Annotated in this window: 39 protein-coding genes and 1 pseudogene (1 of these 40 running past the window's edge); 23 read left to right on the top strand and 17 right to left on the bottom strand. The window is 52.0% G+C overall.

Going from position 1 to position 57,671, the window contains the following annotated elements; all coding sequences use genetic code 11:
- Positions 1–3,256, top strand: partial view of a translocation/assembly module TamB domain-containing protein gene (locus VB741_RS06820; protein WP_323364405.1) — the 3' portion only. The gene continues 2,249 nt to the left of window position 1, outside the view; the window shows 3,256 of its 5,505 coding nt (coding positions 2,250–5,505); its start codon lies beyond the left edge, outside the window; it ends in the stop codon at positions 3,254–3,256.
- A gap of 224 nt (positions 3,257–3,480) precedes the next feature.
- Complete coding sequence (locus VB741_RS06815; RefSeq protein WP_323364404.1) at positions 3,481–4,350, top strand: tetratricopeptide repeat protein; 870 nt, start codon at positions 3,481–3,483, stop codon at positions 4,348–4,350.
- Positions 4,351–4,679: 329 nt separating this feature from the next.
- Here the strand turns inward: VB741_RS06815 and VB741_RS06810 are convergent, their stop codons facing one another.
- Positions 4,680–5,075 (bottom strand): response regulator, encoded by a 396-nt coding sequence (locus VB741_RS06810; RefSeq protein WP_323364403.1) that lies wholly within the window; start codon positions 5,073–5,075, stop codon positions 4,680–4,682.
- A 315-nt stretch (positions 5,076–5,390) separates the two neighbouring features.
- Between VB741_RS06810 and gyrA the strand changes: the two genes are divergently transcribed.
- Both gyrA and VB741_RS06800 read left to right on the top strand, forming a co-directional pair.
- Positions 5,391–7,892, top strand: a complete 2,502-nt coding sequence (gene gyrA / locus VB741_RS06805) for a DNA gyrase subunit A (protein ID WP_323364402.1) — start codon at positions 5,391–5,393, stop codon at positions 7,890–7,892.
- 44 nt (positions 7,893–7,936) lie between these two features.
- Positions 7,937–9,181, top strand: coding sequence for an ABC transporter ATP-binding protein (locus VB741_RS06800; RefSeq protein ID WP_323364401.1), 1,245 nt, complete (start codon positions 7,937–7,939; stop codon positions 9,179–9,181).
- Positions 9,182–9,237: 56 nt separating this feature from the next.
- Here VB741_RS06800 and VB741_RS06795 read toward each other — a convergent pair whose 3' ends face one another.
- Entirely contained in the window at positions 9,238–9,999 is a 762-nt protein-coding gene (locus tag VB741_RS06795) for a hypothetical protein (RefSeq protein WP_323364400.1), read from the bottom strand.
- A gap of 532 nt (positions 10,000–10,531) precedes the next feature.
- Between VB741_RS06795 and VB741_RS06790 the strand changes: the two genes are divergently transcribed.
- Both VB741_RS06790 and VB741_RS06785 read left to right on the top strand, forming a co-directional pair.
- Positions 10,532–11,671: an ATP-dependent 6-phosphofructokinase gene (locus tag VB741_RS06790; protein ID WP_323364399.1), complete on the top strand. Its 1,140-nt coding sequence runs from the start codon at positions 10,532–10,534 to the stop codon at positions 11,669–11,671.
- 180 nt (positions 11,672–11,851) lie between these two features.
- The gene (locus VB741_RS06785; protein WP_323364398.1) at positions 11,852–12,484 is read left to right on the top strand and encodes a TetR/AcrR family transcriptional regulator; all 633 of its coding nucleotides are present in this window, start codon (positions 11,852–11,854) and stop codon (positions 12,482–12,484) included.
- On the opposite strand, the gene VB741_RS06780 is transcribed toward VB741_RS06785, so the two are convergent.
- Positions 12,468–12,959 carry a HugZ family pyridoxamine 5'-phosphate oxidase gene (locus VB741_RS06780; RefSeq protein ID WP_323364397.1) on the bottom strand — a complete coding sequence of 164 codons (492 nt, stop codon included), beginning with the start codon at positions 12,957–12,959 and terminating at the stop codon, positions 12,468–12,470. The two genes, VB741_RS06785 and VB741_RS06780, sit on opposite strands and share 17 nt — an antisense overlap.
- A 220-nt stretch (positions 12,960–13,179) precedes the next feature.
- On the opposite strand from VB741_RS06780, the gene VB741_RS06775 reads away from it, so the two are divergent.
- The 6 genes and pseudogenes from VB741_RS06775 (at position 13,180) to VB741_RS06755 (ending at position 23,683) form a co-directional block, all read left to right on the top strand.
- Positions 13,180–13,569, top strand: a complete 390-nt coding sequence (locus VB741_RS06775) for a RidA family protein (protein WP_323364396.1) — start codon at positions 13,180–13,182, stop codon at positions 13,567–13,569.
- A 410-nt stretch (positions 13,570–13,979) separates the two neighbouring features.
- Positions 13,980–14,813, top strand: coding sequence for a 3-deoxy-7-phosphoheptulonate synthase (aroF, locus tag VB741_RS06770; protein ID WP_323364395.1), 834 nt, complete (start codon positions 13,980–13,982; stop codon positions 14,811–14,813).
- 539 nt (positions 14,814–15,352) lie between these two features.
- Positions 15,353–18,184, top strand: a complete 2,832-nt coding sequence (locus VB741_RS06765) for a response regulator (RefSeq protein WP_323364394.1) — start codon at positions 15,353–15,355, stop codon at positions 18,182–18,184.
- Positions 18,185–18,733: 549 nt separating this feature from the next.
- Entirely contained in the window at positions 18,734–21,604 is a 2,871-nt protein-coding gene (locus VB741_RS06760; RefSeq protein ID WP_323364393.1) for an ATP-binding response regulator, read from the top strand.
- Positions 21,605–21,643: 39 nt separating this feature from the next.
- Positions 21,644–22,003 (top strand): annotated as a pseudogene (locus VB741_RS26260) (response regulator); the annotation flags it as partial.
- A gap of 105 nt (positions 22,004–22,108) precedes the next feature.
- The gene (locus VB741_RS06755) at positions 22,109–23,683 is read left to right on the top strand and encodes a response regulator (protein WP_442786312.1); all 1,575 of its coding nucleotides are present in this window, start codon (positions 22,109–22,111) and stop codon (positions 23,681–23,683) included.
- 66 nt (positions 23,684–23,749) lie between these two features.
- On the opposite strand, the gene VB741_RS06750 is transcribed toward VB741_RS06755, so the two are convergent.
- Positions 23,750–26,377 (bottom strand): CHAT domain-containing protein, encoded by a 2,628-nt coding sequence (locus VB741_RS06750; protein ID WP_323364391.1) that lies wholly within the window; start codon positions 26,375–26,377, stop codon positions 23,750–23,752.
- Positions 26,378–26,516: 139 nt separating this feature from the next.
- A complete protein-coding gene (locus tag VB741_RS06745; protein ID WP_323364390.1) occupies positions 26,517–26,756 on the bottom strand; it encodes a hypothetical protein in 240 nt (79 codons plus the stop codon).
- Between the two features lie 368 nt (positions 26,757–27,124).
- Between VB741_RS06745 and VB741_RS06740 the strand changes: the two genes are divergently transcribed.
- From VB741_RS06740 to VB741_RS06720, 5 genes are all read left to right on the top strand, one after another.
- Positions 27,125–27,799, top strand: coding sequence for a sigma-70 family RNA polymerase sigma factor (locus tag VB741_RS06740; protein ID WP_323364389.1), 675 nt, complete (start codon positions 27,125–27,127; stop codon positions 27,797–27,799).
- A 174-nt stretch (positions 27,800–27,973) separates the two neighbouring features.
- The gene (locus VB741_RS06735; RefSeq protein WP_323364388.1) at positions 27,974–28,945 is read left to right on the top strand and encodes a DUF1822 family protein; all 972 of its coding nucleotides are present in this window, start codon (positions 27,974–27,976) and stop codon (positions 28,943–28,945) included.
- Between the two features lie 28 nt (positions 28,946–28,973).
- Positions 28,974–31,415, top strand: a complete 2,442-nt coding sequence (locus VB741_RS06730) for a CHASE2 domain-containing protein (RefSeq protein ID WP_323364387.1) — start codon at positions 28,974–28,976, stop codon at positions 31,413–31,415.
- Positions 31,416–31,475: 60 nt separating this feature from the next.
- The gene (locus tag VB741_RS06725) at positions 31,476–32,297 is read left to right on the top strand and encodes a DUF928 domain-containing protein (RefSeq protein ID WP_323364386.1); all 822 of its coding nucleotides are present in this window, start codon (positions 31,476–31,478) and stop codon (positions 32,295–32,297) included.
- Positions 32,298–32,430: 133 nt separating this feature from the next.
- On the top strand, positions 32,431–33,063 hold the full coding sequence (locus VB741_RS06720; protein WP_323364385.1) for a helix-turn-helix transcriptional regulator: 633 nt from the start codon (positions 32,431–32,433) through the stop codon (positions 33,061–33,063).
- A gap of 34 nt (positions 33,064–33,097) precedes the next feature.
- Here VB741_RS06720 and VB741_RS06715 read toward each other — a convergent pair whose 3' ends face one another.
- The 6 genes from VB741_RS06715 to trpB all read right to left on the bottom strand — a co-directional run bounded on the left by VB741_RS06715 (position 33,098) and on the right by trpB (position 39,661).
- Positions 33,098–34,399 (bottom strand): NAD(P)H-dependent oxidoreductase, encoded by a 1,302-nt coding sequence (locus VB741_RS06715; protein ID WP_323364384.1) that lies wholly within the window; start codon positions 34,397–34,399, stop codon positions 33,098–33,100.
- The gene (gene rfbC / locus VB741_RS06710) at positions 34,396–34,977 is read right to left on the bottom strand and encodes a dTDP-4-dehydrorhamnose 3,5-epimerase (RefSeq protein WP_323364383.1); all 582 of its coding nucleotides are present in this window, start codon (positions 34,975–34,977) and stop codon (positions 34,396–34,398) included. Before rfbC ends, VB741_RS06715 begins: the two co-directional genes overlap by 4 nt.
- 145 nt (positions 34,978–35,122) lie before the next feature.
- Positions 35,123–36,199 (bottom strand): CDP-glucose 4,6-dehydratase, encoded by a 1,077-nt coding sequence (rfbG, locus tag VB741_RS06705; RefSeq protein ID WP_323364382.1) that lies wholly within the window; start codon positions 36,197–36,199, stop codon positions 35,123–35,125.
- Positions 36,200–36,450: 251 nt separating this feature from the next.
- Positions 36,451–37,224: a glucose-1-phosphate cytidylyltransferase gene (rfbF, locus tag VB741_RS06700; RefSeq protein WP_323364381.1), complete on the bottom strand. Its 774-nt coding sequence runs from the start codon at positions 37,222–37,224 to the stop codon at positions 36,451–36,453.
- Positions 37,225–37,608: 384 nt separating this feature from the next.
- Positions 37,609–38,232 (bottom strand): ribonuclease H-like domain-containing protein, encoded by a 624-nt coding sequence (locus VB741_RS06695; RefSeq protein ID WP_323364380.1) that lies wholly within the window; start codon positions 38,230–38,232, stop codon positions 37,609–37,611.
- A gap of 172 nt (positions 38,233–38,404) precedes the next feature.
- Positions 38,405–39,661 (bottom strand): tryptophan synthase subunit beta, encoded by a 1,257-nt coding sequence (gene trpB / locus VB741_RS06690; RefSeq protein WP_323364379.1) that lies wholly within the window; start codon positions 39,659–39,661, stop codon positions 38,405–38,407.
- Positions 39,662–39,846: 185 nt separating this feature from the next.
- Here trpB and VB741_RS06685 point away from each other — a divergent pair, with 185 nt between their 5' ends.
- Entirely contained in the window at positions 39,847–40,704 is an 858-nt protein-coding gene (locus VB741_RS06685; protein WP_442786311.1) for a shikimate dehydrogenase, read from the top strand.
- A 29-nt stretch (positions 40,705–40,733) separates the two neighbouring features.
- On the opposite strand, the gene VB741_RS06680 is transcribed toward VB741_RS06685, so the two are convergent.
- Positions 40,734–41,846 carry an ABC transporter ATP-binding protein gene (locus VB741_RS06680; protein WP_323364377.1) on the bottom strand — a complete coding sequence of 371 codons (1,113 nt, stop codon included), beginning with the start codon at positions 41,844–41,846 and terminating at the stop codon, positions 40,734–40,736.
- Positions 41,847–42,153: 307 nt separating this feature from the next.
- Between VB741_RS06680 and VB741_RS06675 the strand changes: the two genes are divergently transcribed.
- Complete coding sequence (locus tag VB741_RS06675; RefSeq protein ID WP_323364376.1) at positions 42,154–42,573, top strand: hypothetical protein; 420 nt, start codon at positions 42,154–42,156, stop codon at positions 42,571–42,573.
- Positions 42,574–42,982: 409 nt separating this feature from the next.
- A complete protein-coding gene (carB, locus tag VB741_RS06670) occupies positions 42,983–46,234 on the top strand; it encodes a carbamoyl-phosphate synthase large subunit (protein ID WP_323364375.1) in 3,252 nt (1,083 codons plus the stop codon).
- A 287-nt stretch (positions 46,235–46,521) separates the two neighbouring features.
- Here carB and rpsU read toward each other — a convergent pair whose 3' ends face one another.
- The 4 genes from rpsU to VB741_RS06650 all read right to left on the bottom strand — a co-directional run bounded on the left by rpsU (position 46,522) and on the right by VB741_RS06650 (position 49,981).
- Positions 46,522–46,734: a 30S ribosomal protein S21 gene (gene rpsU, locus VB741_RS06665; protein ID WP_006515070.1), complete on the bottom strand. Its 213-nt coding sequence runs from the start codon at positions 46,732–46,734 to the stop codon at positions 46,522–46,524.
- A gap of 97 nt (positions 46,735–46,831) precedes the next feature.
- On the bottom strand, positions 46,832–47,107 hold the full coding sequence (locus VB741_RS06660) for an RNA recognition motif domain-containing protein (RefSeq protein WP_323364374.1): 276 nt from the start codon (positions 47,105–47,107) through the stop codon (positions 46,832–46,834).
- Positions 47,108–47,387: 280 nt separating this feature from the next.
- On the bottom strand, positions 47,388–48,110 hold the full coding sequence (locus VB741_RS06655) for a hypothetical protein (RefSeq protein WP_323364373.1): 723 nt from the start codon (positions 48,108–48,110) through the stop codon (positions 47,388–47,390).
- A gap of 338 nt (positions 48,111–48,448) precedes the next feature.
- Complete coding sequence (locus tag VB741_RS06650) at positions 48,449–49,981, bottom strand: DUF4231 domain-containing protein (RefSeq protein WP_323364372.1); 1,533 nt, start codon at positions 49,979–49,981, stop codon at positions 48,449–48,451.
- 436 nt (positions 49,982–50,417) lie between these two features.
- Between VB741_RS06650 and VB741_RS06645 the strand changes: the two genes are divergently transcribed.
- Together VB741_RS06645 and VB741_RS06640 are read left to right on the top strand one after the other, a co-directional pair.
- On the top strand, positions 50,418–51,611 hold the full coding sequence (locus VB741_RS06645) for a D-Ala-D-Ala carboxypeptidase family metallohydrolase (protein WP_323364371.1): 1,194 nt from the start codon (positions 50,418–50,420) through the stop codon (positions 51,609–51,611).
- A 6-nt stretch (positions 51,612–51,617) separates the two neighbouring features.
- Positions 51,618–54,653, top strand: a complete 3,036-nt coding sequence (locus VB741_RS06640) for a toll/interleukin-1 receptor domain-containing protein (RefSeq protein ID WP_323364370.1) — start codon at positions 51,618–51,620, stop codon at positions 54,651–54,653.
- Here the strand turns inward: VB741_RS06640 and VB741_RS06635 are convergent.
- Positions 54,561–55,865 (bottom strand): transposase, encoded by a 1,305-nt coding sequence (locus tag VB741_RS06635; RefSeq protein ID WP_323364369.1) that lies wholly within the window; start codon positions 55,863–55,865, stop codon positions 54,561–54,563. The genes VB741_RS06640 and VB741_RS06635 overlap by 93 nt on opposite strands.
- Positions 55,866–55,932: 67 nt before the next feature.
- Here VB741_RS06635 and VB741_RS06630 point away from each other — a divergent pair, with 67 nt between their 5' ends.
- Positions 55,933–57,507, top strand: a complete 1,575-nt coding sequence (locus tag VB741_RS06630; protein WP_323364368.1) for a CHASE2 domain-containing protein — start codon at positions 55,933–55,935, stop codon at positions 57,505–57,507.
- The last annotated feature ends 164 nt before the right edge of the window (positions 57,508–57,671 follow it).

The following is a 57,671-nucleotide window of genomic DNA, read 5'->3' as shown; positions in this document are numbered from 1 at the left end:
CCTCGATCTCGATGCCCAGCGCTATCCCCTAGCGCTGTTGCCCAGCCCTGTTCCCGTGGCCGGATTTGCCTCGTTTAACGGGAAGTTGATGGGTACCCCTAGCACCCCCCGTCTGGACGGTACCCTGCGGCTAGACGACTTTGCCGTCAACCAGGTGGCCTTTGACCCGGTGTTGACAGGCCCCATCAGCTACCAATCCCAGGCGGGATTGGCGGTTAATTTAGTCGGTCAAAGTGGGCCGTCAGCGGCTCATGGCCGAGCCGACGGCATTGAGATCAATTTTCAAACAGCGCGGAATTTTGATTTTGATATCAGCTGGCAGGGTGCCCTGGCCTCCGGTCGTACCGATGGAGATGTGCTGCGCGCCACTTTGCAAGACCTGCAACTACAGGCCCTGGGGGTGCCAGCGGTGGAGCGTCTGGGGGGCGGACTCAAGGGCAGCTTGTCATCCCAGGGGGAATGGGTGGTGGATCTCAACCGTCAAACCCTGGTGGGGGATGTTTTGATTGCCCGACCAGGGTTGGGATATCTCAGTGGCCAACAGCTGACAGGTCAGGTCGCCTATCGGAGTGGGCGCATCTATGTGGAGCAGGGAGAGCTAATTCTTGATCCTTGCTTCCTGGGGCTGGGCATGGAGGACCGGCCTATCTCCTGTGTTACTGCTGGCACCACCGCTGGCAACAGTCCTGGAGATCAACAGCTTGCTCCTAGCCAGAGTGTGTATCGCTTTAATGGCGATGTGCAACTGAATACCCTGGCCTACAACGCTAATGTTGAGGTGGAAAATGGTGATGTCCGGGATGTGCTCACGGCCTTAGCCATTACGGATCTAGAAAGCCTGATTCAGACATTTCAGCCTCCCACCTGGCTAGAAAATCCGCCATCCCCTGCGGATATTCCAGACATTTTAGCGGTCCAGCCTGCTGGGGCAGACCAGGCTACCCTGCTGGAACAGCTGCAGCGACTATCGGAAATTCAAGCGATTCAGGAGCAGGTGGCCCTGGCCGAGGCCGCAGAGCCTATCCCCCCCCTAGCTAAACTCCAAGGCCGATTTGACGCCTCCGTCCGCCTCAGCGGTACCCCGCAGCAGCTGCCCGAGGTGATGTTTGATGTCAATGGCCAAGCCTGGAGCTGGGGGCCAGAGTTTATAGCGGACCGGGTGATTGCCCAGGGACAGCTGGCCAATGGCAACCTCATTCTCCAACCCCTGCGTTTAGAAACCCAGCTGCCCCCCGATGCCGACGGCAATCCTCAGCTGGCCTTTGTGAACCTGGCGGGAAATTTGTCCCTGGTGGAGCAGGATACTTCTAGTCTGCAGCTGGTGGCGCAGCAGCTGCCCATGGCGGCAGTGCGGGATATTTTCAACCTACCCCTGGGGTTGGAGGGGCGGTTAAATGCGATCGCAAACTTCAGTGGTGGCCTAGGCAACCCCACGGTCAGGGGGGATGTCATCCTAGCCAATGGCAGCATTAACAACCAGCCCATTCAGAAGGCCGAAGGTCTGTTTCTATACGAGGACGCTCGCCTACTGCTCCAGGGCAATTTGCTCCAAGTCGATAACCCTCAACCCCTCACCCTGGTGGGGGACATTCCCTATGCCTTTGACTTCATGACCGTGCAGCCCGCCGATGACCGCATTGCCTTGACCCTAGATGTGGCCGACGAGGGACTGTCCCTCCTCAACGCATTAAATAATCAGGTGAGTTGGGTATCGGGTAAAGGACGAGTATCCCTAGACGTAGGGGGACGTTTAAGCCAACCGATCATCACCGGTGAAATGGAGCTCCAGGAGGCCGTTTTGCGATCCCCCCTCCTACCCGATCCTCTGACTGACTTTGAGGGTCGGATCGTTTTTGAAAACAATCAAATTATTGTCCAAAATCTCCAAGGGAAGTACGGCAACGGCCAACTGCAAGCGGCGGGTATCTTCCCCCTGTTAACCCTTCCCATCATCAGGAGTGCTGATCTAGCAGCCCTGGGGGCCGAACCATCCGGCCAGGATACTCAACCTGAGAATGGCACCAATGGGGAAACACCAGATGGCATACCAGAGGGGGACACTGTGGCCCCCCCCCCCGCAAATCCTACTGCTCCCAATAATCCTATCTCCCCAAACCCTTCTACCCCAGGCAATCCAACCCCTCTCATCCATCCATCTGGAGCCCTGACAGTCACCCTCGACAATGTTGATCTGGAGCTGCGGGGGATCTACCGGGGTGGGGTGAAAGGCCAAGTTGTCGTCGGTGGCAGTCTATTTCTAGGCGGCCCCCAGCTAGGGGGGGTGGTAGAACTGGCCGATGGTCGTCTCTTTTTACCCGAAGGGGAAAACACATCAGCTGCCGCAGAATCCGAAGACATTTCCCCGTTTGTGCCACGGTTTGAGAACCTCAAAATCACCCTAGCGGACAATATTCAGATCCAGCAAGGCAATTTATTGAATGTTTTAGCCAGAGGGGATTTACTCATTACAGGCCCCCTGATACCATTTCGCGCCATCGAACCAGAAGGTACCATTCGCCTACGTTCTGGGCGGATTAATCTCTTAACCACTACATTTCGTCTGGCCGGTCGAGATAATACGGCTCGATTTATACCCGAGCGGGGGATTGCCGATCCGATCCTCGACATACAACTGCGCACAACTGTCTCCGAAACTCAGCAAAATCTAGCAGTCGAGGCAACCGCCTTCGCCTCGTCCGAAATCAGCGATACCTCCATCGATCCATTCCAGGGCACCACCGGCTTAGAAACCATTCGCATCCGAGCTGACTACCAAGGTTCTGCCAGTAATTTGTTAGAGAGTTTATTCATTTCCGATAGCAGCGATACGGTGATTGAACTTTCCAGCTCTCCGCCACGCTCTAGACAGGAAATCATTAACCTACTCAGCGGTAGCTACGTGGCCGCCCTACAGTCTGGACAGGGGGTGATTAATTTCTTTGGCGGAGCCTTGCTCAATAGCTTGCAGGACTTTATCAGCAGCACCCTCAACTTGAGTGAGTTTCGCCTATTTCCAGTCACCAGTGCCTCACGCTTTTCCAGCGAAGACAGCAGCGGTTCCAGTCTGGATATCGCCACCGAAGTTGGATTTGACGTGACCAATAACGTTACCCTATCCCTAGTGAAAATCTTAACTGACAGCACCCCCACAGAATTCAACCTGCGCTATCGTCTAACGGATGAATTGACCATTCGAGGAACGACCAACTTCGACGATCGCAATCAAGTTTTGCTAGAGTTTGAAACAAGATTTTAAGGACCATGTCCTACCCTTGGACTGAGCTTGCCATCAAAAATTATCAAATTACCCATGTCCGCCCATAAATGATGTATCTATACTGATAGCGAGGCCAAGGAAACGAAATAAATCACAGAGAGCTTTCAAAATGGCTCAGCTCAGCCTCTAAATGGTCGCTAAACGTCCTTGAGTGCACCTAGGCACCTGATTTCACCCAGTTTTATCTAATCCGCCTACTTTCTATGAATCAGCTTATATCTCGGCTTACTCGTCCCGCCCTTGCTACGCTGCTCGCCCTGTTTGGCTGTAGCTGGACGGCCCGCGCCGTAGATGCCCAAGCCTTACTGCCCTATACCCTGCCCTTGGACGAAGAGCGGCTGACGGCCACTGGACTCAACCTGGCCCAAGAAGCTGCCCAGCTGGCCCAGTTCCAGCAGTACGATGAAGCCCTGGCTCGAATTCAGTTGGCCGCTCAGCTGGCCCCCCAAGATCCCCAAATCCTCACCTTGCTAGGCAGTTTACATCTACAGGTTGGGGATAGTGCGGCGGCAATTACGGCCCTAGAGAATGCTAAAGCCATTAACAGTGATGACCCCGTCATCTGGTTTAGCCTAGGTTCGGCCTACTTTAGCGAAGCTAAGTACCTCCAGGCAGCCAATGCGCTAGAGAAGGGATTGAGCCTAGAACCTAGCAATTCGGGAGCCCATTTTGATCTGGGCAATGCCTATTACAAACTCAATCGCTACCAAAAGGCCATTGAGCAGTACGAAACCGCCGTTAGCTACGACGAACTTTTCTGGCCCGCTATTAACAACATTGGTCTGGTGCTATATGAAATGGGCGAGGTAGAACCCTCCATTAAACAGTGGGAACGTTCCTTGGAGGTGGCCGAGGCAGAACCCGAACCCACCCTGGCCATTGCCGCCGCTCGCTATGCGGCTAATATCAATCGACCAGCGGCCATCGAAGCAGCCACGATTGCCCTAGAACGGGATAGTCGCTATGCCGATCTGGAATTTTTAGCAGACAATCTTTGGGGTGCTCGTCTAATCAGTGCCACCGAAGCGATGTTTGGCACCCCTGGACTTCAGGAAGTTCTGTCCGGACTTTAGGCAAACAACTGGGCTATCATCTCACTCTGGGCCGATCACCCTGGACCAATCACTCCGCCAAGGCATTAGCTTTTTTACGAAATGTACTATCTAATGAGACGAGTAGTACATTCGAACTATTATAATGTTATTCACGTCCAGCCTTTTGCAGAACTACCCGAAATTAGCCGGGTAGAATTTGGGCTCATATAGCAACTAGCGGCAAGCCTTGCGGCCAGTTGCCTCGCCCATAGCCTTTGTTATTTCTAGCTTGTAGCAATTAACCATGGCATAAATTATGGTCACAAATGCTTGGGATAGGGTTGGGGGAGCTAACCCTATCCCAAGCTCTACTCACCTATCATGGCCTTAACGTCATCAACAAACTTTTGGTGATCCACAATGGGCTTTGAGATATAGCCATCGGCCCCACTCTGTTGTAAGAAGTTTTCCCGATCACCATCCATGGCATGGGCCGTGACCAAAATAATCGGTAATTTGGCGGTGGCACTATTGGCCTTTAGCATCTGAGTAATGCGGATGCCATCTACCGGTTTTCCTTGATAGATACTGTGGGAAAGGGAAACGTCCATCAAAATCACGTCTACTTCGCCACTTTCGGCAATTTGCATGACTTCTTCCACGTTCTCAGTGTGTTTGACCCCTAAGCCTCCCCGCTTGGTCAAAATCTTGGAGAAAACGCGTGCGTTTATCATGTCGTCTTCCACGATTAAAACCGTTTTCATAGGCAGTTTCGATAACACAGCAACGTTACTACAATTTTTGTCAGCTGTTGGCCGAGGGAACCTTGGCCAACGCATGATAGAGCTGATCTAAAAAACATTACTCAAGGACGCAGGCATTCATCGGTCTATTGAGTTCTTGATCGATTTCGATCTTAACTATTGCGGATCAATAGCGCTTGTGTATAAGGTACAGCATTGGTAAGGCTAAACTACGTCCAAAATAAAACCTAGGTTTTTATCTACGGCAACCTTGCAGTTCTGGCCGTGGACAAAGTTTATTTATTACGTTCAAGGCGGTTTCAAGGATACGAAATCATGGCAAACCAGCTAAATGCATTTTCGGATGAGCAAATTGTTGTCACTTCCCTTCATACAGAGGTGCAACGATCATATCTGGAATATGCCATGAGCGTAATTGTCGGGCGAGCGTTGCCCGACGTGCGCGATGGGCTTAAACCAGTGCATCGGCGGATTCTCTATGCCATGCACGAGCTGGGGTTAACCCCGGAGCGCCCCTTTCGAAAATGTGCCCGTGTCGTCGGGGATGTACTGGGTAAATATCATCCCCATGGTGACCAGGCTGTTTACGATGCGTTGGTGCGCATGGTGCAGGATTTTTCCAGCCGCTATCCGTTGTTAGATGGCCATGGCAACTTTGGCTCGGTGGATAATGACCCACCGGCTGCTATGCGTTACACGGAAACCCGGCTGGCCCCCGTGAGCCATCAGGCATTACTGGGAGAGATCAGCGAAGCCACCGTTGATTTTAGTGATAACTTTGATAGTTCCCAACAGGAACCCACGGTACTGCCAGCCCAATTGCCCAACTTACTGCTCAATGGCAGTTCTGGCATTGCCGTGGGGATGGCCACCAACATTCCCCCCCACAACCTGGGGGAAGTCATTGATGGGCTAGTGGCGTTAATTGACCGACCTACCCTCTCTGATGACGCCTTGTTTAAGCTGATCCCCGGTCCAGACTTTCCCACTGGGGGTGAGATTATTGATACGAAAGGGGTCCACGATGCCTATTGCACGGGACGGGGCAGTATCCCTGTGCGTGGCATTGCTGGGTTTGAAGAAATACAGCCGGGGAAAGGACGGCAGCGGCGCAATGCCATTGTGGTGACTGAGCTGCCCTACCAGGTAAATAAGGCGGGCTGGATTGAAAAGGTGGCTAGTTTAGTCAACCAGGGCAAACTCGAGGGCATTATCGACATTCGTGACGAGAGCGATCGGGAAGGCATGCGGGTGGTGATTGAACTGAAGCGAGAGTTTCAGCCTCCCAGTATTTTGGCTGACCTATACAGGATGACGCCGTTGCAGAGCAATTTTGGGGCGATCATGCTGGCGATTGATGGGGGACAGCCGGTGCAGATGTCCCTGCGGCAAATGCTGCAATCTTTCCTGGATTTCCGTGAGGAAACCTTAGTTCGTCAGTACAGTAACGAACTCGAGAAAACCGATCGGCGGTTGCACATTGTTGAAGGACTGTTAACGGCCCTCGATAGCATTGATGAGGTGATTGAAATTTTACGGGCGGCTCCCGATGGTCCGACCGCCAAGGTGGAGCTTTGTGAGCGATTTGATTTGAGTGAGCGCCAGGCCGATGCCATCTTGGCCATGCCCCTGCGTCGGTTGGTAGGGCTGGAGCAGGACAATTTACTCAATGAGTTTGAGGAGCTATCCAACCTGAAAGAATCCCTAGAACTGCTGCTATCGGATCGAAAAGAGCGGCTGAAGTGTCTAAAGAAGGATCTGAGAAAACTCAAAAAATCCTTTGGGGATGAACGGCGTACTCGGCTTCGATCCGATAGCGAACGGGAAGAGGAAGAGACCCGGTTGGCGACCCTTACGGCTAAGGCTTTGGAGGAGGACACGGTGGTGGAGGTTACCCGCAAGGGCTATGTCCGCCGATTTACCCCCCGCGCCTACCAGCGTCAACAAAGTAAGCAAGTTCTGCCCACCAACAAATTTACGGAGCAGGACGATATTCCGGTTCAAACGGAATTTGCCTGGACTACCCATAATTTGCTGGTATTTTCCCAAGAGGGCAAGGCCTTCAGTGTGATGGTGAATGACATCCCCATGGCCCAGCGCCAGTCCAAAGGACGACCGTTGTTTAATCTGCTGCCGGATGCCATTGGTCTCACCCCTGATGGGCTATTGCCACCAATTTTGCTGGATCAATCGGTGATGGCACGGCAGGTAATTTTGGTCACAGCCCAAGGAAAAATTAAACGGTTGCCGATGACGGAGTTTGAGTCCATCACCGCCCGGGGCTTAGTGGCGATTAAACTCAAGCCAGAGGATCACTTGGCCTATGCTGTGATTGCTGATTTGGATCAGGATCTGGTGTTAGCCTCCTCGGGGGGGCGGCTGCTGCGGTTTGCCATTGATCCAGAGCAGTTGCCGGACACCAGCCGCAGTGCCCAGGGAAATCAGGCGATTCGGGTGATTAAGGGGGAAGCGGTGGTGGGCTGTGTGCCGATTCAGGACAATAGCAAGCTATTGCTGATGTCGGAAAAAGGCTATGGCAAACGGATGCAGGTGGCGACGATCAATCGCAGTGGCCGGGGCGGTATTGGGTCCCAGTCCTTTAAGTTTAGTCAAAACGGCGATCGCCTGGCGACATTGCTGGAGGTACCGGAGGGGACTGACTTTACGGTGATGACAAGTCAAGATAGAGCGGCCCGTTTACCGGTGAACCGGGTACCTGTGCAGGGCCGTAGTCAACCTTGCGATCGCATCTTGACCCCCACCCGAGGTGAAACCATTACCGATATTCTGGTATCTGTAGATCGCGTTACCGAGTAGCGTTGACCTACCCCCTGATCGCGATACCAAATTAGGAATCAAACGTGGCCGAGGTTGTTATAGACAACGTTTACAAATCATTTCCGCGCTCATCCTCCGATGCCAAATCATCGCCGGTGTTAAAGCGGATCTACCTGGATGTGAAGGACGGCGAGTTTATGGTGCTCGTGGGGCCATCGGGCTGTGGTAAGAGCACGTTGCTCCGCCTGATTGCTGGCTTAGAAAGCATTACGGGCGGCACCATTACCATTGGCTCCCAGCAGGTCAATGCCCTCCCTCCCAAACAGCGGGATGTGGCCATGGTCTTTCAAAGCTATGCCCTCTATCCGCACCTCAGCGTGTACGACAACCTGGCCTTTGGGCTGCGGCGCACCGCTGGGGATCTGCCCCCGATTAGCGGCTGGCAGCAAGCCCTGTTTGGGTTGACCCGATTTTTGCCCCCGGGCTTTCATTACTGGCCAGAGCGGGAACAGGCCATTGCCAAACGGGTGAAAACCATTGCTGAAATTTTGCAAATTACCCCATTGTTAAAACGGTTGCCCCGACAGCTATCAGGTGGACAAAAGCAGCGAGTGGCCCTGGGGCGGGCCATGGCCCGTAACCCCCAAGTGTTCTTGATGGATGAACCCCTGTCCAATCTGGATGCCAAGCTGCGCACCGAAACCCGTGCCCAGATTGTGAGCCTCCAGCGACGGTTGGGCACGACCACCATTTATGTCACCCACGACCAGGTAGAAGCCATGACCATGGGGGATCGGATTGCCGTGATGCATCAGGGGGTGATTCAGCAGATTGCAGCTCCCCTAGAGCTTTATCGCTATCCGGCCAATCGATTTGTGGCATCGTTTATTGGCTCCCCACCGATGAACTTTCTCACGGTGCAGATTCAAGCCCCGCTAACCCTGATCCATCCGGCCTTTCGTCTCACATTACCCAGCCATTGGGAGCCGATCTTAGCGCCCCATGCCAATCAAACCCTCACCCTCGGTATTCGTCCCGAACATTTACGATTGGCGGTGCCTGCCCCCAAACATTTGGAGGTGACGGTGCAGCGCACCGAGGCGTTGGGCAGTGAAACCTATCTCACCGTCGATTTGGATGGTGCAGCGCTGGGCCAGCTGGCGGAAGAAAAAACCCTATTGGTCCGTCTGGACGGCATTGAAGACCAGATACCGCGCCTAGGGGACAAACTGACCCTGGGCATTCGCGTGGAGCACATTCATTTATTTGACCCGGCCACCGGCAATGCCATTGTCCAAGTTCCCAAAGCTTTGGAGATGGCCGATTAATCGATCTCCGGAGATGGCCATCTCCAAAGGCCATCTTCGGACGTCATGGCCAAAGGCTATTTGCCGGAACGAGACGATTTACTGAAGCGTAGACCGAGGCCCGTGGCGAGTGCGATCGCAACCACCGACGCTGGCTCCGGTACTGATGTGGGCTCTTCAGGGTCAATCCGCTTCACTTGAAACTGACTGATGGTAGTCATGGCCCGACCGCCTTGATTATCCGCCGTGCCAATTTGAAACCCAAATACTTGATTGGCCGCAATCTTCACCGACGCTGTCCCAGACTGTCGGGCAGGTCCGTTTCGATCAATCAGCTCAGTAAATACGCCATCGGTACGGAGGTCCGTGGGGGGGAAGTTACCCAGGGCAAAACCAAAGGGATCAAACGCAGCACCAAGGCTATCGGTGGTGGTGTAATCCCAGTTAAACGAAAAAATACTGGCTTCAGGAACCGTGACAAAAACCGTGGTAAAGCTGGTGTCACACAAAAAGAGGGCGGAAACCGGTAGGTTAGGGGAACTACAACTTAATCCAAACTGATCCAAAATGGCAGACTGATTACTCCCTAATAGGGTGAGGGAATCAGGAGCATTAGTAAAATCCACTGAGCCATTAAACGGGGCCAGTGGGACATTATTAATAGTTAATTGAGAATTATCGATACCGGGAAATGCCGGACTGCTATTAAACAACTCCCACCGTTCGGGAGCAAAGCTGCCGTTAAACCCTTGGACGGTCGCAGACTGAGGTGTTGCAGCAATAACACCTACAGACGCAACCAAAGCCCCTATAGCAGTACTTAAAATGGCCTTTGCCATTGGATTCCGTAGTAAAAAACCTTAACCTTACTGTTCTTAACAAGGGTTAGTAGACCTAACCGGAAGATGTCCTGATATTCGTACAAACCAATTCGCGCTCAACAGCGTATTACGGATTGATTTGCCGTTACGCCAAATATAATCAACCCCATTCAGAATGTCGGGTCAAGTGCCGTGCATTTACTAAAACAATATTGTTGCTATGGCTTTGTTAAGGTGAGTTGATGGCCGATGGACAAGTTCTGGTAAAGACAAATCAACTCCCAATAAACCGGGCAATTAATGTCAGTAATTACACCCATTGGTTTCAGTAAACTGAACAGTTCCAGTCCCCTCAAGTGTTTGTTACTCAGAACATGAAAGGACGGCTAAATCCTTGATATAGCAACAAAAACCGTAACTCGAAGATACAAAAATGTTGCAGAATCTATCGTCCTATCAATAATTTCTCAGAATGGCAGCTTAGTCTCCTTGGGCGTCACCCAAACGCTGTAGGCTTGAGACGCGATTTTATAGCGAAAGCGTAGACACTATGGGACAGCATGAGGACATTAAGCGAATTGGCCTACTTACCAGTGGTGGAGACTGTGCTGGCCTCAACGCCGCTTTACGGGCCGTAGTACATCGGGCCGACAGCTATGGATGGGAAGTGGTGGGAATTCCCCGTGCCACCCAGGGGTTAATGGCACGGCCGCCTGAATATGTGGAGTTTGATGTGTCCAGCACCCACGGTTTACTTCGGGCTGGGGGCACCGTGTTGGGCACGACCAATCAGGGCAACCCGTTTGCTTTTCCCTTGCCCGATGGATCCACGTGCGATCGCTCCCAAGAAATCATCGACGGTTACCATCTTCTGGGCCTGGATGCCCTAATTGGCATCGGCGGTGACGGTAGCATGGCCATCCTGCGCCGCCTGGCTCAGCAAGGGGGACTGAACCTGGTGGGTATTCCCAAAACCATCGATAACGACCTTGGTTGTACCGAGCGTTCCATCGGGTTTGACACGGCAGTAAACATTGCCACCGAAGCCCTAGATCGTTTACATTTCACCGCCGCCAGTCACTCTCGGGTGATGATTTTAGAGGTGATGGGTCGCGACGCCGGGCACATTGCCCTCAACGCCGGTATCGCCGGTGGGGCAGATATCGTGCTGATCCCTGAGATTTCCTACTCCATTGACAACATTTGTCAAACCATCAAAGGGCTGAAGCGGAATTTTGCCACCATCATTGTGGCGGAGGCCGTCTGTACCGAAGCGGGGGAAAAAATTGTCCAGACAAATCGCCTGGGCCAGAGCCGTCTGGGGGGTATCGGTGAACACCTAGCTGACCAAATTACCGAAAAAATCGGGGCAGAAACCCGAGTCACCGTCCTGGGCCATGTGCAGCGCGGTGGCACCCCGTCACCCCTAGATCGGGTGCTCGCCACCACTTTTGGGGTGGAAGCGGTAGACCTAATCGCCGCTGGCAAGTATGACCACATGGTGAGCTGGCAAAACCGCCAGGTGGTCCATGTCCCCATTGCCGAGGCCATTGCTGAATACCAAGCGGTAAGTCCCGGCGATGCGTTGGTGAAGACGGCTCGCGGCATGGGCATTTGCCTAGGCGATACCGCCTGCCATGAGGTCCATGTCCCCATCCATCCCGATGCAACTGTCCTAGCATCTGCGTAGCAAATCAGGCCTTAACCTTAGCTGAATGTAAGCTTCTGTTAACCAATGACCTGATTGCGCAGCTCACGGTAGAGAATAAACCCAAGGTCTTGAGGGGTTTCCCATGGCCTTGGTGTGTCGTTGTTGTAGGAGAGGCTCCGCAACGTCAGTTTTCTAACCGTACGTGTCGTATCCTACCCTATGCAATTTGCTAAAACCTTGACGTCGCCCCCAGACGATACCCAGGAGAAAATTCTTGGGGCGGCTCAGCGGCTATTTGCCCGGCGGGGCTATGGCGGCACCACCACCCGCGATCTAGCTCAAGCGGCGGGAGTGGCCGAGGGCACCCTATTTCGGCACTTTGAAAACAAAAAAGCTATTTTGATCGAGGTGGCGACCAGGGGGTGGGTGGACCTGCTCACCGATCTGTTAACTGAGCTGAGTGAAATGGCCAACTATAAGGCCATTGGCAAGGTCATGCGCAAACGCATGCTCAACATGTCTGCCAATACCGACATGCTGCGGGTGTGTTTTATGGAAGCACAGTTTCACCCAGAGTTGCGAGAACGGGTACAGGCGGAAGTAATTTCCAAAATGACCGATGTGGCCGAAGCATTTTTTCAAACCGCCATGGATCGAGGCACCTATCGCCCCATGAATCCTCGGGTGGTGGCTCGAATTTTCCTGGGCATGTTTACCGTAGCCGGATTTAGCCAAACCACCCTGGCCGACGAAGCTAGTTCTCCCCAGGATATGAAGGAACTGGCAGAAACCCTGGCCGATATTTTTCTCAATGGGGTGTTAGCCCAGCCTGAGCCTAGTCCTGACGCCTAGGCTCCAGACTATTGAGGTCATTGACATTAATTCGGTACGCCGCCCCAAAGCCGATCACAAATTGTCCTGCTTGGGGCTGTAGCTGGAATACTTGAAAGTCAGGCAGATCCTTCATCAAGCCAATCACCTGACCAAATTGCTGCTCAAAGCGATCGATTAACGTTTGCCACTGGCTGGTGTCACGGGGTAAGGGTGCGGCAGAGCATTCATAGGTCAGTCGACGGCGAGCAAAGATCTCCTTGGTGGCCGCTTCATCTTCGATTAATAGCACACTGGCCCGGCGGGTTTGTTTGAGGTTGGCCGTATGGGCAGACAACCCACTGACATAGATATATAGGGTCCTATCGTCATCCATTAAAAAAGGGGCATAGCTTGCCTGGGGCATACCATCGGCGCTGACGGTGCTGAGAATGACACTGCGAAACTGCTGGGGAAATGCTTGATAAAGCTCGGTAACACGATTAATGTCAGCCATGGGATCAGGACAGATATGGTTAGTGGGTTGACGCCGGGCCGTTTCTGCTATGAGAAAACGACCGGTCCGGGGGTGGACCAGGTTGATCTAAAAGTAACATCCATGGCACGGCTCCTATGGCAATTAGAGACTTGCTCCCATAGTTCACTCTAGGGCCGAGGTGACAGACGCTATCGGATTTTCCGGTAGAATACTCTGGCTAGTTATCTAATGTCGTGTTATGGTTCGTCGCATCGTTCAAACCGATCAGGCCCCTGCCCCCGTCGGTCCCTACAATCAGGCCATTGTTGCCTCCGGCGAGATGGTGTTTGCCTCTGGGCAAGTGGCCTTGGACCCCAGCAGTGGAGCTTTAGTGGGGGATGGGGATGTGGCGGTTCAAACCCAGCAATGTCTCGATAACCTCAAGGCTGTTTTAGCCGCCGCCGGGGCCACCATGGCCGATGTGGTCAAAACATCCGTATTTTTAAAAGACATGAATGATTTTGGCACCATGAATGGTGTCTATGGCACCTATTTTGAGGAAGCCACTGCTCCGGCGAGGGCCTGTGTGGAAGTGGCTCGTCTGCCCAAGGATGTGCTGGTGGAAATTGAATGTATTGCCGTGATCTAGCTGGGCATCGGTTCACCCTGGGTTGACGGTTTAAAGTTGGCACGCTAGCCTAGGTACATCGCAATCATGTCCGTCTCAGTTTTTTAACAGCCATGCAGTGCAAGTCTTTTTACTTTTGGTTTAGCCAGGTTCACCGGCCCTGAACCCTAGCTCTAGCATGGGACGCCGGTGAACCGCAGAGTGAAAGCCCTGCGGTTTTGTTTTATCTACGGGCTTTTTGCTGGTTTTACTAATTTTCCCCTACCCATTTTCCTTTTGAGCACCATGATCGTTCGTCACAGCTGGCAATTTACAGTTTTCTTTTTTACGCCGCCACCGGGTAGGTAGCGTTCGCTGTGCCGTACGACCTTGCCCGGAGCCTTTACAGGCTGCGGGCTTTTTGTTTTTTAGCCGTTTATTTTTTTACCACCATGAAGGATGCCAAACTTGTTGCCAAAGCCCATGCTAATCACACCAGTGAAATAGTCATTACCCCCACCGTTACCGTCGGTGGCCAACAGCTATTTATCGTTGGCGGCCCCTGTGCCATTGAAAGCATGGCCCAAATGGAAACTATTGCCCAAGCTCATTTGCCCATCCAAGGGTTGCGCGGCGGCATCTACAAACCTCGCACATCGCCCTATGCGTTCCAGGGGTTGGGGGAGGTGGGATTGGATATTCTCTCCGCCATTCGGCAACGCTATGGTCTGCCGGTGGTGACGGAGGTGATGGCCATCCATCAAATTGAGAAGCTACTGCCCCATGCCGATGTGTTACAGGTGGGTAGCCGCAATATGCAAAATTTTGATCTGCTCAAGGCATTGGGGGAAATTGACAAACCCGTATTGCTCAAGCGTGGTTTGGCCGCCACCGTGGCCGAGTTTGTGATGGCGGCGGAATATATTGCCAGCCATGGGAATCCGAATATTATTCTTTGTGAGCGGGGGATTCGTAGCTTTGATAGCTATACCCGCAATGTGCTCGATCTGGGGGCCGTGGTGGCCCTTAAGCAAATTACCCATTTACCTGTGTTGGTGGATCCTAGCCATGCTACGGGTAAGCGTGAATTGGTCGCGGGGTTGGCTCGGGGTGCGATCGCAGCCGGAGCCGATGGTTTGATGATTGAATGCCATCCAGAACCGGAGCAGTCCGTGAGTGATGCTCGACAAACCCTTAGCCTAGAAGCGATGGCTGAGCTGGTGCATAGCCTCATACCCATCGCCCAGGCAGTTAACCGGTCAATCCCTAGCCCCGTAATGTCCTAAGCGCCTACTTTATAGTTGACGTTTCATCCCTTAATTAGATTTAAGATGGCCAGATCTAATCGGATGTAAGCTCCTGGGCTTTGTAAGGAGAAGATATTGGATAGTACTTCAATGTCTTCAGACGGGGACGTTATGTCTAGAATGTTCTGATTTAAGAGCACTTGCCATGATGCCGTTACTTCCAGGATGTTCTGACTTTAGAATTTTTGCAACGATCCTACGTAAATGTTCGGATTAGCTGCCAACACAGATGTTGATTAAGGTACTGGAGGAGATGTCAGCTTGGGAATTTGCTGTGATTAAAGCTTTCTCAATACCATCAGTGTATTTGTTGCGATCGCTAATTTCGGATTAAAACCTAAGGCTAGAGCCATGACTCAGCTATATAAAACGTTTCTGATTAACAGTCAGACAATATAGCAATCTGATGAAATCCTTCATCAGATTGCGCCGCACATAGCTATTGCTATCTATCGTTTTAATCAATCACCTATGGTGTGAGCTATGTGCGCAAAGCTATATTTTTGGGATTTTTGGAGATGCCTGAGGTCAGACGAAAGCATTTTTTAAAGGGTATACCCGCTGTCGCTACACTCTCAGTCCTAACAATTTTAGGTCTCAAAAGCTTTACCGTTGATTTTGATCAGTACCGTAGCTACAGTGCCTTAATTTCAGATCACCTGGTCAATGAGGCAGCTGCTCAGCTAGCTTTACAAGATATTCGCCATACCATTTCCCAAAATGGACAAGCCTTAAACACGGCTTTGCTTGAATCAGAGCAAGTACAAGCCCAGCTGATGACACAAATTCCCCAAACTCTATCAGACAACGATAAAGATCGTTTACAGAAACAGTTAGACTTTAACGCGGAATTACTCGCTGAAAAGCGACAGCTGGTTGAGCAACTGGAAATTCATCATGCGGAATTAAGAACAGCGCTTTCCCAGGAATCCAATGTGCTCAATGGCCTAATCGGTAGCGTCCGTCTAGAGGTAGAGTCCCTACTCAACGATCTATTTCTTTATGCCGTAACCAGCGATAAAAAACTCGTCACGGAGATCGAAACAAAACTCAGGGGTCTAGAGGCAAAACTGGGGACCACTTCAACGACCCAGCGGCAAATGGCCCAATCAGTCCAGTTAGTTTTAACTAATAAACCCGCCGCCGATCAGCTCAGTAGTCAGATAATGGCTTTACCGCTGACGAATAATATTCGAGCCCTCGAAACTCAGTTTGACGACATACAACAAACTACGCAGAAACGAATCGCATTTTATCGAAACCTGATCTACATACTGTCATTTACTAGCTCAGGCATTGTGGCATTTTGGGTGATCAACCGACTGCGTCGGACCAGCCAAAAGACCATTAAGGTGCTAGAAAGCATTACTGATGCCTTCATTGCCCTAGATCGAAAATGGGTGATCACCTATGTCAATGCCCAGGCAGCCGATATTCTCAAGCGGGACATCCCGAATCTGCTAGGAGAGGATGTTTGGCAAGTTTTACCCCTATCCCTGGGAAAGCGATTTACGGAAAATTATCATCAAGCTGTGGCAACTCAGCAACAGGTAGTTAGCTTTGAAGCCTACTATGAGCCCACTGAACGATGGCTGATGGTGCGGGGATATCCCGGTGTGGATGGCCTATCCATCTTTTTGCAAGATTTTACAGAACGTAAACAGGCGGAAGAACAACTGATTGAACTCAATCGGGATTTGGACGAGCGGGTCAAAGACCGTACAACCCAATTGGCAACTGCCATGGAAGAAGCGGAAACAGCCCGGATAAAAGCCGAGGATGCCAACCGTTCTAAAAGTGAATTTTTAGCCAACATGAGCCATGAACTGCGTACCCCCCTCAACGCCATCATTGGCTATAGCGAAATGCTGGAAGAAGATGTCACCAGTATTGGCGAAGAGGATTTTGTCCCCGACTTACAAAAAATCCAAGGGGCGGGCAAACACCTATTAGGACTGATCAACTCAGTACTCGATTTATCCAAGATTGAGGCTGGTCGAATGGAGCTCTTTCTGGAGGACATTGATGTTAAGTCCACCATGGACGAGATTATGGGCACGATTCAGCCCTTAGCCCACAAGAACTTTAATCAGCTATCGATGTCTTGTCCGGAGGACATTGGTGTGCTCCATGCAGACGAAGTCAAACTCCGACAAAGCTTGATTAATCTGCTAAGCAATGCCTGTAAATTCACTGAAAATGGCACCATTACCCTGGCCGTTGAGCCCACCGTAATGACTAACGCCCAAGGACATGAGGACAACTCTCTGCGGTTTACGGTAACGGATACTGGTATTGGTATGACAACGGAGCAAATGGGGAAGATTTTCCAAGCCTTTACCCAAGCAGATACATCGACTACGCGCAAGTACGGAGGTACAGGTCTAGGCCTGACCATTACCAAACAGTTTATTGCCATGATGGGGGGAGATATCTCCGTTGACAGTACCTACGGTCAGGGCACCACCTTTACCTTGACCATCCCCCAAACCGTCCAGGTGGATAGGCCCTCCGATGAAACCTTCTTCGCTCCCCCTATTCGCATGGTTGAGCGGGAAGCACTAGTAGGCATTCATGAATTATCGAATGGAGCATCGGAAAAGACCGTCTTAGTCATTGACGATGATGGAGATACTGGGGAAAGTTTACACAGCTGGTTGACAGATGCTGGTTACAACGTTGTGTCTGGTGGTCTTGGGCAACAGGCCTTGGCCCTGGCTGGGGAACTACTGCCTGAGGCCATTATTTTGGATATGCTGGTGCCCCAGCAGGATGGATGGGCAATGCTACAGGATCTTAAGGCCATGTCAACGATAGCTGAAGTACCGATTACTGTGTTGACCACAACCGAGGAGTCTAACCGTGCCCTACAGCTAGGAGCCACTGACTGTTTGCCCAAACCAGTTGACCACATACGTCTATTGGATGTTCTAAACACTCAACTGCCTAGCCAACCATGCCCTAAAATTTTGGTGGTTGAGGACAATGCTGATGCTCGGGAAATTATGGGCCGCTTTTTGCAAAACCCTAATTGGTCTGTTGTCCTGGCACCCGACGCACACCAGGCCCTGGACTATCTCCATCACACCGTACCCGACTTAATTGTGTTGGATTTGATGATGCCAGGCATGGACGGCTTTGAATTTGTGCAAGTGCTGCGCCAAACATCTGCTTGGCAAGATATTCCGATCGTTATTGTGACAGCTAAAACCCTAACCGCTAAGGATCAACAGCTTTTAGACGGAGTGGTTCGGGTCTATCAAAAGGCTGATTTTAATCGTCAGGACCTACTGAATGAGGTGCAATCATTGGTTTTGACGACAGTCGACAGGGCTCCCGTTGTGGGCTAGCGTTAAAGACCCTAACCTTGACTCCAAGAGGTTTCAGACCTGTGACCCATGATTTGATTGGAGGTAATATCATCACGGTTATCCGTAGCAATATACACAATGTCCTTTACTATGAACACGTATCTTCCGGAACTAATGATAGTTACAGAGCATCTTTATAAAGAAGTTTTGTTCTTGCTGAAATTTAGCGATGGAAAAATTAGTTCGGCCTCATCGGCCCTGATTGAAGGATGAAAATCTCAATATATTACTCAATATAAATTCCAGTAAATTACTTTTTTATCTGTATAGGGGCACCATCGAACCTAGGTTTTATCGATCAAAATCGCCCTACTTTACTTTTATGTTTAAGCAACTCCCCAACCAGTGGAGCATATGGGCATCCATATTTCTATAGTGTGACGTTGAACAAGCTGAGCCTGTCATTCATGGGCAGGGTTTGCAGAGCAGTTTGATCCTTGCCATCTACATCACTCTGTTGTTAGAAGCCTGTGATATTTACCAATGGTCGTTCCCCTTATATAGAGACAATTTTAGGAGGTTATTCTAGTGAATCGAGACTCTTTATCTAAAGGGGCAGGTGTGGTCGCCGCTTTTCTACTCCTGGCATTCTTAGGAATCAAAGGCAAGTCGGTGAATGTTAGCCAATATCAACAATATGCAGATTTAATTGCTAACCAAGTTGAAAGTGATACCGAAGTTGAGCTGGCAATACTGAAGGAACGCTACACGCTTCTGAAGCATGATAAGCCGCTGGAAGAAGCCTTAGCTGGAGAACTGTCTACTCAGGAGGAGTTAGCCCAAAGAATTCCTGGATTTGTTGTCAGGGACGATCGGACTCGATTACAAAGCCTGATTAGCCGTGATGCTCAGTTGCTGAAGGAAAAAACTGAGCTGGTGAATCAATTCCAAGCAACCAACGCAGAGTTGCAAAATGCATTGGTTCAACTACCTAGCTTGGTTAATAGCCTAAAAAATACCAGCGATGCTGATCTTGAACGACTGATCGATGATGTTTTGATCTATATCATGGCCACTGATGAACAGTTGGTGACTACGATTGAGAAAGAACTGAGTGCGGTCAAATCGAAGCTCGATGCGGGTAAGTTTTCTAGGGCGGACGATGTGGCCCAGGTCATTCAGTTGTCCCAAACGGTTCTAGAAAACAAGCCGGTTGCCGATGCCCTACTGGATCAGGTAGTCAATTTACCCCTGACGAGCAATATTCGTGAGCTACAAAGTACCTATAGCGAAGCTAGCCGAATATCGTTTAGGCAGGCAGCCATATATCGCAATGCAGCCTACTTGGTCGCTCTGGCGTTGATTGGTATAGTGGCCAACGGGTTAGTGGCCCGGCTGCGGCAATCTAGTCAGCGTACCACCAGCGTATTGGAAAATATTACCGATGCCTTTGTCGCGGTTGATCGCAGTTGGAAAGTAACCTACGTTAATGCCCAGGCAGCTGAAGTGCTGAAGCGTAGTATTCAAGGACTTTTGGAGCAAGACTTTTGGAAGATTTTTCCAGAATCCTTGGGGGCACGCTATGAGCAGCAGTACCGTCGGGCTATGGCTGAGCAAACGGTAGTCAGCTTTGAAACTTACTATGCGCCTACCCAACGGTGGCTGCAGGTCAGGGGCTATCCGGGACGCGATGGACTATCCCTGTTTTTGCAGGATGTTACGGAGCGAAAGCAGGCGGAAGAGCAGCTAATGGAGTTAAATCGCGACTTGGATAGTCGTGTCCAAGACCGCACAACCAAGCTCATGAAGGCCATGGAAGAAGCGGAGGAAGCGCGGGTGAAAGCAGAAGATGCTAACCGCTCTAAGAGTGAGTTTTTGGCTAACATGAGTCACGAGCTGCGCACTCCCCTCAATGCCATCATTGGCTACAGTGAAATGCTGGAAGAGGAAGCGACGGATCTGGGTGAGGAGGACTTTGTACCTGATTTACAAAAGATTCAGGGGGCTGGCAAACACTTACTTGGATTAATTAACTCAGTTCTAGACTTGTCTAAAATTGAGGCGGGGCGGATGGAGCTATTTTTGGAAGATTTCTCCATTCAGGAAATGATAAGGGATATTGCTGGCACCATTGCCCCTGTTGCCCAGAAAAATAATAACCATTTGTCAATTTTCTGCCCCCAGGATGTTGGCAACCTCAAGGCCGATCAAACCAAGCTCCGCCAAAGCTTGTTTAATTTGCTGAGTAACGCTTGTAAGTTTACTGAGGATGGAAATATTACCCTAACGGTTGAGCAGATCCCTACGGTTGATAGTTCGACCTATGATGGCCCCTGGTTCCGTTTTATTGTCAGTGATACGGGCATTGGCATGAAGGATGACCAAATAGAGAAGATTTTCGATGCCTTTACCCAAGCCGATGCATCCACCACCCGTAAATATGGGGGTACGGGGTTAGGGCTGGCGATTACTAAGCAGTTCATTAATATGATGGGCGGGGATATTACGGTAGAAAGTGTTCAGGGCCAAGGCACTACCTTTGCGTTAATCATTCCGCAAACAGTACAGGTGGCGAATCCGAAGAGTAAAACATTTTTTGCCCCTGCCCTGGCCGCTGAAAGTAGCTTGCCTGAGAGCGGCAGCTCTTCCAACCACAGTGCTTCTAAACAGACGATCCTGGTGATTGACGATGATGATGATGCCCGCGAGATTTTGCGGCGTTCTCTGGATGAGGCTGGCTATAACGTGGTCTGCGCCTCCAGCGGCGAACAGGGTCTGGCTCTGGCGGGTGAAATTTTGCCAGATGCGATCACGTTAGATGTAATGATGCCGCAAATGGATGGCTGGTCAGTTTTAAGACAACTAAAAGAAATGCCAGTTGTTTCTGAAATACCCGTTATTTTGCTGTCTATGATAGATGACCGTCCTATGGGACATAGCTTAGGGGCGGTTGATTACCTAACTAAGCCCATTGATCGTAAGCGGTTAATCAGTGTGTTGGAAACCCATCTCTCAGGGCAGCCCTCTCCTACTATTTTGGTGGTGGAAGATGATGTCAATGCGCGGGAGATTATGGGGCGTTTTTTACAACGGCAAGATTGGACAGTTGAGCTGGCGTCCAATGGCCGTGAGGCGTTGCAGTTTCTAGATAAGAATCAACCCCATTTGATTGTGCTAGATCTCATGATGCCTGAAATGGATGGGTTTGAGTTTATTCAGGTGCTGCGACAAAATTCTGAATGGCGGGATATTCCTGTCATTGTGCTAACGGCTAAGGCGCTGACGATCAGCGATCAGCAGCAGCTAGAAGGTGTGGCTCGGGTGTATCAAAAAGCGGATCTTAATCGTCAAGAGTTACTGAATGAGCTACAGGCGGTGGTCTTGGCTAAGGCGGGTTCAACGCCTAATGCGACAGATTCAGTCTCTAGCATCGATCCGGTGTCTAGTGTATCTGATTAACCCGGTAGTAACTGTAGGCTGAGGTTAATTAAGGGGAATATGACAAGAGTCTTATTAGTTGAAGATAACGAGCTCAACCGGGATATGTTAAGTCGACGCCTTCGTCGTCGGGGTTATGATTTGTCCATAGCTGTGGATGGTGCGGAGGCCATTGCGATCGCATCTGCCCAGCCATTTGATCTGATTCTCATGGACATGAGTTTGCCTGTAATTGATGGTTGGGAAGCAACCAGACGATTGAAGGCCCAGCCACATACAAAAAATGTTCCCATCATTGCCTTAACCGCGCATGCCATGCGGGGTGACCGGGATCAGGCATTGGCAGCAGGCTGTGATGACTATGATACAAAGCCCATCGATCTCAAACGATTACTCGGCAAAATAGCATCTTTCCTGTCGGAGGAACAGCTAGTTCCAGCGCGGTCCAAAGTCTCGGCAAAGCCAGAAACGACCCCTGCACAAGTGATTCCCATTATACCCGTCACCCCCATACAGGACACCTCCATGCCAACTCCGGCAACGGCAGCGGTGACACCCATTACCCCAGTCACGGCCATTACTCCCAATGCCGTTGACCTGGAACCCTCGGTTACTCCTATTGCCCCAGTCACGGCCATTACCCCAGCTACTGCCGTCGACCTGGAACCCTCGGTTACTCCTATTGCCCCAGTTACAGCTATTACCCCCACCGATTCAGAGCCACCCGCTACTACAGCTGCCGAAAGAACTCGCAATCTCTTTAGTGGATTACCGATTCTGGTGGTTGATGACAATGAAGACAATCGCGACATGCTCAGTCGTCGCCTCAACCGTCGTGGGTACCAATCGGTGGTGGTGGAGAGTGGAGAAGCTGCCCTAGACTACATTCAAAATAACTCCAACGTTGGCCTGGTGCTACTGGATATTATGATGCCGGGCATCGACGGCATTGAAACCCTAAGGCGTATCCGTCAAACCTATTCTCGTAATCAGCTACCGGTACTGATGGTCACGGCCAAGGCACAAAGTGATGACATGGTAAGGGCGTTTGAGTTGGGGGCTAATGACTACATTACCAAGCCAGTCGATTTTGCCGTCACCCTGGCCCGAGTTGAGACCCAGCTATCCATTGTCAAAACAACCAAGCCGGTTTCAGTGCCGGTCGAGCCGAAGCCATCGGGGTTAGCCCAGTCACCCTCCACTCCCCAGTTCGGCAGCACACAGCCAGCGGCGGCCAATATTTCCCTAGTTTCAAACAACTCCTTTTCCAGGTTTGCGGCGGAACGCTATCAGGTGCAGTATTTTCTCCGTCAAGAACCATTAGGACCGATTTCCATTGCCCTCGATAAACAGACAGATTCCCTCGTATTACTGCAGACTCTCAAAGCCTATTCCCCGGCTACCGCTGAGTTGTTGAAGCGAGCTATGGAAAAAGAGATAGAGAAATTTCAACCCCTACGCTCTCTATTTCCAGGATATACCTATGGCCAAGTGGACAGTACGTTTTACGTGGTGCATGGGCTGGGCGAAACCTTTGACCAGGAACAACTACTACAAGCAAAATTCAACACCCCGTGGCCATTGGAATCCGTGCTGTTGCTGATGGACCGCCTGCTGGAGCAAGTGGGGATATTTCATCGTCACAAACAGGTCCATGCAGGCTTAAGGGATGACGCGTTCATTCAGCCCAATGGTCGAGAAAACCATGGTCAGTCAATGGTTCTGGTGGACAGTGGCCTGGGCAAGCGGGTGATGATCGACGTCAGCCAGCAGTCAGCTGAATATCGTAAGCAGTTGCTCATGCAGCGGGATTATCAGCCCCTAGAGCAGCGGATTGGTCGGCCGGTAATGAGCAGCGATGTATATGCTCTGGGGTTAATTGGTCTCCAGGCCCTGACTGGGGAATCCGTCGATAAAATCACCCTACCCACCGTCAGCGGCGATTTACAGTGGCGTCAGTTTGTCACTATTCCAGATCCCATCGCCGACTGGTTTGATCAGCTGACTCAACAAAATCAAAATAAGCGTTTTGAGCATGCCATGGCGGCACGCAATGCCTTGCACCCCCACCTACAGACCTATTTGGCAGAGCCTGGTTAATCTGATGCTGGAATCTGATCCTCAAATCCGATCCCTGAATCCGATGGATTAATCTGAACCAATTGGCTATTGACCATTGCCGATTAAGACAAATGGGGCCCAGTAAAATGGTTCGGTTTTACCCTTGGCCATCAGCTGGAGTTGGGCTGTTTGGAGCGCTTCTACTTTGGTTGCGCCTGACGCTAGCTCGGTGTAAAACAGCTGCATTAGCTCAGAGGTGGAGCGATCGTCCACCCACCACAGTGAGGCCAGCGCGGCGCGGGCATCGGTGCGCTGGACTTGGAACCCCATGCCCAGGATTTCCAGCCCATCTTCAATATGGCTGATACCGGTTTGGCAGGCACTCAACACCACCAAGTCAACATTGGGCAAGGACCATTGGCGCAGTTCTTTAAGGGTAATCAGGTCGCCATTGCCGAGCAAAATAAACGAATCTTCGGGCTGGCCTGGGACAAAGGCCGCATGGGTGGCTAAATGGACAATATTTTGGCCTTGAAGCTGGGATTTGAGATTGTCTCGACTAAAGTCTCCATCGAGTAGCACCTCGGTGGTGGGCAACATTTCTTGCAAAAAAGCGACTTCTTGCCCCGCGTAGGTGAGACCCTGGAAGTTGGTTGTAGCTTGATCAATCAACGCTTCAAAGGTTTGATCGGCATCCGCAAATGCCCCGGCCAGAACATGGAAGGGGCGACTCGGTGGTTGGGTCAGATCGCCGATATCACTGGCCGTAAGGTTATGGGAGGTGTATTGCTCGGCCAGCCATTGCCCCTGCTCAGCGTCGTACAGGGCTGAAAGTGGAATGTAGTGAAGAACTCCATCGGGGATGTAGATAATATTCTCAATCCCTAGGCGATGGAGCTCGGGTTTAAGGGGACGGATAATGCTCCCATAGAGGGTCTGGGCCATGGCTTTGACATTGCTACTGGGGTCGGCCAAATCATGGCGCAGGGTGGTGACTTGGTCCGTGAGGGTGGTTTTACTGATGGCTGTGGTGTGGTGTATGGGTGCGCCGCTGGGGGGAATGAGCAGCAGTTCTAAACGATCCGGCAGCACCAGGGGATAGAGCACCGCTGACTTGTGGGGCAGTCTTTGGAGTTTTTGTTGCAGTTGTTGCAATGTTTGGGGCTGCAGTTTGGGATCCTCGGGGTGTTTGAGGCTAGCTATGGCGGCGGCCACTGCGGGCTGGCGAAGAAAATCGTCTAGGCTCAGGACGGGGTCGGTTTCTGGACGGTCTGCTAGCAAGAGTTGTTGGTGCTGTTGGAGGATGACCTGTTCGGGGGGCAGGTATGGAATTTTGTTGGTCATGTCAGACTGTTCTGTCCGGACATCTTGAAAATAGTCTTCTAGTTCTTGCAATTTGAGTAGGTCTAAAACCTGATGGGCTTCAAAGATGCGCTCTTGCTCAAATAGCAGGGCGGCGAGTTCTCGGTAGCTAGGGGCAACGGTCTCGGTGTAGCGCTTTTGGATATCTAGGGGGAGCGATCGCAAGTTGGCCCGGACCTGCTCAATGTCGTTGAGCGCCTGTTTGTAGAATGCGATCGCCACCAGCGGTTGCTGCAGATGTTGAAATAATTGCCCAAACTCAGTCAGTGTTCTAGCCTGCCCTAGGCTTTGATCAATTTGAATGGCCAAACGCAGGGACTGGTGGTAGCTGACCCAGACCTTTTCGTAGTGTTTCTGTTTAAAGTAAACGGTGCCGATGCCGTTAAAAATTTCGATGCGCTCTGCTATTTGGGCTGTATTATCTGCAGCCACCTCCGTCAGGGCCAGGGCCTCATGGTAGGTATCTAGGGCAATATCCAACTCATTTTTTTGCGTGTGGACATAGGCAATGTTACTCAGCAACCGACTCAGGCTAATCCCCCGACCCAATTCTCCCCGAGCTGTTTGAGCGGCATGGTAAAAATCTAGGGCCTCGTCATACCGATATTGTCTCTCATATAGCCAGCCCAGATTGTTCAGCACAGAAACCCGATAGTCCCCATCGGCTGGCAAGTCTTCAAGGAGAAGCAAAGCCTGTTCTAGGGCTAACTTGGCCTTTAGATAGTTGCCCAAATAGACCTGGATGCCGCTGATATTGTTGAGTACGATCACCTGATCATTCAGTTCCATCAGGGACCTATAGATATCTCCAGCTGCTTCATAGGCCAGCAGTGAGTCCCCCAAGTTGCCCAGCTGCTGATGGATATTGCCCAATCCATTCAGCACATCCCCATGGGTGAGGGCAGAATTTTCAAACTGTTGATAGTAAGCCAATGCCCGTTCTAAGAAAGGCAGGGCTTCTAGGCTTTTATCAAAGATGTTGGCGTATAGTTTGCCAACCTGGAAATTAGTGTCAGCCCTGAGCTTTTCTGCTGCCCCTGAAGTCATCCCGGAGAGGGTGTCTAAAACCCCCAGAAATTCTGACAGGGCGGCGTCATAGCGCGCCTCACGGCCATGGATTCTGGCCCTATGATGCTGGGCAAACGCAATGCCATACTGATAATCCAGCTCGTGGGAAAGCTCCAGTGCCTGATGATAAAGGTCCAGGGCTGCCCCATATTGGTACAGCTCATATTGAACCCTGGCCTGTTGAAATAGCTGATGGACAGGTCCGTAAACCTCGTGGCTAACGTCTGTAATGACGTCTGTACCCAGATTGACATCTACGGGTGAGGACGATAGTGGTTCACCCCCAGCCCGAGTTTGCCCCAAAGTGAGCACAAGCAAGATGAGACAAGGAACTATTCCCCGGTTTGGTTTGCTCATACCTATTGAACTACAGCCGAATCAACGTCCAGAGCGGTGGTTTTGCCGGGGCAGTTACCCCAGGTTTCAACTTGGAGGTGGCTGATTAGAGATGACCTCGTCCGGTCAGTCGTTGGATGGCGTTTTTGCTTGCTTGAACTATTTCTTGAAGGATTTTAGCTAAAATCTGTTTTGCTGTGATGGTCTGACTATAGGCCTCATCATCAGCTGTAGTTTTGCTTGGCTCCTTGGGTAGGTCAGCCAGTAAGGTATTTACCTGAAATTTGCGATCGCTATTATCAGCCCAAATAGGGTTGTGACCCTGATTATTATTACGTTCAGACATGGTAGACAATCCTTTTCACTGATAAGAAAACCAGGTTTAATCGGTTAAAACCACACGTGTTTACGGTTGATTAACCACGGTTGATTAGTCACAGTATGGTGTGGAGAATAATTACCGTCAGTACCCTTTAGGGTACATTCAGTATCAATTTTGTTGTGTATGGTGGTTACTTCACTTAGAACTACTGGATTCCAGGGGACAACGACTAGGCTAGGGCCTATGCGCGGTGTGAGGCCCCTGCCAGCAACCTGCATCAGCGTCGTGTATTTTTGTAAACCTTCCGGATAGTTGCCGAATCTTTCCCCCAGAGGCTGATGGGTTATTAGCCGTGTAACTGATAACTTTTAATGTAGGAATGGGAAACGCTAATGCGGATGATTCTCAGACGGAGTAACCCAGGGCTACTGATGAACAACTCCCCAGATGAATTACGTCGGTTGGCTTGTGAAGCTTGTCGTCATTGTCTTGGCAGCAAGGAGCGGCAGCGATACCTAACCCAGTTAATTCGGTTAGTCAAATCTCGCCTTTGGCGCGACAATAGCCCCTACTATCAAGATGCTTTACAGCAAACCTGGATCTATCTTTGTCAAAACCTGTGTGAGGGCAAAACAGCCAAGCCCTACGACCCTGAGATTGCCAGCGTTACCACCTGGTTAAATAAATATCTAAAATTTCGTCTGTCGGATTTTGAGCAGGCGGTTAAAGCCGATCGTGCTCGTTATGTCTCGGCCTATGGGGAGGACGGAGGTACGGCAGATGTGGTGGCAACCTTGACCGCTAAGCCAGAAATTCCACCCATTTTAGAACGGGTGCAAGATTGGTTAAACCAAAATGCCGGGGAATTGCGCAAAATCCATATTGCCAATGATCCGAAAATCAACTGCTATGAGCTGATTCTTCGGCGACTGCCACCGGAAACCCCTTGGCAGGCCCTAGAAAATGAGTTTGGTGTTTCCTATAAAACCCTTGAAAGTTTCTATCGCCGCCAATGTAAACCTCGTTTACGAGAGTTTGGCCGGGCCGAAGGCCATTTGAATTCTTAATCTTCTAGAAATTAGGCCCCTAAATTAGGGCCCTGCCTGATCCTCTCACCTTAATCGCAATCTAAACCACGTCCAAGTTAAAACCTACGATTTTTCCGACGGCCCCATGACCGTTCTGGACGTGAAAAAGATTTATGTAACCACGACTGCCACAGTATATCGGAGATCGTTGCCATGACTTACTCACAATCGGCTACAGATACGGCCAGTCTGATTTGGCCCATCACCCACCAGGGCAAGATGATTGCCCAGCAGTTTGCCCATGGCCATGGTCAGCCTGATATTGCGGAGCGGGTGAGACGAAATACCCTGGCGGTATGGGTCATGCACGAGTTTTTGGATGCCCTGGGGATTCCTACGGATTTAGCCACTAGCGATAGCTGGAATCCGACCATGCAGTTGATCGAAGATGTGGCTGACCTGATGGTGCCTGGGGTGGGTCGGGTGGAATGTCGTCCGGTGTCCCTTCAAGCAGAGGCTTGTCCGATACCGCCAGAGGTGCTGACAGAGCGTATTGGCTATGTGTCCGTGGCGTTAGATGAGGTGGCTGGAGAGGCCTCACTGTTGGGATTTGTGGCGGAGGTATCCCAACTCCAGCCACGGCTGGAGTTGGGGCAACTACGGCCGATGGATGATTTCCCCGAGCATCTCCACCAACTGCGCCAAGGGGCGATGGATCAGGTGCCTAGCCAGTTGACTCGGCTCAGCCGTTGGCTGGGGGGATATTTTGAGAATGGCTGGCAATCTGTGGAGGATCTCCTGGCGCAATCCACTTGGACACCGGCTTTCAGACAGGGAGTGCAGTTAGAGCCGCCGTCGGCATCGATCGCCATTAAACGAGCTAAGCCATTGGACTTGGGGCTACAGCTGGGGGCAGAGCAGGTTGCCCTCGTGCTAGAAGTGGAACCGGAAAATGAATCGGTGGTGAATATCGGGGTGCGGATTTATCCCCTGGGAGGGCCTCCGTATTTGCCTGAGGGTCTGACGGTGACAATTTTGGATGGGGAAAATACGGTCTGTTTAACAGCCCAGGCCCGCAATGTGGATAACTACCTTCAGCTTTATTTCCGGGGTCATCTAGGGGAACCCTTCTGCGCCCAGCTGGCTTTAGGAAATGAGCGGGTTGTGGAGAATTTCATCATTTGATGCAGGGTGCAGATGCAGGGTGCTATGTATGGACCAAAAGCTCAGCCCGGATAGGTGGGTGGTGCTCAAACTGGGGGCAGGAAATTTTCACCAGGGGTTTTCCCTAGTTTTGCAAATTGGCTTAGGGGAAGGGCAACCAACGGTGGAGCTACCTGGGGTCTTACCGGCAGCCCCAGACTTACCGGATTTATATCGGCAATGGCAGGCGGCTTATGGTCAGCTGCGTCTGTCTAGTCGTCTGGAAGCTCAAGCCCATCGGGCCACTAATGTATCTTGGCTGGGGGACTGTCATGATAGTGCTCGCAGGCTGTGCGATCGCATCAATATCTGGCTCAGCCATGGCACCTTTCAACCGATCTACAACAAGCTGCTGGAGCAACTGAGCCCTACGGATACCATTCGGGTGGTACTACAAACCGAAGACCCGATACTACGACGGTTACCCTGGCACCAGTGGGATTTTTTTCAGCGCTATCCCCAGGCCGAGTTGGCCCTGAGCGCCCCAGTTTATGAACAGGTGGATGCCCCTGCAACCCTCAGCTCTAAGGTGAGGATTCTAGCGATTTTAGGTGATGCCACCGGATTAGACCTGGAGACGGATCGAGCCCTGTTAGAAAATCTCCCCGGGGTAGAGTTACAGCTGCTGACCGGCCCCGATCGGGCCACCCTCAACCATGCCCTATGGGATCCACGGGGCTGGGATATTTTGTTTTTTGCTGGCCATAGCGGTGGCGGCATACATAACGGCGATATTAGTATCGGCGATATTAGTACCAGCGATATTAGTAGTGGGCACATCAGCATCAATGCCCAGGATCAATTGACCATTGCTGAGTTGAAGTATGGGCTGAGCAAGGCGGTGCAGAGGGGGCTGGCCATTGCCCTGTTCAACTCCTGCGACGGTCTAGGGTTAGCCCAGGATCTAGCCGACCTACACATTCCCCAAATTCTGGTGATGCGAGAGCCCATTCCAGATCGGGTGGCCCATGAGTTCCTCAAGGGTTTTCTGGAAAGTTTTTCCCACAATACCCCCCTTTACCTGGCGGTGCGCGAAGCCCGTGAACGGTTGCAGGGCCTAGAAGATGAGTTTCCCTGTGCCACCTGGCTACCCATTTTGTGTCAAAACCTGGCGCAGCAGCCCCCCACCTGGCAACGGTTGCAGGGGCTGCCCAAGACCATCCCGCCCCAGGTTGTTCCCCGAGGGCCCCGGCCTTGGGTGACTTGGGCTTTGGGGACCACCCTCACCGCCGCCACCTTGGGTCTACGATTTCTGGGGGGATTCCAATCGTTGGAGCTAGGGGCCTACGACCGTTTCTTGCGGTGGTGGCCATGGTTTGAATCCCCCGATCCACGCATTGTGGTGATCAAAAATACCCAAGATGATATCAAACAACAGGGTTTAGATAGCACCTCAGCTTTTTCCATGACCGATCAGACGTTGTTAGCGCTGTTGGAAAAGCTGGAAACGTTTCAGCCTCGAGTGGTGGGGGTGGACATTTACCATGAACATGCCATCGATGCCCAGGTACCCGCTCTGCCTAGGCGATTAGAAAATACCCCGAATCTCATTTCCCTTTGTAAGCATCCGTCAGACTCCGCCGAAACGGGGGGGGTGGCCCCAGCCCCTGGGGTGAAATTTGACAACCGGCTAGGGTTTAGCGACTTGCTGGAAGATACCGATGGTCGGGCCCGGCGGGGGTTGTTGACCGTCCGGCGACCGCCGGTATCGCCCTGTGGCACTGACTACAGCTTTGCCACCATCGTGGCGGGTCAATATTTAAACCTGGTGGCCCCCCATGACAATTTAGATGATGTCTTTTGGCAAAATGACCAAAACTGGTTCCAGCTCTCCACAGTTAAAATTCCCCCATTAAACGCCCGAGCCGGTGGCTACCGGTTATCGAGGGATAGTGTGGGCGGGTATCAGAAACTGTTGCACTATCGTCACCTGCCCCGGTTAGAAGATATCGCCCAGACCCATCGGGTATCAGAGGTTTTGCAGCCGGGGTTTGATGGCAGTGGACTGCGCGATCGCATCGTCTTAATCGGTACCACGGACCTCTCCTTTGGCGGTGGCGACATGGCAGAGCGAGACTTTTGGAAAACTCCCTACACCACGAGTGAGCGCCCCGAAGACATGACCGCAGGGGTGTTTATTCAAGCCCACATCATTAGTCAGCTGATCAGCGCCGTTGAAGATGGTCGGCCCTTAATCAGCACTTGGAACGAATGGCAGGAAAGTGGCTGGATTATGGCATGGGCGCTGGTGGGTGGAGGACTGGGCTGGGGGCTAGCGGGGGGGCGTTTTTGGCTGATGTTACTCACCGCAGAGGCGGGGCTATTTCTGGTGAGCTGGGGTTTACTGGCTGGGCCAGCCCTCTGGGTGCCCTATGTGCCAGCGGTGATTACCCTCACGGGGACCGCCATTATTGTTAGTCGATACAGATCATCAGATCATCGATATCGTTAGTCGATATAGACCATAGCCATACTACAGGGGTGACCGATGAAGTACATCTACGTTGTAACCATGTTTTTAACGGGACTGGCCCTAGGCCTAGGTTCCCCTGCCCAAGCTCGCAGGCTGTTCCCATCGATGCCATCGGTTCACCCAGCGATTTACCCACCCATTCACCCAGCGGTTCTCTTATCAGGGCCCCCGCAGGACATAGGTTATCCCCGCAGGGGAACGCGCCGAGGTGGTGGCAGTCGTGGCGGGGTGTGTGATTTACCACCGGATGTGTCGCCGTTGACGGCCCTGATGCCCGATACCGCCACCTGGACAGGGGGGGATCAGACTATTGCTCAGACTGACGAGAGCTCTGGGGAAATCGTTTTTAGTTTTACCCATAGGGCGTCCCCCGATCTCTGGTTTTATCAACCCTATGGCCTGGTAGAAGACAGTCGGGTGGAATTTACCCTCAAAGATGGGGCAGGCAATACCATCAGTCGGTCTCGATTGGATACTACGGATGCCATGGCAACGGTTCCCGGCATTATGCGGGTGTCCTTGAACGATGTGGGACTGACCTTAATGGCCAACACCGACTACCACTGGTATCTAACGGTCCATTGTGCCGCTGGTCCTCCCATTGTGGTGGACGGTTGGATCAACTATCAGCCCTTGGAGGGGGATGCCTTGCCCCAACCCCCCCAACAATTTTTGGTGGATCATCTATCGGTCTTGGCCGAGGCTCAATTTTCGCAGCCGGGCCCTGGGTCTGGTAATAGCTCTAGCCATGGCTTTGGCCAAGCAGATTGGCAAGGCCTACTAGAATCCATCGGTCTGGGGGATATTACTGCCATCCCACGGATAGATTGTTGTCGTTTTGTTACGCAACCGCAAAACTAATGCCGAATTTATGGTGGGAGTCCTGATAAATACTTAGAACAGGGGCACCGTTGATCCATTACCAACGGTCCTGAGGGTTTCCCCTCTGCCCAATGCCCCGGTGTTCTGGTTACTTGAGTTCGGGATGCCCACTATGAATAGCTCCTCTAATTCGTCGTACTTTGGCCCCTTTGACCCCGCTGAATCTTTTGACCATGGGGCTACCATCAACTCCCTATTGGCAACGGCCCTGGATCATCTGGTGGATGGTCTATTAATTGTTTCGGCCAGCGGCCGCATACTCAAGGCCAACACCATGGCTGTCCACGTCTGCCATGGCCTGGTTTCCTCAAATCATGCCAGCTGCGAGCTATCCCAGGTGCCCAAAGCCCTGTGGACCCTATGCCAGCCAATTTTTAAGAATATGACCAGTGGCATTGAGACCCACTTGGGCTTAGAAATGGACATTGTCGATGCCCAACAGCAGCCGATTCGGGTGCGCATTCAACCGCTGAACCTCAAGGCTTATCAGGAGCACTGTCTGATGCTGATTTTAGAGGATCGTCAGCAGGCCCATCGTCGTCGGGCCGTGGCTGATGGCAAGCGCTATGGCCTCACTCCACGGGAGGTGAAGGTGTGGGAACTCCGCCTGCAGAATCAGTCCTATGAGGCTATAGCCAGTAAGTTATATATCACCGAAAATACGGTGAAAAAACATGTGAAAAGTATCCTGGCTAAGCGGCGGGTCGTGGGGGATGGGGGAGAGTATGGTGCGATCGCAAGTTAGTCACCCGGTACCCTAAGGTACCGGGTGCCCAAACCTATACCATTGCTGCCGCAAAGAAATGGCTATCTTGCTCTGCCCGTAGTTGGTCGCATCTACGACCCTCGGGGAAGATCACATCGTCGTAGGTCAGTACCTGGTCTTTAGCCACATCATGCTTGAGGGTGCACCCTTCCGCCAGACCCATGGGCAATAGGTTTTGGGCGATGGCCACATCGGCATTTTCACATTGGCCATAGGTCATGTAGTAACCAATGCCATCCAATGTTTCCCCTGCTTTGAGGTCGATTTTAGCCGAAGCCACCACATCCACCATGGGTTTGCCCAGGGGAGCCATGACCGCATCGTGGAAAAGAACGGCCCGGGCCAAGGACAACGGCACCTCAAAATGACAGATGTGATAGGGCGTATAGAAGCTATAGAGGGGACCCTCGCCCCGCTTGTAGTAGTTCAGATAGTGCTGATGCTTGGGGTCATCGTTGGTGGCATAAATAAACACCCCGGCCGCAGGCTGGGCCCCCACCACATAGTCCACAATTCCCCCCAGGGACTTGAGCTGATCCACATCATAGAGGTGGGTCATGTCATCCACGTGGCCTCGAAAATCGTAGCCAAACATGCCCCGCTGGGAAACTTTCATCCCCGTGGCATTGGCCACAATGGCCTGCTCAAAGGAGATTTTGGTGCCATCGGCAAAGCTGGTCACCATGTAGGCCGCCTGCTTCCACTGGGCGGCAAAACTCTGTTGGGTAGTGGGGTTGCGATAACGGTCTTGCAGGCCTTTGATGTTGCCGCACAGTAGGGGAGTAAACCCGATGCTCTTAACATAGCGGTAGAGGTTCATCTCTACGCCCGGCTGGTCGCCATCACAATTGGAAAGCACCACCCCGGCTCGGTCAGCATAGACCTTGAGGATGGGGCCAATGGTGCCATCTAGCTCAGCGTTCATCAGCACCACATGCTTTTTGTTATTGATCGCCTCTAGGACAATCTCGGCCCCAAAATCAATGGTGCCAGTCACCTCCACCAGGGCATCAATATTTTCCGCTTTGCATAGCAGGGATGCATCTTCGGTAACTGCTGGTATACCGCTGGTGATGGCATCTTCCAACTCAGCAACGGTGGTCACGGTCTGGATATGGTCCACCCCTGCTTCCTGATAGGCCCGCTTAGCCCCGTCCAACCGGCGACTAAATACGGCCACCAGTTCCATCCCCGGTACGGAATGGATAATCTGATTAGCAATTCCTCGGCCCATAAAGCCTGCGCCGATCATCCCGATGCGGACAGGGTTGCCCGCTTCGGCCCGGGCTTTGAGAGCAGTATCAATAATAATCATGAGGACACTCCTAGGGAAACGGGCTGGTCGGTGGGCTGGTCGGTGGGCTGGTCATCCAATAGGGGCCAATTGGCATCCTTGTGGGAAATTGTGGTCACAGGCAAGGGCCAGTCAATGGCTAGTTTAGGATCGCTGTGGCGCAGTCCCCGCTCGTAACCAGGGGTGTAAAACTCGGTGACCTGATAGATCACTTCTGCATTGTCTGTCAGGGTTTGATACCCGTGGGCAAACATTTCCGGCACATACAGGGCGCGGCGATTGTCGGCACTCAGTTCCACCCCCACATGGGATAGGTAGGTGGGGGAATCTTTCCGCAGGTCGACGATGACGTCATAAACGGCCCCCTGGGTGCAGCGGATGAACTTCGTTTCAGTGGCGGGGGGAATTTGAAAGTGCATCCCCCGCACGGTGCCTTTTTTATGGTTAAAGGACATGTTGCACTGGGCAATGGCCGCCTTTAGGCCCCGTTCTTCAAATTCTTGAGCACAGAAGCTCCGGGCAAAAAATCCCCGATCGTCCTTAAGCAGCTCAAGGTCAATAATATAGACCCCCTGGATAGAGGTTTCGTTAAAAATCATAGGTGTTGACTATCGATTAATAGCCCTTAGAAAGAAAACAAAGAGGCAAAACAAAGAAGCGAAACAAACGGTAGGACTGCATCGAGTTTTCCCAGGTCATTGGGCCACCGTAGGCGCTGCAATTTTCTGGGAAGCCCCCTGAATCTTAAAAAGATTTGAGCGCTTCGTAGCGTCGAATTTGCTCCACGGTCATTTGGTGCATATTCTCTTCCCCGATGTAGGCGCGATACCATTCCACAATCCAGTCTAGGGTAGTGGCCAAATCCAATTTGGGAGCCCATTTCAAACGACTCTTGGCTTTGGAGCAATCCAGTTTTAGATAGGTGGCTTCGTGGGGATTGACGTTGGTGTCTAACTGCCAGCTGGCACCATCGCCCCAAAGCTGGGTGAGTTTTTCGGTGATCCATGAGACGGGACGGGCATCGCTGTCGTTGGGGCCAAAGTTCCACCCTTCGGCATCGTCGGTACCGGAATCCCACATCTGTTCGGCTAGGGTCATGTAGCCGTTTAGGGGCTCCAGTACATGTTGCCAAGGCCGAATGGCGTTCGGGCTGCGGATGAGCACCGATTCCCCGGCAATGATGGCGCGAATGATGTCGGGAATTAGCCGATCACCAGCCCAGTCTCCACCGCCAATGACGTTGCCAGCCCTGACGCTGGCTAAACCCACACCGTGCTCGTGGTAGGTATTGTGGCCAAAGTAGGAATTGCGGTAGGCCGAGGCCACCAGCTCCGCACAGCCTTTGCTGTTGGAGTAGGGGTCATGGCCACCCATGGCTTCGTTTTCTCGATAGCCCCACACCCATTCCCGGTTTTCGTAACACTTGTCGCTGGTGATGTTGACCACGACTCGGGTGTTGCCGGTTTGGCGAACGGCCTCGAGCAGGTGAACCGTACCCATGACATTGGTGGCATAGGTTTCGACGGGATTGGCATAGGAATAGCGCACCAAGGGCTGGGCAGCCATGTGGAAAATAATGTCGGGTTTGTGGGTAGCGATCGCATCTTGCAAACTCGCCAAATCCCGCACATCGCCCTCAATGGACATCATGCCATCGCCCACCTGGGCCACATCAAACAGACTGGGGTTGGTGGGAGGGGTCAACGCATAGCCCACAACTTCAGCCCCTAGCTGTTGCAACCAGAGGGCTAACCAACTACCCTTAAAGCCCGTATGACCAGTTACAAAAACTCGCTTACCGCGCCAAAATTCAGCGTTCATAACCGTTCCTTTAGTATAAAAAAATTGGGGTGTTGCTGATCCGAACGATGATTTCATCTAAAAGATGCTGCCCTATGACAACTATGACGGACAGGTTCATACCCTAAATCAGCAACCGTAAAAGATCTAAAGATCGAATGTTGTCGTAAATCCACAACACAAAATAACGACACCTAAACCGTTACTAGATTTAGGTGTCTAGGCAGTGACAGAACAGATTCCAGTCAGATACTGTCCGACACCCGATGGTGTTACCAAACTTTCCAAGGGGCTTCATCGTCACCCCATAGCTTTTCTAGGTAAAGCTTATCCCGCAGGGTATCCATGGGTTGCCAAAAACCACTGTGCTTATAGGCCGATAGCTCTTCCATGTGGGCTAACTTTTGCAGCGGTTCCTTTTCCCAAGAAATTGAATCATCGTCGATGTAGTCAATCACCTGGGGATTGAGCACAAAATAGCCACCGTTGATCCAGGCCCCGTCACCTTCAGGTTTTTCCTGAAACTGGGTAATTTTTGTTTGGCTTTTTTCCAGGGCAATGGCCCCAAAGCGTCCAGGGGGCTGAACCGCTGTGAGGGTGGCCAATGAACCTTGTTCCTTATGAAATTCCACTAGCTCGGTAACGTTGACGTTGGCAACACCGTCTCCGTAGGTAAAGCAAAAATCTTCGTTCCCAATGTGCTCTTTTACTCGCTTAAGTCGACCGCCGGTCATGGTGGAATCCCCTGTATCCACCAAGGTCACACGCCAGGGTTCTGCTTTACCCGCATGGACATTCATTTGGTTAAAGCGCATGTCAAAGGTCACGTCTGACATGTGGAGAAAATAATTAGCGAAGTACTCTTTGATGACGTATCCTTTGTAGCCGCAGCAAACAATAAACTCATTGATGCCGTGGTGAGAATAGGTTTTCATGATGTGCCAGAGAATGGGCTTACCGCCGATCTCCACCATGGGTTTTGGCTTAATGGCAGTTTCTTCGCTCAGACGAGTACCTAGACCACCGGCTAATATGACAGCTTTCATATAATTAATAGATTAACGAACACCTTTGATGACATTAATGGCGTATGAACATAACAAAAACCATTAACAGATGAGCTTCTTTAAGGAAACTCCACATTCGAGAGACTCTCCATAAAGGAGGGTGGGAAAATATCCGGTCAATACCTTAGTATTTAACTCTCTGTTCCCTAAGCATTCCGGAATCTTACGTAGATTTTGGCGACGGCGATGGCCTTCACTTTGGGGGTGATGGGGTAACACCATTAGGCCTAATCCCCAACCAGGTATGCCCGGCCTGATCTGATTCCGTGATCAGAGTTCCCTGAAAATTACGGGACGAGTAACCAAGGTAACGGAAATTTTCGCTGCTGCGGGGGCAGTAAATCCCCTGAGGGTTTAAATCCCTCAGTGCTCAAAAATATTTTGATACTGCAACAGATCTAGGTGAATAAAGGTGGGTAGACATTGGAAACATTCCTCCGCCAGGGACCAGCGCCCTTCCCGCTGTAGCATCAGGGTAAGACGCATGGATAGCTCGTGGAGATAGCGGACATCGTTGGCGGCATAGGCCAACTGCTCGTCGCTAAGGTGCTTCACGTTGCCCCAATCAGAGCTTTGGGCGGACTTATCGAGTTCTATGCCCGCAATTTCTTTGACCAGTTCTTTGAGACCGTGGCGGGGGCTATAGGTGCGGGCCAGTTTGCTGGCAATTTTGGTGCAGAATACGGGGGCTACTTGAATCCCTAGGTGATGTTTCAGGGTAGCTAAGTCAAACCGGGCAAAGTGAAATAGTTTAAGAATGCTGGGCATTTCGAGCAATTGCTGCAGGTTGGGAGCGCTGGTTTGTCCCCGCTCAATGCGGATGGCTGAACTATAGCCCTCCGGGTCGCAGAGCTGTACCAGACAGAGGCGATCTCGCAGGGGATTGAGACCCATGGTTTCGGTGTCGATGGCCATGGCATCGGCCGCTAGGTAGCGCTCAAGTAGGGATTTTGGCAGGTCGCGATCGCAAACCTCAAAGTTATCCAAGATGCAAGGTTCCTTTGATTACAAAGTGAAGTGTCCCCTAGCGCCTCTGGGGTGGCTATGCCAACGACTCCGCTCAGGGGACACTGGGTGTAAAATTGGCCGAGCGGAATTGGCTAACTCCTAAGGAGACGCTGCGCAAACAACTCTGCTCAGCCAACTCCCCAAAATGCTTCTAGTCATCAAACTTCAGTATCTTCGCCACCGTTTGCACATCCTTATCCCCCCGGCCAGAGCAATTGATCACAATGGTGGGATTGCCCTCCAACTGGGGGCAGAGGGTTTCTAGATAGGCAAACGCATGGGCTGTTTCCAGGGCCGGAATGATGCCTTCCCGTTGGGAAACCAGCTGGAAGGCATCCAGGGCTTCTTGATCCGTAACTCCGTAATATTCTGCCCGACCAATGTCTTTAAAGTAACTATGCTCGGGACCGACACCGGGGTAGTCCAAACCGGCACTGATGGAATGGGGTTCAATCACCTGCCCATCACTGTCCTGGAGCAAAAAGCTCATGGCCCCGTGTAATACACCAATCCGGCCGGCTGTGAGGGTGGCGGCGTGCTTGCCAGTGCTCACCCCCTCGCCGGAGGCTTCAATGCCAATCAGGCGCACGGTAGGCTCATTCACAAACTCATGGAACAGGCCCATGGCATTGGACCCACCTCCGACACAGGCCATCAAAATATCCGGTAGACCGCCCCATTTCTCCTGGCACTGAGCCCGAGTTTCTTGACCGATGATGGCGTGGAACTCCCGCACAATCATGGGGTAGGGATGGGGGCCGGCCACCGAGCCCAAAATGTAGTGGGTGTTTTCCACGTTGGTGACCCAGTCTCGAATCGCTTCAGAGGTGGCGTCCTTGAGGGTACCCGTACCAGAACTGACGGGCTGCACCGTAGCCCCCATCAGCCGCATGCGAAATACGTTCAGGGCCTGACGCTCCATGTCATGGACACCCATATAGATGACACAGTCAATGCCAAACCGGGCGCAGACGGTGGCGGTGGCCACCCCGTGCTGACCGGCCCCGGTCTCAGCGATGATGCGCTTTTTGCCCATGCGCTTGGCCAGGAGCACCTGACCGAGGGCGTTGTTGATCTTATGGGCGCCGGTGTGGTTGAGGTCTTCTCGCTTGAGATAGATTTGGGCCCCGCTGCCATCGGGACGGGCATAGTACTCCGTCAGGCGCTCCGCAAAGTAGAGGGGATTGGCTCGCCCCACATAGTCCTTGAGTAGTCCGTTGAGCTCGGCTTCAAACCCCGCCTCATGGCGATAGGTATAAAACGCCTCCTCCAGCTCTGCTAGGGCAGGCATCAGGGTTTCGGGCACATACTTGCCGCCAAAACGACCAAAGCGGCCCAGCTGATCGGGACGGACCTCGGGGGCGGTGAGCTGGGGGGAAACGGATGGGGAAAGCGGAGTGGCAGTCACGATGGTTGTGGGGATTAGGGCGGTGGATGGAGCTAATGGAGTCCTGGGGAAAACGGTGAAATTCAGGTTTCTTGCCAGGTAGCAGGTTTCATTATAAGTAATTGGGAGCGCTACGCATCCTACCGACCCACGACACCAACTCAGGACACAACTCAGGACACAAATCTGTGGTGATTAAACCGTTAATGATTAAAGGGACAACTCAGCTCCTGGGGGTGATTGGCTATCCGGTCAAGCATTCCATGTCGCCGATTATGCACAATGCTGCGATCGCAACCCTGGGCATTGACTATGTGTACTTGCCGTTTCCGATTGCTCCAGAGCGGCTCAAAACCGCCATCAATGGGTTTGCCGCCATGGGGCTGACGGGATTTAACATCACCATTCCCCACAAGCAGACCATCATGCCACTGCTGGCCCATGTTTCTCCGGTGGCCCAGGCCATCGGGGCGGTCAACACCGTCTGGTGGAACGAGGGTAGTTGGCATGGCACCAATACGGATGCGGCCGGATTTATGGCTCCGTTGCAGGCCTTAGGACGAGACTGGAGCCAGTCACCGGCGCTGATCCTGGGTAACGGCGGTGCCGCCCGAGCCGTGGTGGCCGCCTGTCACCAGCTAGGCTGTCCAGAAATTTTAGTGGTGGGGCGCAGCGCGGAAAAACTAGCAGCCTTTGCCCAGGGCTGGAAAACCTCCCCTTTACAGCCCCCCCTAGCGGTTCATGCTTGGGATCGGTTGAATGATCTGCTGCCCAGGGTGGGGTTGATAATCAACTCGACTCCCGTGGGGATGGCTCCCCATGGGGCGGCATCGCCCTTGACCGATGCTCAGATCGGCTTGCTCCCCAGTCAGGCCGTTGCCTACGATTTGATCTACACTCCCCGACCTACGCAGTTTTTACAGCAGGCCAGTACGGCCGGACTGATGCCATTTGATGGGTTAGAAATGCTGGTCCAGCAGGGAGCGGCAGCCTTAGAAATATGGACTCAACAGCCACCTCCAGTGGAGGTCATGCGGCAATCCTTATTGGACTACTTATCCTGAGCCACCTAAGGCTAAATAACTACAAAGTTCTAATCAAATACCCTCAACCCATAGGGATTTGGCTTAACGCTCACTTGGACGGTATCCCCCATGGCAAACTTCATGGGGGTGCGGGCTTGCAAATTACCCAGGGTGGGGTGGGTCAGGGTGTATTTGTATTCGCGGCCGAGGAATTCGCGATCGCAAATCACCAAAACCTTATCCCCATCCGTTTCCACCGCCTGAAGAGACAGCTCCTCCTGCCGCAGCATCAGCATTCCTTGGGTCGCCTCCGTGGGATGCACCATAGCCGGATCCACCAATCCTAGGGCGGTTTGCCATCCATCCCCTGAGCGCTGGGCTTCGAGAAAGTTAGCCTGGGTGACAAAATCAGCAATGAACTGGGAGGCCGGTTGCTCATAAATTTCCTCTGGGCTCGCCAACTGCTCAATCCGCCCTGCCCGCATCACCGCCACCCGGTCGGCAATGGCCAACGCCTCCTGCTGATCGTGGGTGACAAAAATTCCTGAAGCCCCCACCCCCTTGAGAATGCTACGGACTTCCTGGCGCAGGTACAGACGCACCTGGACGTCCAAATTACTAAAGGGCTCGTCCAGCAGCACTAGGGACGGTCGAGGGGCTAGGGCCCTAGCCAAGGCCACCCGCTGCTGTTGCCCCCCCGATAGGGCATGGGGATAGCGCGTTTCATACCCGGCTAATCCCACCAGCTGGATCGCTTCTTGGGCCAGGGTGTGAATCTGGTCATGGGGCATCCGTCGATGACGACTCAGGTGCTTCAGACCAAAGGCGACATTATCCATCACACATAAATGGGGAAATAGGGCGTAATCCTGAAACACAATGCCCACATCACGCCGTTCTGGCGGAACGGCAGCCCCCTGACCACACACTGGCTGCTGGGCCAATTCGATCCAACCCGTCTCAGGAATTTCAAATCCTGCAATAGTTCTCAACAAGGTTGTTTTGCCACAGCCCGATGGTCCCAACAGCGCCAGGAGTTCTCCCTGGCCTAGCTTTAAACTGACCTGATTGATGGCAGGAACCGCCTGTTGTGGGTACTGCTTTGTTACATCGTAAAGCTGCAGTACCGTGGATAAAGGTGTTGACTTCAATTCAGAAGAGGTCTGGGAAACCGTAGGCATAGGGGCTAGGAACAAATTATTAAGAGTGGGGATGGTAGATAGCTATTGAGATTAGCAATCAATAACACCTACTACGGTCATCATATCCCTAGGCTCTCTCTCTGCTTCACTGAAGCCTTACTTTACTGTGGGTTTCCTGACAGATTCATTATCAAGATGTCCGTACGGGTGAATGCACAGACATCTTGGCTTATTCAAATCCGTCAATCACCACAGTTTTTTTTATCAAAGAAAGCAAATGGTTAGTTTGTATGCAAAATAGTTAGTCGGTGGCTTAGCTCACCCATTTAAAACGGAGATAATCAGAATGAAGACTCGTGCAATTCAACTATTTTTGAGCCTGGGTGTCGCTGCGGCTGTTGCTGCCTGTGGCGGCGGTACTACTGACAATGTAAAAGATGCGAATGACGCGGCTGGTACCGCTGTGGACAAAGCGGGTGAAGCCGTTGATGCAGCCGGTGAAGCCGTCGATGCGGCCGGTGATGCAGCTGGTGGTGCCGTCGATGCAGCTGGTGAAGCAGCTGGTGGTGCCGTTGATGCAGCCGGTGAAGCAGCCGGTGGTGCCGTCGATGCAGCTGGTAAAGCTGTCGATGGTACTGTCGATGCCGCTGGCGATGCGGCTGGTAGTGCCGTAGACGCTGCTGGCGATGCGGCTGGTGAAGTTGAGGACGCAGTGACTGGCGAAGGCAGCGAAGGTGGCGAAGGCGGCGAAGGCGGCGAAGGCTAATTTCCCATCGGGAGGACCCAGGTACATCGGTTCTCCCTTCGCAATTTCAATGTAATTTCAAAAATGGAGAGGTGCCGCTGTAGAGTACAGCACCTCTCCATTTTTATTGGTCGGGTGATAGACCCTGGCTACGATATGGGGCAATAATCCCGGTTGTCTGGCCTGGTTGTCTGGCTGGGTTGTCTGGCCTAGTTGCATGAATATACACCCGGAGACTGGGGGCATGGCCGAGGGCGATTTGCCATCGTTGATGGCTGTTAACCCCAAGGTGGTTAAAAACTCCTGAAAAATCTCCACCTTGGGAGTGAAAGAAAGGCCTACAATGATTTGGATTTAATCATTTAGATCCGTTGATCTGGCGCTGATATGAGCTGTCCAGATTTGCCCTCGATTTCCCCAACGCCCGCTTATGCCCCGCCGCAACGACCTCCGCAAGATTTTGTTAATTGGTTCCGGTCCGATTGTTATCGGTCAAGCTTGCGAGTTTGATTATTCGGGCACCCAGGCCTGCAAGGCTCTGCGGGAAGAAGGCTATGAGGTGGTGCTAATTAACTCCAACCCGGCCACCATTATGACCGATCCCGAAACGGCGGATCGGACGTATATTGAGCCCCTCACCCTGGAGCTGGTGACGCGGGTAATTGAGCAGGAAAAGCCCGATGCCCTACTACCCACCATGGGGGGGCAGACCGCGCTTAATTTGGCGGTTGATTTGGCTAAGTCAGGGGTGCTGGCTAAGCACAATGTGGAGCTGATTGGGGCCAAGCTAAATGCTATTGAAATGGCCGAAGATCGCCGTCTCTTTAAAGAGGCGATGGAGCGCATCGGCGTAGGTATGTGTCCATCGGGTTTGGCGGAAACCATGGACGAAGCCCAGATGATTGCCAATGAGATTGGGATCTATCCGCTGATTATTCGACCAGCGTTTACCCTCGGCGGCACGGGCGGTGGCATTGCCTACAACCAGGAAGAGTTTGAAACTATTGCTAAGTCGGGTCTGGACGCTAGCCCGGTCTCTCAGATTTTGGTGGAGAAATCCCTGTTGGGCTGGAAAGAGTATGAGTTAGAGGTGATGCGAGACCTCGCCGACAACGTGGTGATCGTCTGCTCCATTGAAAATTTAGATCCCATGGGCATCCACACTGGGGATTCGATTACCGTGGCTCCGGCCCAAACCCTGACGGACAAAGAATACCAGCGGTTACGGGATGCCTCCATTAAGATCATTCGTGAAATTGGGGTGGAGACGGGGGGCTCCAATATTCAGTTTGCGATCAACCCGGATACGGGGGAAATGATTGTGATTGAGATGAATCCCCGGGTGTCTCGCAGTTCGGCGTTGGCTTCTAAGGCAACGGGGTTTCCCATTGCGAAATTTGCGGCCAAGCTGGCGGTGGGCTATACCCTGAGTGAAATTTCCAACGATATTACCCAAAAAACCCCGGCCAGTTTTGAGCCCACCATTGACTATGTCGTCACCAAGATTCCCCGGTTTGCCTTTGAAAAGTTTCCGGGCAGTGCCCCCCTGCTGACTACCCAAATGAAGTCGGTGGGTGAGGCCATGGCCATTGGTCGCACTTTCCAAGAGTCCTTCCAAAAGGCATTGCGGTCCTTGGAGACGGGGCGGGCGGGTTGGGGGTGCGATCGCAACGAAACCCTCCCCACCCTGTCCAAGGTGCGTTCCAGTTTGCGCTCCCCCAATCCGGACCGGATTTTTTCCCTACGCCATGCTCTGCAGCTGGGCCTCAGTCCCCAGGACATCTATGAGCTGACCGGCATTGATCCCTGGTTTATCGACAAGCTCCAGGATCTGCTAGTCACGGAAAAATGGCTTAAACGCACCCCCCTAGAGGCCATTACCCCAGAACAAATGATGGCGGTAAAGCAGCAGGGCTTTAGCGATAGCCAAATTGCCTATGCCACCAAAACCGACGAGGACCGGGTGCGCACCCAGCGCAAATCCCTGGGGGTGATCCCGGTCTATAAAACGGTGGACACCTGTGCCGCTGAGTTTGAGGCCTACACCCCCTACTATTACTCCACCTACGAAACTGAAACCGAGGTCAAGCCCTCGAACCGACGCAAGGTGATGATTTTGGGTGGGGGACCCAACCGCATTGGCCAGGGAATCGAGTTTGACTACTGCTGCTGCCATGCCTCCTATGCGCTGCAGGACGAGGATTTTGAGACCATCATGGTCAACTCCAATCCGGAGACCGTATCCACCGACTATGACACCAGCGACCGGCTGTATTTTGAGCCCCTGACCAAGGAAGATGTGCTCAATATCATTGAAGCGGAGAACCCCGTCGGGGTGATCATTCAGTTTGGGGGCCAAACTCCCCTGAAGCTGGCGCTGCCGCTCCAGGCCTATTTGGCCAGTGGGCCGGAGGTGAACGGTCAGCCCATTCAAACCCAAATATGGGGTACGTCCCCCGACTCCATTGACACCGCTGAAGATCGGGAGCGGTTTGAAAAGATTCTTTGGGATCTGGACATCACCCAGCCCGCCAATGGCATCGCCCGCAGCTACCAAGAAGCCCTGGAGATCGCCCAAAAAATTCACTATCCCGTGGTGGTACGCCCCAGCTATGTGCTTGGGGGCCGGGCCATGGAGGTGGTTTATTCCGATCAGGATCTGGAGCGCTATATGACCACGGCGGTGCAGGTGGAGCCGGACCATCCGATTTTGATCGATCGGTTTTTGGAAAATGCCATTGAGGTAGATGTGGATGCCATTTGCGATCGCACCGGCCAAGTGGTGATTGGGGGCATCATGGAGCACATTGAACAGGCGGGTATTCACTCCGGTGACTCCGCCTGTTCCCTACCCACCATCACCCTCAAAGCCGAGACCCTGGGGGTCATTCGTGATTGGACCGTCAAGCTAGCCAAGGCGCTTCAGGTAATCGGCCTGATGAACATTCAATTCGCCATCAAAGATGACCAGGTATACATCCTGGAAGCCAACCCTCGGGCGTCTCGCACCGTGCCCTTTGTCTCCAAGGCCACGGGCATTCCCCTAGCCAAGGTTGCTGTCCTGGTGATGTCTGGGCAAACCTTGGCGGAGTTGGGCGTTACCACCGAAGTGATCCCCAAGCATATTTCGGTGAAAGAAGCTGTTCTACCCTTCAGCAAGTTTCCCGGCACCGACACCCTGCTGGGGCCAGAAATGCGATCTACGGGCGAAGTCATGGGGATCGACATTGACTTTGGCCGAGCCTTTGCTAAAGCTGAACTGGCGGCCAGTCAGGAGCTGCCCCTCAGTGGCACCACCTTTATATCCATGAATGATCGGGAAAAAGAAGCCGTGGTTGCCATTGCGCAAGAACTCTCGGCTTTAGGATTTCAGCTGATTGCCACCGTCGGTACCCGTAAGGTACTCCAGGCCCATGGGTTAGAAGTGGATCTAGTGTACAAAGTGCATGAGGGACGTCCCCATGTAATTGACTCCATCAAAAATAGGGAAATTCAGCTGATCATCAACACCCCCTCAGGAGCCACCGCCCAGGAAGACGATCGCATGATTCGTCGGACAGCCCTGGATTATAAAATTCCTACCATCACCACCCTTTCCGGGGCCAGGGCAACCATTGAAGCTATCCGCTCCCTGCAAACCCAAACCCTGGAGGTTAAAGCTCTGCAGGACTACATTACTTAGGACGTTTCTGGCAAAGAAGGGGTATTAACTTAAGCCGGAAAATCCTGGCTAGGTGGGGAATCAGGGGCCAGAAGCCAGAAGCCAGTGAGGTCCTGATCCCTGACTCCTGACTTCTGAATACTCTCCTTGGGAAAACGTCTCGCTTTGAGTTGGTGCCCCAAAGAAGCCATAAAACACCTGAAGGCGTCGCGCCCCTAGAAAATAGCCCTCAACAAAACGGCCTCTTTCCATAGAAAGGGGCCGTTTTGTTGAAATTCTAACTGAGGGCTGGATACTACAGACAGGGTCTAATCCCTATTGTTATTGCGGTTGCTACGATTGCGACTCCAACGCTTCTGGCGATGTTTTGCGATCGCTTTACGCTTTAACTTCTCAGCTGGGGTCTCAAAGTAACGGTGCTTTTTCATATCTGAAAAAATACCCGCCTGAACAACCTTGCGCTTAAATCTTCGCAGCGCTGATTCAATACCTTCATCATCCCCAAGGATAACCTGGGCCATAGTATTCTCCTTTAACGACAAAAATGGAGCAGCTTAACCGCCCCATGATAAAGCAGGGTTGAGTGCAAAACACACCCCCAAATTAGGCAGATTTCAACTAAAATCGACCGCCACCACCGCCGCCACGTTCCTCACGGGGACGAGCCTTGTTGACGCGCAGATCCCTGCCCATCCACTGTGCACCATCTAGGGCCTCGATAGCAGCGGTTTCTTCGTCTTCCGAAGCCATTTCTACAAAGGCAAAACCACGAGGACGACCGGTTTCACGATCAGTGGGTAGATGGACACGTGCAACCGCCCCGTACTCAGCAAAGACAGCATTGATGTCCTCCTGAGAAGCATCGTAGGACAGATTGCCAACATAAATGGACATAGAGAGTCTCCTAAGTTTGATATGCAACGAGTTATTACGGGAGATCCCTCTAGAATCAAATCGAAGTTGAGATTGAACTGGTCGAGTTGAACTGTGAGCGTATCGTACCGAAAACTGAACAGCTACTGAAGGCAGTAACGTATTGCCATAGCACTCTAGCATACCCTGCCAACACCGTATTTCAATTCTTAAAGATTACTTTTATCCTTGGCAAAAGCGCTGGCAATCGCTGGTAAATCCTGGATCAGCGGGGCACAAAGTCAGATATCTCAACCCTGAATTATGAGGGATTAAAATACAGGTCCAATTGAGCCCTTAGCTCCCCTAATGAGGTGGAGAGGAGATTAAATACAGATAGCTGTCTAGGATAGTAAGTTTGAACTAGAGCTTGGATGGTTTCATTGTCCGATGGGTTTGCCCCGCTGATGGTATCGGCTACCTGATCGGCTAAACGACCACTGCCCGCAATAATAGTGACCTGTCTACCTAACTCTAGATTCAGCCGCAAGTCCATAAGGGACACTTGCCCCCCATTGATCAGGATGGTCATAGAGGGTAAGGGACTGGCTAAAACTGACGAAAACTTAGCTAACCACCTAGACTCACTGCCCCAGTTTTCACCGGGAACCAGGAAAAAATGGGTGTGATGGGGTTCCAGATCCACCGGGGGATAGTCGTGATCGTTGGTTGTCTGGGGGAAAGGCTCACTGTCGGGGAAAATGACCCGTCTTAGTGGGGCAACGCCGATCAGATCAAACCGACCACTCACATGGTGGCGAGCCTCCCCCATCATATGAATAACGCCAGCATCCGTGCCGCCATCTAAAACGGTGATGCCCAACGTTTTAGACAGGGGAGCCAAGGTATCGTTAAAAAATTGCAACAGCTTGGCCTGGCTCTCACTCGTCATGTGGCTAGCGCCGCCAATCACGAGCAATGTGGGGGTGGGGCCTTGCAAACCTAAGATCGACAGGGCTTTTTCGTAGCTTGTACCATCAGCCACTTTCAGGATCTTGGCAAGTTGCCCATTCGAAAACCTATGTTCAACCAGTCCACTGTCTGAGGTTTGGGGCATTTGGTACATCTCTTAACAAAAGCGTGTGATTAGCCTACTGATTGTCAACCCATTTAACCACCCCAAAATACCCTTATCCTGCCAAGAATGTGCATGTTTATCGGACAAATGGCTTATTTTCTGAGGAATATTACTTAGTCTCGGTACTTAGCCTCGGTAGAACTTTTGCTGCATAAGTCTGGTGGAGGGACCCGTTGGTTGAGCGTTGCATCTTCCACATCAGTCATGGTTGTGAGCCCCTCTTCAGACCTATTGTTTGCTCGGGATCACCCGAGTTGAGCCCGGGCCCGTTCCACATAATTTGAAAACACATCCCAGCCATGGTAACCACCATTTACCAGTTTGCGTACTTTGCGCCAATCTCCGGCGCGAGCGGCTTGGTCCACCCCTCGTTCTTTAAAGTAACAGGCCAAAACCTGGGCCGATATTTCTGGGTCCATCGCTAGGTCGGGATTACCCTCTAGATCCACCCCTAGCTTTTTGCCATAGGTACTATAGTTAGCCCGTCCTGTCAGTTGAATATAGCCCCGGCCATGATATTTAATCCCGTCCCCCGGCTGGACATTGCCCAAGTCCGTCCGCTCTTCGTAGCGTTGCCAATAGCTCTCTCCACCCCATTCATGGACCGGTTTAAACCCGCCAGTTTCAATCCGAACGGTGGCCAATAGGCCAATCAGGACGGAGTTATCTAAAATGCCGTATTTTTTCATGGCTGCCAAAATACCAGGCAAATAGACTTTGCAGTCCTCCAGGGAACATTCCAAAATTTGGGATACCTCGGCGGGGGTGATCAGCTGAGGTCCGGCGGTCGCGCCTCCATTGCTCTTGGAGCCAGAGCCCACAGCGCTGTTTTGCTCAGTCAGAATTGTTTTTAGCGACTGGAAGTCTACATTCTCTTCCCATTCCATGGCATGTTGCCCTAGGGGGGGCAGACTACTGCTGGAGGTAATGGGGGTGGCTGCTCGGTGGGTAGCGGGGCGGCGGTCTGTGGTGGGTGGGTTATTGGTGGACACCAGTGGCTGGATTTCTGCCAAGGAGGGAGACCCGCTTGTTTTAAAGGACTCCCCTCCAGTGACTCCTTCAGTATCGGGGGGCATCTGGATATCCAATAGGGACCCGGAGTAACCGCTCTCTGAGCCCCTGGGGGGAGCAGTCCCCTGGGACCCTAGTCGTGCTTGTTCGGCAGCTAAAAACTGGGCCCGTTCTTCGTTGTCTTGATTTAGCCGCATTGATGCTTGTTCAGCATGAACCTTGGCCTCGTCTAGGTCACGGTTATCGTCGTCTTGCTTCTCATCTAGACGGGCAACAAACCCTTCTACGTCTTTTTGAATAAATTGCTCTACCCGGTGGGCAAAGGTTTTATAGGCGTTTTCGTGAACTGCATATCGTTTATAGGGGCCAGCTAGCTGCATAAACTCCCAGCCTTCGATTTTCATACTTTCTGCCGTACTACGGTAGTTGCGATACTTATCTCCGTGGCCAAAAAACTCTTCTACAGCTGCCGAAATCGCCACCGCCTGACTCACACCCAGCGCAATCCAACCAACGGTTTGATTGATGCTTATACTCTCACTTTTAAACCCCACCAGGGCCGGAACCAGGACACCACCGATGATGGTCACCATGCGCAGCCTGAAATGTTGATTGCGTTCCTTAGCGGCTCGTCCTTCTAGCCACATCACTTGGTCTAGCCAGCGATTTTTGAGAAATTCTTTGTGCAGCTCGGTAATCTCAAGCTTGTCAATCAGATTCCCTAGGGTATTCTGAAGCTTCTCATTGTAGTCATTTTTCTTGGCCATTTTTTCGATTTTATGGGCTTTAATTTCGCGATGGTCTGCGGGTAGATCTTAGTTAGAATAGGTTTCCATGACCCCATAAGGATCTACGGACTTGCTACGGACCTAATGTTCAGGCCTAATGTTCAGGTAGGGGAGGTAGGCATAGATCGGCAATTTCTAGATACATACTAGATACATACTAGATACATAGAAGTTCAAGGCGGCTATGAACCCTATATAGCTGGGCTCATATTCAGCAGAATTCAACTTAAAGGTACACGCTGAAGCTTTGGAATCTGGCTTTCTGATTTTCTGGATTTATAAAAATTAACTTATAAACAATTTATGCTGATTGGTTTCGATGGGAATACTTCATCGGTAAAGTATTTGAATCTAATGATCAAAATGACCTAATTGTTCATTTTTGCCAAGCTCTGTTGTTTTATTGGCTAACTCCATGGATTTAACGCTCAAAACACTGGAAACAGATTATGGCTCGGCGTTTGAAGGTTGTTCGATCCAGGCGGACATAGAGCCTACGGTGCGGGGAATTGTAGGGCGCATGGTGCAGTTGCGATCGCACTATGAATCGGTAGAAAAAGCCACGGGAGTACCCTGGTGGTTTATCGGTCTTTTGCACTACAGCGAATGGAATTTTCGCGAGCCAGCCCAGTTTGAACGCCAGGTGGTGGATGTGCTGATCGCCAAAAAATATCACCAGGCTAAAACCCGTACCCTAGGAGCTTTTCTTTGGGGATTTGACCTATGGCATGGGTTTCGTGGCGGTGTGGGTAAAGAGTCAACCTGGGTGTGGGGCGGAACCAGCATCCTGGGCCAAAACACATCGCGCGTTGGGGCTGCCGCTGTTGTGCGCTACCTACTACAGCAGCAAATGATTGAATTGGGGGGACCTAAGGCCGCTGTCGAACTGCTAGTGCTGACGGATACCCTGTTTAAAATCAAGCCAGAGCAGGGGTTTAAGCTGGCGGAAGACGAGAAAATGCTCGTCAGTGCTGGCACCCGCCTAGAGCTGCTGACGGACGACCCGGCCCAGGGCGGCCATGTAAAAGTGCGTATTCCAGATGGTTTACTGCGGGGCCAAAATGATCGGGTTGACTGGTATATATTTTCCCAGCATATTCAGCTGGAAGGGACGGAGCCCAATAACAAACCCATGGACCCTCCCGTCGCACCGGAAACAAAGATTGCTGACCAAGATCGGGGCCGTCCCATTCAGGTACCGAAACTCGGCACGGTTTATCTGGGCGACCCCATCCTTAAGGGCGGCCACTTTAGCTGGGCCGAAGCGACCAAAAATGGTAGCCGCATTCCCGCGGATGAAACTGTGGTTAATGGCATTTTGAAAATTGCCGAAGCCATGGAGGAGGTGCGAGATTATTTGGGAGGACGCCCCATTACCATTAACTCCTGGTATCGCGATCCTGCTTCCAATAGTAAGGCTGGGGGGGCCAGCCGTTCTCGCCATCTCTCAGGGGATGCGGTGGATTTTGTGGTGCAAGGGATCTCCCCACCGGAGGTCAACCGCAAACTAGAATCCTGGTGGGGAGATCGCGGTGGCATCGCCAGTGCATCGGTCTTTACCCACATTGATGCTCGGGGATATCGTGCCCGTTGGGACTATGGTTTCTAGGCTGTCATGACATTGCCATTGTCCCTTCTGCAGGATGTCTTTATTTCCTATGGCAGGGCAGATAGTTGTTTGTTTGCCACACAAGTCAAGGACTATCTGGTGGCAGCGGGGGTAGCGGTATGGTTTGACTTTGACGATATTCCCCCAGGGGTGGACTATCAGCACCAAATTAATGATGGCATTCAGAAAGCCGATAATTTTCTGTTTATTATTTCTCCCCACTCCGTTAATTCGCCTTATTGTGCCAAGGAACTGGAGCTAGCCTTAGCTTTCCATAAACGCATTATTCCCCTCTTGCATGTGGAGGAGATTAGCTATGACACTTGGCAGGCTCGCACACCCGATGCCAGTGAGTTTGGCTGGCGGGCTCTGCAGGAAAAGGGGGCCCATAGCAGTTTCCCCAACATGCCCCCGGAAATTAGCAAAATTAACTGGCTGTATGGGCGAGAAGGGCGGGATGACTTTGAGGAGGTGATGGCCAGACTGCAGGCCATATTGGCGCGGCAGCAACCCTATGTGCGTCTGCACACCCAGCTACTGACCCTAGCCCTCAACTGGCAACGTCAGCAGCGTCAGCCCCAGTATCTGTTAACGGAGGATAATACGTTAGCTGAGGCTGAGCGCTGGTTACAGACGCGCTTTAAAGATGAGCAGCCCCCCTGCCGACCCACGGATTTGCAGTGTGAGTTTATTACGGAGAGTCTAAAGGCCGCCCATGACCAGATGACCCAAATTTTCATTTCCTACAGTCAAGAGGATATGGAAATTCAGGAAAAGGTGCGTCAGCGACTGATACGGGAGGGGTTAACCCTGTGGGTTAACACGGTGGATATTCCCACCGCTGTGGACTTTCAGGGGGCAATCAATCGTGGGATTGAAAGGGCCGATAATATTGTTCTTTTACTTTCGCCCAGTGCTTTAGCTTCGCCATATTGCCAACAGGAGTTGGCCTATGCCCGGCGATACCACAAGCGGATTATTCCGGTGCTGGTGCAGCCGATGGATGTGGCGCTGCTACCGGCCGAGTTGCGGATGCTCCAGTTTATTGATTTTTCTTCCCTGGCATCGGAGGTTCATTTTGACCGGGCGGTGGATGACCTGTTGCGCACCTTGCAAACCTCCGCCGATTATTTGGCGCAGCACAAGCGACTGTTGGTTAAGGCGCTGAGCTGGGAGCGTCAGGGTCGCGATCGCAAATTTCTCCTCCGAGCTGGCCAATTCACCACGGCCCAGGCCTGGCTATCGGAGACTGGGCCTGGGGGCAGTGAACCCACGGATCTCCACCGGGCGCTGATTAGGGCTAGTGAAGGGATCAATCAGTTCTACGATGTCTTTATCTCCTATGGTCGCATCGACAGTAAAGCCTTTGCCACCGATCTATATCAGCGACTGACCCACCAAGGCTTTCAAGTATGGTTTGACCAAAACGATATCCCCCTCGGCGTAGACTTCCAAGAGCAGATCAACGACGGGATTGAAAAAAGCCATAATTTTGTCTTTATCATCACCCCCCATGCCGTCAACTCCCCCTACTGCGCCAAGGAAATTGCCCTGGCCCTAAAATACAACAAACGGATTATCCCCATTTTGCAGGTGGAGGAGATTAGTCAGGCCACTTGGCAAGCCCGTAACCCCGAGGGCAGCCTAGAACAATGGCAAGCCTACCAAGCCCAGGGCAAACATTCCAGTTTTCCCAACCTGCATCCTGGCATCGGTAAAATCAATTGGATCTATGCCCGGGACGGGACGGATGACTTAGAAGCGGCCATTACTGGCTTGGTGGATCTATGCCGCCGCCATGAAGACTATGTCCATCAGCACACTGAGTTACTGATCAAGGCCCTGACCTGGGAGCGTCACCAGGAACAGGCCTCGTATCTGCTCATGGGGGAAGACCGGCAACAGGCTCAAACCTGGCTACTGAGGGAGTGTCCCTCAGGTCAGCCCCCCTGCACTCCCAGTTTGCAACAGGCGATCTTTATTACTGAGAGCATCAAGTCCGCCGATGGTGGCATGGCCCAGGTGTTTATCTCCTATGCCGAGGAAGATTTGACCACTCGAGAAATTGTGCGTTACCACCTGCTGCAAGCCGGAGTTACTGTCTGGACCAATACGGTGGATATCCGGCTGGGGGAAGACTTTGAGGTGGCTATTCAGCGGGGCCTGGAGGAAGCCGACAATATTGTTTATTTGATTAGCCAAACATCCCTCGCATCAGACTACTGCCAGATGGAGATCGACCAGGCGCTGGCGTTGAACAAACGCATTATTCCCATGCTGGTGGAACCCATAGATCTCAATTTACTACCCGATAGCCTACGCAAGGTGCAATTTATCAACCTGATGGATAATCAAACATCCATCGATTTAGCCAAGTCCTTGACTGAGTTGTTACGGGCCATCCGTCGAGAGGCTCCTTACCATAATCAGCATAAACGCCTTTTGGTGAGGGCGCTCAAGTGGGAACGACAGAAGCACAACCCGAGTTTGTTATTGCAGCGTCAGCTGCAAGAGACCTATTTTGCCTGGGCGCAAAATGCCAAGGATCGACCGATTAACGGGGCATTGCCACTACAGCTAGCGTTTCTAGAGGCTAGTCAACAGCAGTCTCCAGAGCAAACTATTGGTGTCTTTTTTATTCACCATATTGATGACTTTGATTTTTCCCAACGGCTGAATGAAACTCTGTTGGTACAAGGAAAGAGTGCGTGGCTATCCCCAGAAGGCGCAGCGGGGTGGACGGCTCGACCGGAGGAAATCCATCAGCTGATTGATAATGCAGAAAATGTTCTGTATGTGTTGTCCCCTCGGTCGGCCCAATGTCCAGCCTGTTTAGCTGAATTGACCTATGCTCAATCTCGCCAAAAGCGAGTGTTCCCGGTAATCTACCAGAATGTGGTGAGGTCCACCCTGCCAGAAGGGATTGCGGCAGCAATTCTCATTATGAGGTCAGCTAGTGTCAGTAGGCACTTTAAGCTCCAGACCTTCGAGCATGAAGGTCAGCAAATGATCCCAATTATCAAAGCAAACGTAACGGGTTAAGGCCCGTAAATCATTAAAAAAGGTTTTTCGGGTCGATAGATGTGCTCTGAGCAATCGATACTTTGTATCCGTCAAAGCGAGCAGGGTATGAAAAAGCAATGCCAAGATGTTCAAGGTGGCCAGGAAAGCCGCTAATTGGTTTTGCCCGTGCCCGAAGTTATGTTCAAGGTTATAGCCCTTGGTTTTAAGGGTGTTGTTATGCTCGTTTTCGACCTTCCATCGAGTGCGCCCAGCCGTGACAAGAGCTTCAACATTGTCATCCGTAATCAGGTGGTTGGTCGCGAAAGCGTTCTGGTAGAGAATTTTACCCTTGGCATTGGTGATGACGAGTTCGCACCAGTTTACGAGCAGTGCATCGTCGCCATCTCTGAGCGGGACTTGGTTGAGATAGCGGTAGGTATAGGTTTTCAGGGTTTTTCCCGTCCACTGTTTCTTGATGACACTCGGCAGTGCTATCCCTTCTAAGTGTTCGTAGAGCGTTTTATGTGACTTCGGCAGACAGCTTAAAATGAAGTTGAATTGCTCAGTGAGCAGCCGCTCGCACAAGGGCTGACGACAATACAGGTCATCGCCGAGAACCGTGATGCGCAGGTCCCGATACCTTGGCCCGTATTGGGCAAACCAGCGTTTGGCGGCAGCATTTTCACAGTCTTGCTTGTCATGACCATCCTGCGGTACGACGAACTCCGGTACTAACGGAATCACCTCAGAGCGACCTGGGCAAGCAATCACAGGGGTGACGACTGAATGAAAGTAGTGCGTCTCGCCTGATTTAAGCACCCTCGTCGAGCAATGGGCACAGTGAATCTTCGTTGAACTGAAGTACTCGGTGCCATCTAGCGGCATCAGTAAAGTATCGGCAAATGACCGAAACGATGATAGCTGCTCCGTCGCTTGGAGCACCTGAAAAATATCGTCAAAGACCGGATACAGCACAGTGGGCGATATCCCATCCAGCAAATCTCGGATATGATTATCGCTGGGAATTTGATGCACCCCAAACAGCGTTTGCGCATTGCTGCGACCCTTCGTATCGGACATCTTGCGCTGGTGCGCCAGAAACGACGGCGTTTGTGTGAAGAACACACTGAATGCACTAAGCCCTGCATCCAACATCGCGTAGCGGCTGTTCTTACCCGTGCGCTTGTCCGGCAGGGATGACAGCGTTCCTCGAAATGAATCGACTACAGTGGCAAAGCTCCCGTTCGTCATTGACTAAGCCTCATGCCACATTTCCACAATAGTCTGATAGCAGGCGATTGAATAGCTATTCTTCATAATGAGAATTGCTGGGATTGCGGCTTTACCCTGGAGTGATTTCCGCCGCCATGATGGCGACTTTTTGGTGAATTTTGGGGAGCTGTTCCGCACCCTAGAGAGCGATCCGGAGCATGTGCGATCCCACACCCGACTACTCGTGAAAGCCATCGAATGGGAGCGAAGTCAGCGGGATGATGGTTTCTTGCTGCGGGGTAACGACCTGGCGGAATCGGTGCATTGGTTACAGGCGTCGGGCAACAAAATACCGGCCATCACGGATCTACAAACGCTCTATATCCAGACCAGTCAGGCCCTACCCTTTAGGAAAATCAAACCTCGGGCCGTGGTCCTAGCAACGGTGGCTACGGCCCTTGCCGTCTCGGCGATACGGCTATTTGGGGGGCTGCAACCGTTGGAAATTTGGGCCTACGATCAGTTTTTGCGACTCCGTCCCAATGAAACCGAGCAAGATGAACGGCTATTGATTGTGAAGGTGGATGCCCCCAGTGGGGAGTGGCTGCGGGAGCAAATGATCGAAGGTCGCTATGAGCCTGGCATTAGTACCATTCCTGACCCTGCGCTTTCAGAGACCATTGGCGTGCTCAATCGCCATGGGGCTCGTTTGATTGGGGTGGACTTTTTCCGTGATTTTCCGGCCCAGGGCGCACTCAAAAACGATCTGGCTGGGGTAGACAATCTGTTTGGCATTTGTCAGACGGCCAGCAATCAGGTGAGTGATATTGGGAATGAGATGCCTGGGCATCGAGTCGGCTTTGCCAATTTTTTGTTAGATGGTGGTAAGACCGTGCGTCGCCACTATTTAACCCAGTTAGGCACAGATCGTTGTCCTTCTGAGGAGTCTTTTACTCTGTTGTTGGCTAAAACCTATCTTGAAACTGAGGGCATTTCCTATGGGAACACGGGGGATGATCAGCGCTTGGGCGTGATCACCTTGGGCCAGGTGGCACTGCCTGATATTTATGGTGATGGGACGGCCTATAGTGGCAATACCGAGAATTTAGGTTGGAGTAGTTTGGGAGATTACCAAACTCTAATAAATTTTCGCACTTATCATGATCCAAATGATCCAGATACCTCAGATCAGGGATCTCGACTGAAGAATTTTGCCCAGCAGGTTTCTCTGGAGTCTGTGCTCAAAGATGAGGTGAGTCCGGACCTGATTCGCGATCGCATCGTACTGATCGGCTATACGGATTTTAGCGATCGCAACTCCGATGATTTCAACACCCCCTATGACGATTCAGTGCCTGGAGTCTATCTCCATGGCCAAATGATCAGTCAGTTAATCAATGCCGTACTCGAAGAGCGTCCCCTCATGCGCTGGTGGCCATTTTTAGGAGAGAGCGGTTGGATCTTGCTGTGGTCTAGCATGGGCGGCCTTGTCTTTTGGTGGTTTGTCCGACCGGGCCCCCTACTGTTGGCAGGTCTAGGGTCCATTAGTCTACTGACCCTAGCCTGCTATGGCTTTATGGTGGGGCCAGTCATCTGGGTCCCTTGGGTCCCTGCCCTGGTGGGCTGGGGTATGACGGGCAGTGCCGTGGGCTACATGACCTATCGATTACGTAGAGGGTGACTATCATGGTTCGATTGTCAAAGGGGACGCTGTCAACGCAGCAATTATAAATTCAAAATGTAATATTTGATACAGACGCGCGTGCCCAGTAAATGGGTTTTAAGAAATAGTTGAAACCTAGCGTGTGGGTCGGGTGCATCTCTATGGAAAATATCGGCATCAGC

This window comes from Leptothoe sp. PORK10 BA2 (assembly GCF_034932105.1).
In the GTDB taxonomy this organism is placed as follows: Bacteria; Cyanobacteriota; Cyanobacteriia; order Phormidesmidales; family Phormidesmidaceae; genus Leptothoe.
This window is presented reverse-complemented; position numbering and strand designations above follow the sequence as displayed.

Coding starts and splice junctions, on each gene's coding strand:
- VB741_RS06785 (WP_323364398.1), top strand. CDS start 11,852: ATGCAATTTGCTAAAACCTTGACGTCGCCCCCAGACGATACCCAGGAG.
- VB741_RS06680 (WP_323364377.1), bottom strand. CDS start 41,846: ATGCCTACGGTTTCCCAGACCTCTTCTGAATTGAAGTCAACACCTTTA.
- VB741_RS06810 (WP_323364403.1), bottom strand. CDS start 5,075: ATGAAAACGGTTTTAATCGTGGAAGACGACATGATAAACGCACGCGTT.
- VB741_RS06775 (WP_323364396.1), top strand. CDS start 13,180: ATGGTTCGTCGCATCGTTCAAACCGATCAGGCCCCTGCCCCCGTCGGT.
- aroF (WP_323364395.1), top strand. CDS start 13,980: ATGAAGGATGCCAAACTTGTTGCCAAAGCCCATGCTAATCACACCAGT.
- VB741_RS06635 (WP_323364369.1), bottom strand. CDS start 55,865: ATGACGAACGGGAGCTTTGCCACTGTAGTCGATTCATTTCGAGGAACG.
- rpsU (WP_006515070.1), bottom strand. CDS start 46,734: ATGGCCCAGGTTATCCTTGGGGATGATGAAGGTATTGAATCAGCGCTG.
- VB741_RS06645 (WP_323364371.1), top strand. CDS start 50,418: ATGGATTTAACGCTCAAAACACTGGAAACAGATTATGGCTCGGCGTTT.
- VB741_RS06640 (WP_323364370.1), top strand. CDS start 51,618: ATGACATTGCCATTGTCCCTTCTGCAGGATGTCTTTATTTCCTATGGC.
- rfbG (WP_323364382.1), bottom strand. CDS start 36,199: ATGAACGCTGAATTTTGGCGCGGTAAGCGAGTTTTTGTAACTGGTCAT.
- VB741_RS06745 (WP_323364390.1), bottom strand. CDS start 26,756: ATGTCTGAACGTAATAATAATCAGGGTCACAACCCTATTTGGGCTGAT.
- VB741_RS06725 (WP_323364386.1), top strand. CDS start 31,476: ATGTTTTTAACGGGACTGGCCCTAGGCCTAGGTTCCCCTGCCCAAGCT.
- VB741_RS06730 (WP_323364387.1), top strand. CDS start 28,974: ATGGACCAAAAGCTCAGCCCGGATAGGTGGGTGGTGCTCAAACTGGGG.
- VB741_RS06660 (WP_323364374.1), bottom strand. CDS start 47,107: ATGTCCATTTATGTTGGCAATCTGTCCTACGATGCTTCTCAGGAGGAC.
- VB741_RS06685 (WP_442786311.1), top strand. CDS start 39,847: ATGATTAAAGGGACAACTCAGCTCCTGGGGGTGATTGGCTATCCGGTC.
- VB741_RS06780 (WP_323364397.1), bottom strand. CDS start 12,959: ATGGCTGACATTAATCGTGTTACCGAGCTTTATCAAGCATTTCCCCAG.
- VB741_RS06795 (WP_323364400.1), bottom strand. CDS start 9,999: ATGGCAAAGGCCATTTTAAGTACTGCTATAGGGGCTTTGGTTGCGTCT.
- VB741_RS06790 (WP_323364399.1), top strand. CDS start 10,532: ATGGGACAGCATGAGGACATTAAGCGAATTGGCCTACTTACCAGTGGT.
- rfbC (WP_323364383.1), bottom strand. CDS start 34,977: ATGATTTTTAACGAAACCTCTATCCAGGGGGTCTATATTATTGACCTT.
- VB741_RS06740 (WP_323364389.1), top strand. CDS start 27,125: ATGCGGATGATTCTCAGACGGAGTAACCCAGGGCTACTGATGAACAAC.
- VB741_RS06735 (WP_323364388.1), top strand. CDS start 27,974: ATGACTTACTCACAATCGGCTACAGATACGGCCAGTCTGATTTGGCCC.
- VB741_RS06815 (WP_323364404.1), top strand. CDS start 3,481: ATGAATCAGCTTATATCTCGGCTTACTCGTCCCGCCCTTGCTACGCTG.
- VB741_RS06755 (WP_442786312.1), top strand. CDS start 22,109: ATGCCAACTCCGGCAACGGCAGCGGTGACACCCATTACCCCAGTCACG.
- VB741_RS06630 (WP_323364368.1), top strand. CDS start 55,933: ATGAGAATTGCTGGGATTGCGGCTTTACCCTGGAGTGATTTCCGCCGC.
- VB741_RS06720 (WP_323364385.1), top strand. CDS start 32,431: ATGAATAGCTCCTCTAATTCGTCGTACTTTGGCCCCTTTGACCCCGCT.
- carB (WP_323364375.1), top strand. CDS start 42,983: ATGCCCCGCCGCAACGACCTCCGCAAGATTTTGTTAATTGGTTCCGGT.
- VB741_RS06765 (WP_323364394.1), top strand. CDS start 15,353: ATGCCTGAGGTCAGACGAAAGCATTTTTTAAAGGGTATACCCGCTGTC.
- VB741_RS06650 (WP_323364372.1), bottom strand. CDS start 49,981: ATGGCCAAGAAAAATGACTACAATGAGAAGCTTCAGAATACCCTAGGG.
- rfbF (WP_323364381.1), bottom strand. CDS start 37,224: ATGAAAGCTGTCATATTAGCCGGTGGTCTAGGTACTCGTCTGAGCGAA.
- VB741_RS06675 (WP_323364376.1), top strand. CDS start 42,154: ATGAAGACTCGTGCAATTCAACTATTTTTGAGCCTGGGTGTCGCTGCG.
- gyrA (WP_323364402.1), top strand. CDS start 5,391: ATGGCAAACCAGCTAAATGCATTTTCGGATGAGCAAATTGTTGTCACT.
- VB741_RS06715 (WP_323364384.1), bottom strand. CDS start 34,399: ATGATTATTATTGATACTGCTCTCAAAGCCCGGGCCGAAGCGGGCAAC.